Genomic DNA, 56140 nt, shown 5'->3' with positions numbered 1-56140 from the left:
GCCGCACCTGCACGGCCCCGCCGTCGCGCCGCGTCTCGGCCGCCCCCTGGACGTCCCGCAGCGGGTCGAGCACCCCGACCGAGGCCGCCGCGGTGCCCAGCGGGTACCAGCCGTCGACCCGTTCGGCCGTGACATTGGCGAGGAAGTAGTGCCATCCCCGGGAGTGCCGGCGCCGCAGCACCCGCAGCCCGGAGTCGGCGACGGGCTCCCGCACCGCGGAGGCGGCGGCCAGGGCGCGGTCCAGGTCCGCGTCGTGCGCGACCACCACCACCCGCCCCGCGCCCACCCGGTGGACGCCGTCCCGGCCGCCGACCGGGTGCGCCAGCAGGGCGTCCCGCAGCGCCCCGAGGCGGGCCCGGCGCCCGGCCAGGTCGGCGAGCCCCGGCACGTCGGAGGGCAGGTCGCCGACGAAGACGACGGTCGCGCCCGCCACGGCCAGGTCGTGCAGCTTCTCCAGGGTCGGCAGCGGCATGAGCTTCGCCCCGGGCACCACGACCACCGCATAGCGCGTGTGGTCGTTGGCCACCCCCGAGGGGCCGCCGTGGAACTGCGCGAGCTGCCGGTCCGACGCCCAGTCGAACTGCCAGCCCCGCGCCTCGAGGCCCGCCGCGACCGTGCCCGCACCGGTCGGGTGCCCGTACATCCACGGGTCGCCCTGCCACTTGTAGTCCGGCGTCAGCTCGATGTCCTCGGCGGCGTCCCCGAGACCGGCGTCGGGCAGCGCCCACAGGTCGTGCTGCGGCCAGAGGACGAGGACGTCGTTGCCGTGCGAGCCGCTCTGGAGCACGGACTGGCACCGGGTGATGTAGCCGGTCAGCTCGGGCAGGTCGTGCCAGAGGGTGTTGGCGGGTTTCAGCTCGGTCGACGCGTAGAACGAGAAGCCCGGCCAGGGCGCGTCCTCGGGCGAGTACGCCGTGCCGTGGAACACCACATGGTTGACGCCGGCCGAGAACAGCACGTCCACCAGCGGCTTCACCTGCGACAGCGACACGTGGTAGTGCTCGTCGCGCCAGGTGGACGTCTCGGCGCCGACGAGCCGCCCACCCTGGTGGTGCGCCGGCGACGAGGCGAACCGCCACACCAGCGACTTGGGCGGGGTGGCCGTGCCCGCGCCCTTCCGCAGCCCCGGGATGTCGAGGGCCTCGGCGCCGAGGTACTCGGTCTCGGGGATGTCGGCCGCCCCGTAGATGTCCAGGAGGTTGGCGGGCGACCCGTGCGCCTGGTTGCGCACCAGCCAGCCCCGCGCGGCGCTCCAGTCGGCCCACGGCTCTGCGAAACGTTTCAAAAACAGGTCGGAGAACGTCTCCCTGACGTCCGACAGGACCCGGGCCCGCACCTCGGCGTCCCCGGCCCCGTCGAAGACCTCGGGCAGGTGCGGCACGAGGTCGTAGCCGCGCAGCCGGGCGAACTCGGTGAGCGCGGCCGGCGTCCAGTCGGTGGCCTCCAGCTCGAACGAGTCGTGGAACAGCGCCCGCACGCCGCGCGGCCCGGCGCCGACCGCGGCGCCGAAGTGGTCGAGGTGGTGGCGGATGGAGTCCGCGGCGAAGTAGTCGGCCAGCAGCCCCTTGCCGCCCGGCCCGGCCCGCTCCACCCGCTTGAGCACCCGCCCCGTGAACACCCCGGTGAGCCGCCAGTGCCCGTCCGGCGCCGTCCAGTCGAGGGTGCGGTCGGCGGTGACGCGGGCGGTGAGGTCGACCGTCTCGCCCGTGGTGGTCTCCCGGGCCACCAGCGCCGCGAGCGGCGGCTCGGGCAGCGGCTGCATCGGCGGGCGCAGGTCGGGGCGGGAGAGCCGCTCCTCGTCGACGAGGCCGGGGTGCGGGGGCTGGACGGCCCGCACGGGCGCGGTGAGCCGCTCGCCGCCGGACAGCTCCCACCGCTCCGTCAGCGCACGGCCCGCGCTGATCTCCGGGGTGATCCACGGCCCGCCCATCGTCCATCCCGAGCCGGTGGTCAGGTCCACGCCGAGCCCCAGGGCCGCGGCGTGCCGGGTGGTGGCGTCCAGGGCGTCGAGCCAGCCGGCGCCCAGGTACGGCAGGATCCGGTCCTCGTAGCCCTGGGCCTCGTAGATCGGCTGGATCTCCACCCCGCCGAAGCCGACGTCGGCGAACTGTCCCAGGTGGGTGCGCAGCCCCTCCTCGGTCACGGCGCTGCCCAGCCACCACCACCGGGTCCATGGGCGCATCTCGTGGGTGAACGGGCCCCAGTCCAGGGCCGCCCCGGCGGGTCCCGTGCCGGCCGCGGCCGCCGCGGTGCCGAGGGCACCCGGCGCAAGCGCGGCGGCGGTCAGTACGGCGGATCCCCGAAGGACATCGCGGCGGCGGATCACGGTCCACTCCTCATCGACAGGGCGGTCCCGCCCGGCCGTCACCGGCCGTGCGCCGGCGCACGCGTCGCCGGCCCACCGGCACCGCGGCGGACCGGCCAGGACCGCGCTCCAGAAGATCGCCGCTCGACCGTCGCACAGCGCGCGGCCCGTCACAAGACCTGTGCAACGTTTCAATTCCTCCGGCTGCGCGACGAGGGCCGTGCCCCGACGGCCTCCGGCGGGCATCCCGGGCGCCGGTGACGTCTCGCTGAACGGAATACGTTGCTGCCGCCGTCGGCGGTCGAGCCGCCGACGATGGCGGTCGCGCGCGTGGTCGGCGACGACGCGGCCGTCACGTTCGCCCACCGAACGACCCCGTCGGGACGGAGAGCCTGGCCGAAGGCCAGGAGGTGGTGGCGGGAAGCCGAACGCCAGGAGGGGGTGGCCCGGAGCCGAAGGCCAGGACGTGGCGACCGAAGGCCGAAGGCCAGGGCAACCGCTCCCGGCGGGCGCGCGCCACCACCTGGGCCGGGCGTCAGCCCAGGAAGCCGGGCGCGCTCGCCCGGAGAGCCGAGGCGTGCGGCTACGCCTTGATCCCCACCCCGGCCCAGAGGCTGACCTCGGCGTCCGTGGGCTCCTTGCCGCTCTCGCGCGCGGCCGCGTCCCCGACCTCCCGGTGCCAGCGGTGCGCCACCTCTATGCCGGGCTCGATGAGGTTCAGGCCCTCGAAGAAGGCCGCGACCTCGTCCTTGGAACGGACCTGGAAGGGAGTTCCGTTCTCGACGTAGATGTTGGTGATCTTCTCCCAGCCCTCCGCGTCGAAGTCCGGGGTGCAGTGGGTGATGGCCAGCGCGCTGCCCGACGGGAGGGCGTCCAGCAGGTGGTTGACGATGTCGTACGGCTTCTGGGCGTCGGTGACGAAGTGCAGCAGGGCGTTGAGGGACAGCGCGACGGGCTTGGTCAGGTCCAGGACCTGCCCGAGCTGCGGGGCGTTCAGGATCGCGTCGGGGTCGTTGAAGTCCGCCTGGATGTAGGCGGTGCGGCCCTCCTTGGTGCTGCGCATCAGGGTCTCCGCGTACTTCAGCACCAGCGGGTCGTGGTCGGCGTAGACCACCCGGGCCTCCGGGGCCAGGCCCTGGGCCACCTGGTGGAGGTTGGGCTCGGTCGGGATCCCGGTGCCGATGTCCAGCCACTGCCGGATGCCGTGCTCCTGGACGAGGACGCGGGTGGCCCGGTGCATGAACGCCCGGTTCTCCCTCGCGCAGGTGATGATGGCGGGCCAGGTCTCCACGACCTTCTCGGCCGCTTCCTTGTCGGCGTCGAAGTTGTCCTTGCCGCCGAGGTAGTAGTCGTACATCCGGGCCGAGTGCGGCCTGCTGGTGTCGATGTCCCGCGTCGCGGGGGAGTTGGTCATCGTGGGGACCCCAATTCAGTGTGTGCGGTGGTGACACGCCGGGCAGGCCGGCCTGCCCGGACGTACTGCTGCGGGCAGCGTCTGGATCGGCCACCCGGGGCCCCGGCCGGTCTGCCCGGGGCCCCGGTGACACGTGTGCGTAACTCCCCCCTCGCCCCCCTCGGCCGCGGGCACGGCGGTGCACGCGCTGCCGAGGGCGGTCATGTGTACTCCTTGCGCATCTGGTTCAGGAGCGCGGCGCTCCCCTCGTGCGACGTCAGCAAGGACATACGGTTGTGGGCCTCGAGGTGGGTGATGACGTCGGAGCGCTGATCCAGGTACATCGAGCCCGAGAGGATCTCGCAGTAGACGACGTCCGGCAGCTCCGGCTCCTCGAAACGGAAGTACGTGAAGGGCGCGAACGCGCCCACGTGGGCACCGACGCTGAACGGCACCACGTCGAGATTCACATGGTCGAGGCGGGACGCCTCCAGCAGTCGGTCTATCTGCTCCCGCATCACCTTCGGCCCGCCGACGACGCGGTGCAGCACCGCCTCCTCCATCACCACCCACAGGGTGGGCGCGTCGGGCTTCGTCAGCAGGCTCTGGCGCCGCAGGCGCAGATCCACCCTGCGGTCGAGCTCGTCGTCGGAGTCGTTGGGGAAGCCCGCGCGGAGGGTCTCACGGGCGTACTCCGGCGTCTGCAGCAGGCCGGCCACGTAGTGCGGATCGTAGGTGCGCAGCACCTTCGCGCTGCTCTCCAGGCTGACGTAGGCGGTGAACCAGTCGGGCAGGACGTCGCGGTAGCTGTGCCACCAGCCGGGCTTGTTGGCCTGCTCGGCCATGTCGACGAACTCGTCTATCTCCTGCTGGTCAGCCCCGTACAGCGTCAGCAGGGTGCGCACGTAGATGAGCCTGAGGCCGACCTCCGCCTTCTCCATCCGGCGGATCGTCAACGAGGTGACGTCCAGGGCCTTGGCCGCGTCCTCCAGCGTGGCCCCCGCCCGCTGGCGCAGCTCCTGGAGGCGCTTGCCGAGGATCATGCGCAGCACGGTGGGCGCGCCGGCACCACTGCCCGAACGGCCTTCCTTCACGGCCCACCTCCTGAGTGCCCCGTCAACGGCACCTGAGTATCTGTCACCGGTACGAGTGTGTCATGTCAGCCACATGTTGCCGCCCACCAGTCCGATACCAACTCGCTGAAATTATCAGGGAGTAGCTTGCAGGACGGCAGGGTCGGTGATCATAGTGTCGGAGTGAGCAGTTTCACCAACGCCGGGGGCGGTCCCGGCCCGATACGGGAGTCCGGTGCCGTCGGACCGCGCGCCGAGGCGCTCGCCGACGACCACTCGTCCGGGAGCCCGTCCGGGTTCGCCGAATGTCCTGCGTGGCTGTCCGTCGGTGCCCGCGCTCTGGACATCGACACCGGCCGTACCGGTGTGGTCCAGTTCCTCCAGAGCGCGGACCGCGAGGTGTGTACCGAGTCCACGCTGCGGGCCAAGCGTGCGCGGCTGCGGCCGGTCGACTCCAGCCGGCCCGGCTGGTGGGCCGAGGTGGGCAGCCTGCGCTGGAACGTGCCCTGAGAGTGGGCGGCGCCCGTTCCGGGGCCGTCGGTGCCGGTCACCCCGGGTTCCCGGGGCGCCGGGCCGTGGCATCGTGCGGCCTCCATCGGGTCGGGGGTGCCGCCCACGCCGTCGAGGGGGTGGGGGAGCGACGGGCCACGGCGAGGGCGTCGGGGCCTCTTCGGGCCGAGCGCCGAGGGGGCTGCTGGGGTCGCTTCCGGGCCACCGGCCGGTGGCGGGTTCGCCGCGGGCTAGGAGGGTGTGCCCGCGCTCCTCGCCGCTCCGAGGAACCAGTCACGGGCCTCTTCGGCCACCTCGTCCAGCGCCCCGGGCTCCTCGAAGAGGTGGGTGGCGCCCGGCACGATGTGGATGCGGTGGGGTGCGGCGAGGAGGTCGGCTGCCTCCTGATTGAGCTGTAGCACCTCCGGGTCGTCCCCGCCCACGATCAGCAGGACCGGGGCCCGCACCAGGCGCAGGGCGTCGCCGGTCAGGTCGGGGCGCCCGCCCCGGGAGACGACGGCCGCCACCCGGCCCGGCCGCTCGGCGGCGGCGGTCAGGGCCGCTGCCGCCCCGGTGCTCGCGCCGAACAGGCCCACCGGCAGGCCCGCCGTCGCCTGGTGCGAGCCGAGCCAGTCGATCGCGGCCGTGACCCGTCCGCTGAGCAGCCCGATGTCGAACCGGTGCTCGCCGGTCATCACGTCCATGGCTTCCTCGCGCTCGGTGAGCAGGTCCATGAGCAGCGTGCCCAGGCCGGCGTCCTGCAGGGCCGAGGCCACGGCCCTGTTGCGCGGGCTCTGCCGTGAGCTGCCGCTGCCGTGCGCGAACAGCACGACTTCCTTCGTTCCCGGGGGGATCACCAGGTCGCCGGCGATCGCCGCGCCCTCGTCGGTGACCGACACCGCCTCGGACAGCACCGTTCATCGCCTCCCTCCGAACGTCCCGTTCCGTATGTCGCGGGTAGCCCCGCGGGGGCGGGCTATGCAGTCCCTGCCGGATGGCGGGCCGTGCGGTGCCCACCCTGCCGCGTGGCCCGGCAGTCCCAGTCCGGATGCGGGGCTCCGCCCCGCGCCCGTGCCGGGGCGCCGGGACAGCAGGCTGACCCACCCGGCGCAGTGCGCCGTGCGCGCCCGGAGTGGCGGACATACCGTGATCTTTCGTGCGGAGCGCGGGCGAGACCAAGGGATCGGTGTGATGGCGACCAGCAGTACCACTGACAGGACCACCGGGGAGGTGTGGGTCAACGGCCAGGCGCGGCATCTTGACCTGGACAGCCGCGTCACCCTGCTCGACATGCTGCGGGACCACCTCGGCCTGACCGGCACCAAGAAGGGCTGCGACCAGGGAGCCTGTGGCGCCTGCACGGTCCGGCTCGACGGCAGGCCGGTGGTGTCCTGCCTGGTCCTCGCCGCCCAGTGCGACGGCCGGGAGGTGAGCACCGTCGAGGGTCTGGCCCAAGGCGGCCGGCTGCACCCGCTGCAGGACGCGTTCGTCCGCCACGACGGCTTCCAGTGCGGGTTCTGCACCCCCGGCCAGCTGATGTCCGCGGCCGCGCTGCTGGACGAGCGGCCGGCCCCCTCCGCCGACGAGATCCGCGAGGCGATGAGCGGCAACCTGTGCCGCTGCGGCGCCTACCCCAACATCGTCGCCGCGATCCGTGACGTGGCCGAGCAGAACGGCACGGCACGGTGAGCGCCCTCGCCTATGTGCGCCCCGAGGGCGTGGACGACGCCGTCGCGCTGGTGAGCGGCGATCCGGGCGCCGCCTTCCTCGCCGGCGGCACCACCCACCTCGACCTGCTCCTGAAGGACCAGGTGATCGACAACACCACCCTGGTCGACATCGGCAGGCTCCCGCTCACCGGCACCACCCTGCTCGACGGCGGCACCCTGCGCATCGGCGCGCTGACCACCATGGCGGACCTGGCCGAGGACCCGGTGGTGACCGAGCGGCTGCCCTTCGTGCGGGAGGCGCTGCTGGCGGGTGCCTCCATCCAGCTGCGGAACATGGCGACCATCGGCGGCAACCTCCTCCAGCGCACCCGCTGCCGTTACTTCCGCGACCGCACCGTCCCCGCCTGCAACAAGCGCCGCCCCGGCTCCGGCTGCGCCGCGATCGCGGGCCCCGCGCGGATGCACGCCATCCTCGGCGCCGGCCAGCACTGCATCGCCGTGCACGCCTCCGACCTCTGCGTACCCCTGGTGGCCCTGGACGCCGAGGTCCGGATCCAGGGCCCGGACGGGCGGCGCACCGTCCCCCTCACCGAGTTCTACCTGCCGCCCGGCGAGCGGCCCGACATCGAGCACGTCCTCGGGCACGGTGAGATGATCACGCATGTGGACGTGCCGCTGCCGCCGCGCGTCGCCCGCTCCGGCTACCTCAAGGTCCGCGACCGGGCGTCGTACGAGTTCGCCCTCGTCTCCGCCGCGGCGGCCCTGGTGATCGAGGACGACACCGTCGTCGGGGCCCGGCTCGCCCTCGGCGGTGTGGGAACGGTGCCGTGGCGGGCGCGGGAGGCCGAGGAGATGCTCCGGGGCGTGCCGCCGACCAGGGAGATGTTCCGTGCCGCGGCCCGTGCCGCGCTGCGCGATCCGTACACGGTGCCCGGCACCGCGTTCAAGGTGGAGCTGGCCCAGCGCACCGTCGTGAGCGTCCTCATGGAGCTTGCGGAGGCCGCGTCATGACCGCCGTCTCCAGCGGGAAGCTGCTCGGCGAGCCCGTCGACCGCATCGACGGCCGCCTCAAGGTCACCGGCGGCGCCCCCTACCCGTCGGACTTCTCCTACCCGGACATGGCGCACGCCGCGCTGGTCCAGTCCACTGTCGCCGCCGGCACCATCCTGTCCATCGACACCTCCGAGGCCCTGGCCGCGCCCGGCGTGCTCACCGTGCTCACCCACGAGAACGTGCCGCCGCTCGCCGAGGGCCCCATGACGTCGATCGGCCCGGCACCGCGCTTCCCGCTCCAGGACAACCGCATCCTGCACCACGGCCAGCACGTGGCGGTGGTGGTGGCCGAGACCCCCGAGCAGGCCGGGGACGCCACCCGGCTGGTCCGGGTCGAGTACGACGAGAGGGCCCCCGTGCTGGGCGTCCGGAACCCCGACGCGCCGGTGCTCACCGACCCGTACGGTCTGGAGTCCGGCCGCGGTGACGCCGAGGCGGCGCTGGCCGACGCGGACATCCGGTACGACGAGACGTTCCACATGGCGCCCGAGACCAACAACCCGCTGGGTCTCTTCGCCACCGTGGCCCGCTGGGAGGACGGCCGGGTGACCGTCCACGACTCCACCCAGTGGCCGGTGATGGCCCGGCAGACCCTCGCCACCGTCTTCGGGGTGCCGGAGGGCGCCGTCCGCGTCCTCGTGCCCTACCTCGGCGGCGGCTTCGGCGCGGGCCTGCGGACCTGGCCCCATGCGGTCCTGGCGGTGCTCGCCGCCCGGATGCTGGAGCGGCCCGTCAAACTGGTCCTGACCCGGCCCCAGATGTTCACGTCCGTGGGGCACCGGCCCGAGTCCGTGCAGCGGGTGCGGATCGGCGCCACCGGGGACGGCCGGCTGGTCGCCATCGACCACGAGGGCACCGCCACCCGGGGCGCCGAGGAGATGAACCTCGAACCCATCACCTGGGGCACCCCCGACGCCTACGCCTGCCCCAACGTCTCCACCCACGACCGGCTGGTGGCGCTCAACATCCCCAACCCCGGGGCCATGCGCGCCCCCGGCCACGCGGAGGGCGGCTTCGGCCTCGAATCCGCCCTGGACGAGCTCTCCTACCGGGTCGGCATCGACCCCCTGGAACTGCGGCTGCGCAACTTCGCCGACGTCCACCCGGCCACCGGACTGCCCTGGTCGAGCAACGCCCTGCGGGACTGCTACCGGGTGGGTGCCGAGCGGTTCGGCTGGAGCGGCCGCCCCCGCGAGCCGCGCTCGCTGCGCGACGGCGACTGGCTGATCGGGCAGGGCATGGCCGGCGTCACCTTCAGCCGCTGGGCCGCGGTCTGCCGGGCCAGGATCTCCATCGGCCGGGACGGCACCGCCGTGGTGCGCAGCGCCACCACCGACATCGGCACCGGCACGTACACGATCACGGCCCAACTCGCGGCCGAACTGCTCGGGCTCGACGTGGAGCAGGTGCGGGTCGAGCTGGGCGACAGCGATCTGCCGCTCGCCCCGCAGTCCGGCGGTTCGGGCCTCGCGCTGGCGCTCAGCGGCGCCGTCGAGGACGCCGCTCGCAACCTGCTCCGCGCCGTCCTCGACACGGTGCGCGACGACGCCGGCTCACCGCTGCGCGGCCGGACCCTCGACGAGGTCGCCGTGACCGGCGGCCGGGTCCACCTGGCGAGCGACCCCTCCGAGGGCGAGACCTACACCGCCATCCTGGACCGGCACGGCCTAACCGAGCTGGTCGCGGACGGCGAGAGGGACCCGAGCCCGCCGGAGGGCCTGGACATGGCGCCCGCGGGGTCGTTCGCGGCGCTGTTCGCCGAGGTCCGCGTGCACGAGGAACTGGGGACCGTCCGGGTCGGCCGGCTGGTGGCCGCGGTCGACGCGGGCCGGGTGCTCAACGAGAAGACGGCGCGCAGCCAGATCGCCGGCGCCATGGTCATGGGCATCGGGATGGCCCTGCTGGAGGAGACCGCGTTCGACTCGGTCAGCGGCCGGATCACCAACGCCACGCTCGGCGACTACCTCATCCCCACGCACGCGGACGTCCCCGACCTCGACGTCACCTTCGTCGGCGGCCCCGACCGCTTCAACGCCGTCGGCGTCAAGGGCATCGGCGAGGTGGGCGTCGCCGGGACGCCCGCGGCCATCGCGAACGCGGTGTACCACGCGACCGGGCGGCGCATCCGGTCGCTGCCGATCACTCTGGACAAGCTGCTGTAGCGGGGCCGGGGCAGGGCCGCCTGCCGGGCCTCAGGGCTCCGGTCGGGTGCCGGTGCCGGTGCCGGTGCCGGTGCCGGTCCCGGTGCCGCCGGCCGGTGGTCGCACGAACGCTCCGGCGGACGCGGCGAGCGCGGCGGCGCCGGCCGCCTGGCCGGGCAGGCCGGGGTCCGGTGCCGCGCGCAGCAGCACGAGCTGGTGGTAGACCGGCCCGGTGGCGGCGACGAGCAGCCGGCGCGCGTCGGTGCCGGCGGGCAACTCCCCGCGCCGGACGGCGCGGACGACGATGGCCTCGCAGCGGGCGTACCGGTCAGCCCAGAACCGCCGCAGGGCGCGGGCCGCCTCCTGTGAGCGGAAGGAGGCGGCGATCAGGGCGGCGGTGACCGGCGGCCGCGCGGTGAGGCCCGTCTGGATCTCGTCGTTCAGCGCCGTCAGGTCGCCGGGCAGGGTGCCGGTGTCCGGGGGCCGCCAGTCGTCGTCGCCGGCGGCGTCGAGGACGTCGGCGAGCAGCCCGCCGACGTCCCGCCAGCGGCGGTACACCGTCGTGCGGTGCACGCCCGCGCGTGCCGCGACGGTGTCCACCGTGAGCGCGTCGAAGCCGTGCTCCACCAGCTCCGCGCGGACGGCGTCGAGCACCTGTGCACGGATCCGCGAGGTACGGCCACCCGGGCGACGGCGGGCCTGCGGCGCGGTGTGGCAGGGCGTGGTGCGGTCGGTTGTGGCGCGGTCCGGCGTGGTGCGGTCGGTTCCGGCCGGCGGGCCCGTGGGCGTCATGCCGGAAACCCGGTTGCCCGGCGGGAAGCTGACATGCCAGCATCTTAATGCGACAGACGTCGCAGTAGGCGGTGGCGCGGCAGGCGGCGACGGCCGGCGCGGCAGGTGATGCCGGCGCCGCGCACGCACCGCCCTCCGGCAGGCCGGAAGGAGCCCCGATGTCCCACCGCACCGTCCCGATCCAGCAGATCCAGGTCGGTGACACCGCCTCGGGGCCCTACGCCGTCGCCGCCGGCCCCGACGACGCGCTCTGGATCACCCTGGTGCACGCCGGCGGCATCGTGCGACTCGTGCCCGGCGGCCGGCCCGAGCTGCACCGTCTGGACTCGCCGGTCTGCGGGCCGTCCGTCATCACCCCAGGCCCGGACGGCGCGCTGTGGTTCACCCGCCACCGGGACAACCGCATCGGAAGGATCACGGTGGACGGAGAGGCCTCCTCGTTCCCCGTCCCCACCGCGGAGAGCGGGCCGTTCGGGATCGCCGCGGGATCCGACGGGGCGCTCTGGTTCACCCAGATGAACGCGGACCGGATCGGCCGCATCACCCCGGAGGGCCGGGTGACCGAGTTCCCGCTGCCCGTCGGCGGCGGCTTCCCGTCCACGATCACGGCCGGCCCCGATGAGGCCCTGTGGTTCACCCTGAACCAGGCGGACGCGGTCGGCCGCATCGGCGTCGACGGAGCCGTCACCCTCCACGCGCTCCCCACCGAGCACGCCGCGCCGGTCGGCATCACGCGCGGCGTGGACGGCGCGCTGTGGTTCGTGGAGATCGGCGCGGGGCAGATCGGCAGGATCGCCACGGACGGCCGGATCCGGGAGTTCCCGCTCCCGGACCGCGGCTGCCGCCCGCACGCGATCACGGCCGATCCGGCGGGCGGCGTCTGCTGGTTCACCGAGTGGGGCACGGGCCGGCTGGGGTCCATCACCCCCGACGGTCGCATAGCGGAACACCCGCTCCCCGACCCGGCTTCCGAGCCGCACGGCCTGACGGTCGGCCCCGACGGGGCCGTGTACGCCGCGCTGGAGACCGGACGGGTGGCACGCCTGGCGCCCTGACGTGCGCCTGCGGCGAGGGCGCGACCGGTGCGGTCGGATCCGGGCCCGCCGGCCGAGCCGACCCACCCCCCTCCGCCTGCGGCGGGCCACCGGGCCCAGCCCCTTGCGGTCTGTCGCCTGGTGACCGCCGCCCGTCATGGTGATCGCCGCGTGGAGCGGGGAGCGGGGAGATACGAGGAGGGCGCGCGAGTCGCGAGGGGTCCTGCGGCGTCCGGCGGTCGTACTGTCGAACCCGTCACCGAGGAGGACTTCCGATGCGCAGCGTGACCTACTCGATGGGCGTCTCACTTGACGGCTACATCGTCGGGCCGGACGGCGACTTCGACTGGACGGCGCCCGACGAGGAGCTCTTCCGCTTCGTCACCGACGAGCTGCGAGAGATCGGTGTCCACCTGTTGGGGCGACGGCTGTACGAGACGATGCTGTACTGGGAGACCGCCGACCAGGATCCATCGCTCGACGACTCGATGCTCGAGTGGGCCGCGATCTGGAAGCGGCTTCCGAAGGTGGTGTTCTCCACCACGCTGTCGGCCGTGCAGGGCAACGCCCGCCTGGTCTCCGGCGGCCTGGCGGAGGAGATCGAGCGGTTGCGAGCCGAGCCGGGGGAGGGCGACATCGCGATCGGCGGCGCGACTCTCGCCGCCGAGGCGGCCGCGTCAGGTCTGATCGACGAGTACCGGGCCAGGGTCCACCCGGTGCTGGTCGGCGGTGGCATCCCGTTCTTTCCCAGGCGTGAGCACCGGGTGGACCTCGAACTCGTCGCGACCCGCACTTTCAGCTCGGGAGTCGTCTACCTCCGCCACCGCGTGGCGCGCTAGTGCCGCGGCAGGCGACGTTTGCCCGTCAAGGAGCGGCGTCCGGTGCGTGCTCTCGGTGTGCCGGCCGGAAGTCCTCGTACTGGATGTACTTGGGCTTTCGGCCGGTGCGGCGAGAGGGCGTGCCGGGCGTCGCGACGGGGCGAACGTTGCCTGTTGCGGCACTAGCTGTTCTGTCCGCGGAGCTTGTGGACGGGTGAGCCAGGTCTCGGTTGTGGGATCTTGAACAGGTGAGGGCCTTCCGGTTCGCCGCCGCCTCAGCTTGTCGCCCTGGGGCGGCCCCGGGCCCTTGAGCCACGAGACGATCTCGTGTGCGATGCCGCTGACGTCGTCGCCCGTGGTGACACCGTGCTCGTGGCCACGGGTGCCACGGCGGACTGCTTCACAACCCTCGCCCGGCCACGAGACGGTGCGCACGTGCCGGCGGCTCCCACCGCCCGCCCCGCCCCGGCCCGTCCCCGTCCGCGCAGCCCCGGCGCACAACGGACCCCCGCCGAACGACCCCCCGTTTACCGGGTATTGACACGCTCTCGTCAAGAGCGGAACACTCCAGAGCTAGATGGGAGAGCGCTCTCCCGGCGGATCCGCCGGACACGTTCCCCCGCTCACACCCCCTACAGCAGCAGGAGGCTCTCCATGCCCTGGAGGACCGCAGCTCTCTCCGGACTGCTCCTGTCCACCGCGCTGGCCCTGACCGCGGCCGGCATCGGGCACGTGGCCGCGGCGGGGAGTGCCCCGGAGCGCCCCGCGGCCGCGCAGGCCGTCGCGGGTGCCGGACACGGCGCCCCGGCCGGGCACACCGCGGCCATGGCGCACACCATGTCCGCGTCCGTCACGGCGTCCGGCGACGACCCGGACGGGGACGGCTACATCATGGCGGACCCGCCGGTCACCGGTGTCGTGCCGTCCACCGCGAACCCGCCGCACCGGTACTTCCACGAGTTCCAGGCCAAGTGCGCGCCGAACCACACCGCCCCGGACGACCCGATCGTCTACCCCGGCCAGCCCGGCAAGTCCCACGACCACACCTTCATGGGCAACACCCTGACCAACGCGAACACCACCATGGGCTCGCTCGACCAGGGCGGCACCACCTGCAACGCCGTCGGCGACAAGTCCGCCTACTGGATGCCGACCCTCTACAACGGCGACCAGAAGATCATGCCGATCGGGCCGCAGACGATCTACTACAAGGCGGGCGTCACCGATTACACGAGCGTGCGGCCGTTCCCCAAGGGGCTGCGGTTCGTGGTCGGCAACCCCATGCAGAGCAAGGACGAGTTCCAGCATCTCAAGGGCACCGTCGAGGGCTATGAGTGCGGCGACAGCTACCACAACTGGGACTTCCCGGCGACCTGCCCGACCAGCCGGGACGTGCAGCTCAACCTCCGACTCCAGGCCCCGAGCTGCTGGGACGGCATCCACCTCGACACTCCCGACCACCAGAGCCATATGGCCTATCCGGTGGCCTCGGGCGCGAACTACAACGCCTGCCCGGCCGACCACCCGGTCGCGCTGCCCATGATCGAGTTCAAGATGGCCTGGCCCGTGAACGGTGATATGTCGAAGGTGCGGCTGGCCAGCGGTGCCGGGTACTCCTTCCACTACGACTTCATGAACGGCTGGGACAAGGCCACGCTCCAGGCCATGGTCACCCACTGCGTCAACGGCGGCCTGCAGTGCGACGACCGCGGCTACGACCAGAGCAACCCGCAGGAGGGGCCCGTCCTGAACGACGACTACGAACTCCCGTAAGCCCACCGGGCCGGGCCGGCCACCGTGCCCGGCCTTCTCCGGCCGGGCGCGGAGAGCGCTCTCCCTCTCACTTCTCCGCTCTGCTGTCCCTGTGCTGCGTTTCCCTGCGCACCCCCGCATCTCCCCGTGCTCCCTCCGCCTCGCCTCGTGTTCTTCCCGCACCCCTCCCCGCACCCCCTCCCCGTGCTCCGCCCCGCTCGGCCACCCGGCGCGCCGTGCACGGCCCCCTTCACCCCCGCACCCACCCGCACACGAAGGAGCGCACCATGCCCCATCCCGCCAGCCGGGCGCTGAGACGCGCCCTGGCGCCGCTCGCCGCGGCGGCGCTGCTCACCGGGACCCTGATGGGTCTTCAGGCACCGGCCGCGCAGGCCGCAGGAAGCGTCGTCAAGGTCACCGGGTCGCAGGGCGCCTGGCAGCTGACCGTGAACGGCGCGCCTTACCAGATCAAGGGCCTGACCTGGGGCCCCGCGGTCGCGGACGCGGCGAGGTACCTGCCCGACCTGGCCTCGATGGGCGTCAACACCATCCGCACCTGGGGCACGGACGCCACCAGCAAGCCGCTCTTCGACGCGGCGGCGGCGAGCGGCGTCAAGGTGATCGCCGGCTTCTGGCTCCAGCCGGGAGGTGGGCCGGGGTCCGGCGGCTGCGTCAACTATGTGACGGACACCACCTACAAGAACCAGATGCTCGCCGAGTTCCCGAAGTGGGTGGACACCTACAAGGACAACCCCGGCGTGCTGATGTGGAACGTGGGCAACGAGTCCACGCTCGGTCTTCAGAACTGCTTCAGCGGCGACGAGCTGGAGCGGCAGCGCAACGCCTACACCACCTTCGTGAACGACGTCGCCAAGAAGATCCACCAGGTGGACCCCAACCACCCGGTGACGTCCACCGACGCCTGGACCGGCGCCTGGCCGTACTACAAGAGGAACGCGCCCGACCTGGACCTCTACGCGGTCAACGCCTACAACGCGGTGTGCAACGTCAGGGCCGACTGGGAGCAGGGCGGCTACACCAAGCCGTACATCGTCACCGAGACGGGGCCCGCGGGGGAGTGGGAGGTGCCCGACGACGCCAACGGCGTGCCCGACGAGCCCACCGACGTCCAGAAGGCCGACGGCTACACCAAGGCGTGGAACTGCATCACCGGCCACAAGGGCGTGGCCCTGGGCGCCACCATGTTCCACTACGGCATCGAGGACGACTTCGGCGGCATCTGGTTCAACCTGCTGCCCGGCGGCCTGAAGCGGCTGTCGTACTACTCCGTCAAGAAGGCGTACGGCGGTGACACCTCGCGCGACAACACACCGCCGGTGATCTCGCAGATGACGGTCGACCACGCCACCGACGGGGTGCCCGCCGGCGGTCAGGTGCACATCACCGTGAGGGCCACCGACCCGAACGGCGACGCCGTCGGCTACCAGGTGCTGTTCAGCAGCAACTACATCGACCAGAACAAGGCGCTGGTGCCCGCCGGCACCACCGTGGGCGGCGACGGCACGCTGACCGCGACGGTGCCCGGCAAGGTGGGCGTCTACAAGGTGTACGTCCGGGCCACGGACGGCCACGGCAACGCGGGCATCGAGGCGCGCTCGCTGCGGGTGGTGCCGCCGCCGGTGAACGGCACCAACGTGGCACAGGGCAGGCCGGCCACCGCGTCGTCCGCACAGACCGACCCCACCGGGGGCTGCCCGTGCCCGGCGGGCAACGCCGTGGACGGCAGGCCCGACACCCGCTGGGCCAGCGACTGGAGCGACCCGCAGTGGCTCCAGGTGGACCTGGGCGGCGTGACGACGTTCAAGCACGTCCAGCTCTCCTGGGAGACCGCGTACGCCAGGGCGTACCGGATCGAGACCTCCCCGGACGGGCAGAACTGGACCACGGTGAAGTCCGTCGACAACGGCGACGGCAACATCGACGACTTCGACGTCGCGGGCACCGGCCGCTATGTGCGCGTCCAGGGCACCCAGCGCGGCACGGGCTACGGTTACTCGCTCTACGAGTTCGGCGTGTACCGCTGAGCGAGGGTTCTTCGAGCCCCGGCCCCCACCCGCCTGCGGCGGGCCACCGGGTCCAGCCCCCTGCGGTCTGTTCGCCTGGCCACCGGTCGGAGCACGCCGTCGGGCCCCGGCAGCGCGGCGCCTGCGGCGGGCTTGGTCGCGCAGTTCCCCGCGCCCCTGGGGAGACCGGGGCGCAGCCCCGCCTTGAAGGGGCGCGGGGAACTGCGCGACCGGCCACGACGTGTCCGCTGTGGGCCGCCGGTCCGAGCCCCTTGCGGTGTTCTGCCGGGCCGCCGGCCGGTGGGGACGAGGGGGCAGGCCCCCGTCAGGGGGTCAGCTCACCGTCGAGTGGGGAAGTACCGCCCGTGCCGTGGGGGTGCCGGGGGCGGCGCGCAGGGTGAGGACCATGGTGAGGCCGCCGCCGGGGGTGTCCTCGGCGGTGAGGGTGCCGCCGATGGCCTCCGTGAATCCGCGGGCCACCGCGAGGCCGAGGCCGACTCCGTCGCTGCCGGGTGCGTCGCCGTGCCGTTGGAAGGGGGCGAAGATCCGGTCCTTGGCGTCGTCGGGCACGCCGGGGCCGCGGTCGACGACCCGCAGCTCGACCCGCTCGCCCAGCGCGCTGGCGGAGATGTGCACCGGCTCGCCCGTGGGGCTGTATTTGACGGCGTTCTCGACGACGTTGGCGACCGCGCGTTCCAGCAGGCCCCGGTCCACGGCGACCATCGGCAGGATCTCGGGGATGTCGAGGCTGACGCTGTGCTCGGGGACGCCGCCGAGGGCCATGGGGACGACTTCGTCGAGGTCGGTGTCGCGGATGAGGGGGGTGATGGTGCGGGTCTGGAGGCGGGACATGTCGAGGAGGTTGCCGACGAGGTGGTCGAGTCGGTCGGCGCCGGCTTCGATGCCGGCGAGGAGTTCGGCCTGGTCTGCGGGTGACCAGTCGATGTCGTGGGAGCGCAGGGAGGTGACGGAGGCTTTGATGCCGGCGAGGGGGGTGCGCAGGTCGTGGCTGACGGCGGCGAGGAGGGCGGTGCGGATGCGGTTGCCCTCGGCGAGGGTGCGGGCCTGGGCGGCTTCGCCGGCCAGGCGCTGGCGGTCCAGGACCACGGCGGCCTGGGCGGCGAAGGCGGCGAGCACCCGGCGGTCCTCGGCGGGCAGCACCCGGCCGCAGAGCGCGAGCGCCATGTGGTCGCCGATGGGCAGGTCCACGTCCGCGTCCTCGGGGCGTGCCACGGGCCCGGTGCCGACCGCGGCCACCGCCGACCACGCCGTCGTCCCGCCGGCCCGCTCCAGCAGCGTCACACCGTCCATCGCGAAGGTCTCCCGGAGCCGTTCCATCAGCGCGTGGAGCGAGTCCTCGCCGCGCAGCACGCTGCCGGCCAGGAAGGAGAGCACCTCCGCCTCGGCGCGCAGTCTGGCCGCCTGCTGGGTGCGGCGGGCCGCCAGGTCCACCACGGAGGCCACGGACACCGCCACCCCGACGAAGATCGCGATGGCCACGATGTTCCTGGGGTCGGCCACCGTCAGCCTGTGCAGCGGGGGAGTGAACCAGTAGTTCAGCAGCAGGGAGCCGAAGGCCGCCGACGCCAGCGCCGGCAGCAGCCCGCCGAGCAGGGCGGCCGCCACCGTGCAGGTGAGGAAGAGCAGCATGTCGTTGGTGAGCCCGAGGCCGGGCGCACTGTCCCGCAGCAGGACCGTGAGCAGCACGGGCATCGCCACGCCGGTCAGCCATCCCCAGATGGTGCGGGAGCGCCCGAGCCGCGCGCCGTGCGGCACCGGCAGGCCCCGCCCCTTGGCCGCCTCGTCGTGGGTGACCATGTGGATGTCCAGGTCGGGCCCGCACTCCCGGGCCACCGTGGCGCTGACGCCCGGGCCCAGCAGGTGGTGCCAGGCCTTGCGCCTGCTGACGCCGAGGACGATCTGGGTGGCGTTGTGGCCGCGGGCGAAGGCGAGCAGGGCCTCGGGCACGTCATCGCCGACGACGTGGTGGAAGGTGCCGCCCAGGTCCTCCACCAGCGCCCGCTGCACCGCCAGCTCCTTCGGCGACGCGGCCGTCAACCCGTCACTGCGCGAGACGTAGACGGCCAGGACTTCGCCGCCGGCGCCCTTCTCGGCCAGGCGTACCGCACGGCGGATGAGGGTGCGCCCCTCCGGACCCCCGGTCAGGCCCACCACGATGCGTTCGCGGGCGCCCCACGTGGAGCGGATCCCGTGCTCACCGCGGTAACGCTGGAGGTAGGCGTCGACCCGGTCGGCCACCCACAGCAGCGCCAACTCCCGCAGCGCGGTCAGGTTGCCGGGCCGGAAGTAGTGCGAGAGCGCGGCGTCGATGCTCTCCGGCCGGTAGATGTTGCCGTGCGCCATACGGCGCCGCAACGCCTGCGGATCCATGTCGACCAACTCGATCTGGTCCGCACGGCGCACCACCTCGTCGGGCACCGTCTCCTGCTGCCGCACCCCCGTGATCGACTCCACCACGTCACCCAACGACTCCAGATGCTGGATGTTGACCGTCGAGACCACGTCGATCCCCGCCCGCAGCAACTCCTCCACGTCCTGCCACCGCTTCGCGTTCCGGCACCCCGGCACATTGCCATGCGCCAACTCGTCCACCAGCGCCACGGCCGGACGGCGGGCCAGCACCGCGTCCACGTCCAGTTCGGTGAAGGCGCAGTCGCGGTATACGAGGGTCCGGCGCGGCACGGTCTCCAGACCGTGCAGCATGACCTCGGTGCGGGGCCTGCCGTGGTGCTCCACCAGGCCCACGACGACATCGGTGCCGCGCTCCTGACGCCGGTGCGCCTCCGCGAGCATGGCATACGTCTTGCCCACACCCGGCGCAGCACCGAGGTAGATCCTGAGCCTGCCGCGTCCCATGGTGCCGCCTTTCCGTTCCCCCCTGTCGTGGTCCGTCTCCGCACGGTGCGTGGCCGGGCCGGTCGTCCGGCGCGGCCACGCACCGGTCAGGGCTCGAAGCGGTACCCCATGCCCGGCTCGGTGATCAGGTACCGCGGGTGTGCGGGGTCGCGCTCCAGCTTGCGCCGCAGCTGGGCCATGTAGACCCGCAGGTAGTTGCTGTGCGCGGCGTAGGTGGGTCCCCAGACCTCCTGGAGGAGCCGGCGCTGGGTGACCAGCCGGCCGGGGTTGTCGACCAGGATCTCCAGCAGGTGCCACTCGGTCGGGGTGAGCCGCACGGTGCGGTTCCCGCGGTGCACCTTCTTCGCGGCCAGGTCGATGGTGAACTCGTCGGTGGTCACCATCGCCGCCGCGTCGCTCTCGGCGGGGGGCCTGCGCCGCCGGGTGGCCGCCCGCAGCCGGGCCAGCAGTTCGTCCATGCTGAACGGCTTGGTGACGTAGTCGTCGGCGCCCGCGTCCAGCGCGCGCACCTTGTCCTCGGAGGTGTGCCGCGCGGAGAGCACCAGGATGGGCACCTGGCTCGGCGCGCGCCGCAGGCTCCTGATCACGTCGACGCCGTCCATGTCCGGCAGCCCCAGGTCGAGCACGACCACATCGGGCTCGTGGGCCGCGGCCAGCCGCAGCGCGGTGTGCCCGTCGCCGGCCTCCTCGACCTCGAACGCCCGCACCTGGAGGTTGATCCGCAGCGCGCGCACCAGCTGGGGATCGTCCTCGACCACCAGTACCCGGGGCATCGGCATGCCGCCTTTCCTGCCGTGGGGGAGTACGGGCGCGGGCGCCGCGGTGTGCCCGGGCGTGCGGCCCGCGGTGCGTGCGGGCACCGGGCCCGCGGGGCGGGGACCTGAGGTGCGCGGGGGAACCGGGGCCCCGGTCCGTGCGGGCGCCGGATCCGCGGTGTGTGCGGGCATCGGGTCAGCCCTCCGTCAGGTCGCGCAGTGCGACGTTGAGCTGGAGGACGTTGACGCGGGGCTCGCCCATGAAGCCGAGCTGGCGGCCGTCGGTGTGCGCCTTGACCAGCTTCTCGACCTGCGCGACGGGAAGGTGGTTGCGCTCGGCGACCCGGTGCACCTGGAGCTCGGCGTACTGCGGGGAGATGTCCGGGTCGAGTCCGGATCCCGAGGAGGTGACGGCGTCGGGCGGCACGTCCGAGGGCTTGACCGGGTAGGTGGCCGTGGAGTTGTCCTTGACCACGGCCTTCTTCGCCGCGGTCACCGAGGCGATGAGGTCCTTGTTGTCCCCGGAGAGGTTGGTGGCGCCGGACAGCAGCAGGTGGTACTGCGTGTTGACGGTGTTCTCGCCGAGGCCGCCCGAGGGCCGGGGCTGGAACCACTTCAGGTCGGGCTCCGGAGTCTGCTGCCCCTTCCGCAACGGCAGGTCGTACCGCTGCCCGATGAGGGAGGAGCCCACGACCTTGCCGCCGTCCCTGATCTCGGAGCCCTGGGACTGGTGCGGGAAGAGGCCCTGCGCGACCCCGGTGACGGCCAGCGGGTAGAGCACGCCGAGGACGACGGTGAGTACGAGCAGGGCACGCAGTGCGGCCCACAACAGGCGGGTGGCGCCGGAGGCTGAGGTGGCCATGGTGATCAACCGATTCCGGGGATGAGGGAGATGAGCAGGTCGATGATCTTGATGCCGATGAAGGGGGCGACCAGCCCGCCGAGGCCGTAGAGGCCCAGGTTGCGCCGGAGCATGGCGTCCGCGCTGGAGGGCCGGTAGCGCACGCCGCGCAGCGCCAGTGGCACCAGCGCGATGATGATCAGGGCGTTGAAGACGACCGCGGACAGGATCGCCGACTCGGGCGAGGCCAGGTGCATGATGTTCAGCTTGTCCAGGCCCGGGTAGGCCGCCGCGAACATCGCGGGGATGATCGCGAAGTACTTGGCGACGTCGTTGGCGATGGAGAACGTGGTCAGGGCGCCGCGGGTGATGAGCAGTTGTTTGCCGATCTCGACGATCTCGATCAGCTTGGTGGGGTTGGAGTCGAGGTCGACCATGTTGCCGGCCTCCTTGGCGGCCGACGTGCCGGTGTTCATCGCCACGCCGACGTCCGCCTGGGCCAGCGCGGGCGCGTCGTTGGTGCCGTCGCCGGTCATCGCGACCAGCTTCCCGCCCGCCTGCTCCCGCTTGATCAGGGCCATCTTGTCCTCGGGCGTGGCCTCGGCGAGGAAGTCGTCCACGCCGGCCTCGTCCGCGATGGCGCGGGCGGTGAGCGGGTTGTCACCGGTGATCATCACCGTGCGGATGCCCATCCGGCGCAGCTCGTCGAACCGCTCCCGCATGCCCTCCTTGACCACGTCCTTGAGGTGGATCACGCCCAGCACCCGGGCACCGCCGGTGTCCTCCACCGCCACGAGCAGCGGTGTGCCGCCCGACTGGGCGATGCCCTCGGTGAGGTCCCCGGCGTCCTCGGCGATCTCGCCGCCCCGCTCGCGCACCCACGCGGTGACCGCTCCCGCGGCGCCCTTGCGGATCCGCCGGCCGTCGACGTCGACACCGGACATCCGGCTCTGGGCGGTGAACGGGATCCACTCGGCGCCGGTCAGCTGACCCTGGTGCCGCTCCCGGAGGCCGTAGTCCTCCTTCGCCAGTACGACGATCGAGCGGCCCTCCGGGGTCTCGTCCGCCAGCGACGACAGCTGGGCCGCGTCGGCGACCTCGGCGGCGGTGGTGCCGCGCACCGGGAGGAACTCGGCGGCCTGGCGGTTGCCGAGGGTGATGGTGCCGGTCTTGTCCAGCAGCAGCGTGGAGACGTCTCCGGCCGCCTCCACGGCCCGCCCGGACATCGCGAGGACGTTCCGCTGCACCAGGCGGTCCATGCCCGCGATGCCGATCGCGGACAGCAGCGCGCCGATCGTCGTCGGGATCAGGCACACCAGCAGCGCGGTGAGCACGATCAGCGAGGTCTGCCGGTCGGCGCCCGCGTAGACCGCGAACGGCTTCAGGGTGACGACGGCCAGCAGGAAGACGACGGTGAGCGAGGCCAGGAGGATGTTGAGGGCGATCTCGTTGGGGGTCTTCTGGCGGGCGGCGCCCTCCACCAGACCGATCATCCGGTCGATGAAGGTCTCGCCGGGCCGAGTGGTGATCCTGACGACGATACGGTCGGAGAGGACCTTGGTGCCGCCGGTGACCGCGGAGCGGTCGCCGCCCGACTCGCGGATGACGGGCGCGGACTCACCGGTGATCGCGGACTCGTCTACGGAGGCGACGCCCTCGATGACGTCGCCGTCGCCGGGGATGACGTCACCGGCCTCGCAGACCACGAGGTCGCCCACGCGCAGCGCGGTGCCCGGCACCGGCTCCTCGGCGCCGTCGGCGAGCCGGCGGGCCACGGTGTCCGTCCTGGCCCGGCGCAGGGTGTCGGCCTGGGCCTTGCCGCGGCCCTCGGCCACGGCCTCCGCCAGGTTGGCGAAGACCACGGTCAGCCACAGCCAGCCGGTGATGGCCCACCCGAACCAGTCACCGGGGTGCACGATCGCCAGTGCGGTGGTGAGCACCGAGCCGACCAGCACGACGAACATCACGGGCGACTTGACCATCACCCGGGGGTCGAGCTTGCGCACGGCGTCCGGCAGCGACCGGACGAGCAGCCCGGGGTCGAAGAGACCGTCCCCGACGCGCCCGCCCGGGTGCTGCCCGCCGGGCGGTTCCTGGTGGGGGGTGCGGATCCTGGTGGCGGTGGACATGGCGTCCTCGTGTTCCTCTGCTCGGTGGTGCGGTTGCCTGAAGGTCCTGGCGGTCATCACGCGAGTCCTTCGGCGAGGGGGCCCAGGGCCAGGGCGGGGAAGTAGGTCAGGCCGGTCACGATCAGCAGGGTGCCGACCAGCAGCCCCGTGAACAGCGGCTTCTCGGTGCGCAGCGTGCCGGCGGTGACCGGTACCGGCCGCTGCTCGCCGAGCGAGCCCGCCAGCGCCAGGACGAACACCATCGGCAGGAACCGGCCCAGCAGCATGGCGAGGCCGATCGTGGTGTTGAACCACTGCGTGTCGGCGTTCAGGCCCGCGAACGCCGAGCCGTTGTTGTTCGCGGCGGAGGTGTAGGCGTACAGGATCTCGGAGAACCCGTGCGCGCCGGTGTTGAGCATCGAGTGCGGCGGGGTGGGCAGGGCCATCGCGGCGGCGGTGAAGCACAGCACCAGCGCGGGCGTGATCAGGATGTAGCAGGCCGCGAGCTTGATCTCGCGGGTGCCGATCTTCTTGCCGAGGTACTCCGGCGTGCGGCCCACCATCAGTCCGGCGATGAACACCGCGATCACCGCCATGATCAGCATGCCGTAGAGGCCCGAGCCCACGCCGCCGGGAGCGATCTCGCCGAGTTGCATGCCCAGCAGGGTGATGCCGCCGCCGAGACCGGTGAACGAGGAGTGGAACGAGTCCACGGCGCCCGTGGACGTCAGCGTCGTCGACACCGCGAAGATCGACGAGGCGCCCACTCCGAAGCGGGTCTCCTTGCCCTCCATCGCGCCCCCGGCGATCTGGAAGGCGGGGCCGTGGTGCGCGAACTCGGTCCACCACATCAGCGCGACGAATCCCAGCCAGATGGCGGCCATCGTGCCGAGGATCGCGTAGCCCTGCCGCAGCGAGCCCACCATCCGCCCGAACGTCCGGGTCAGGGCGAACGGGATCACCAGGATCAGGAAGATCTCGAAGAGGTTCGTGAACGGCGTGGGGTTCTCGAAGGGGTGCGCGGAGTTGGCGTTGAAGTAGCCGCCGCCGTTGGTGCCCAGCTCCTTGATGGCCTCCTGCGAGGCGACCGCGCCGCCGTTCCACTGCTGGGCGCCGCCGGAGAACTGGCCCACCTCGTGGATGCCGGCGAAGTTCTGGATCGCCCCGCAGGCCACCAGTACCAGAGCGGCCACCACCGAGATCGGCAGCAGAATCCGGACGCAGCCGCGCACCAGGTCGGCCCAGAAGTTGCCCAGCTCGCCGGAGCGGGACCGGGCGAACCCGCGCACCAGCGCGATCGCCACCGCCATGCCCACCGCGGCCGAGACGAAGTTCTGCACCGCGAGCCCGCCGGTCTGCACCACATGGCCCATGGCCTGCTCGCCGTAGTACGACTGCCAGTTCGTGTTCGCCACGAACGACGCCGCCGTGTTGAACGCCTGGTCGGGGTCGATCGAGGCGAACCCCAGCGAGCCCGGCAGCACTCCCTGCAGCCGTTGCAGCAGATAGAGGACGACCACGCCGACCAGCGAGAACGCCAGCACTCCACGGAGATAGGCGGGCCAGCGCAGCTGCGTGTCCGCGTTCACCCCGATCGCCTTGTAGATCCACCGCTCCACCCGCAGGTGCCGCGGTGAGGAGTAGACGCGGGCCATGTAGTCGCCCAGCGGCCGGTAGGCCAGACCCAGCGCGACCACCAGCGCGAGAAGCTGGAGGACCCCGGCAAGCACAGGACCCATGGCCGGCCTCAGAACCTCTCCGGGCGCACCAGCGCCACGACGAGGTAGCCGACCAGCGCGACGGCGACGACCAGGCCGACGATGTTCTCGGCGGTCACAGCTTTGTCACCGCCTTGGCGACGAGGGCCACCACGGCGAAGACCGCGATCGTGGTGACCACGAAGGCCACATCGGCCATCGGGAGCTCCTGGGAGAGGTGAGAGGGTAGGCGGATGAACGGACGAGTTGGGTGGAAAATCGGCCGTCTGGCCGAGAAGAGCAAACCTCTTCGCCTCTCGGGAGTTAAGAGCCCTTGATGCGTCCTATACGGGCGCGCTCCGACTCTTGACGTCTGCCTGACGCCGGTGTGTCCCAGGTCACGGGGCAGGCCTCGCAGGGGCGCGCGGACGGCGCGACGGCTGCCGCTAGGGTCGTACCGCACCGCAATCGCCGGAGGGATCCAGTGGCGCCGCACACCGTCATCGATGTCATGATCATTCTGGAGCGCAGCGACGGCAGCATCCTGCTCGCCGAACGCTCGGGCACCGGGTTCGGGGACGGGATGCTCAACCTCCCCAGCGGCAAGGTCGAGCCGGGGGAGAGCGTCATCGAGGCCGCGGTCCGCGAGGCCCGCGAGGAGATCGGCGTCCGCATCGACGAGCCGGCACTCCGCCTCGTCCATGTGATGCAGCACCGCAACGCCCCCGACGACGTCCGCGTCGGCTGGTTCTTCGCGACGTCCCAGTGGAACGGCGAGCCCGTCAACGCCGAGCCCCACAAGTGCGCCGGCCTCTCCTGGCACCGCGCGGACCAGCTGCCCGCCCACACGATGCCGTACAACGCCCACGGCATCGCCCACTACCTCAAGGGCGAGCCGTTCTCCGTGCACGGCTGGTAGCCCGGGGCAGGACCGGCCGGGGCCGGGGCGTTCGGCCCCGGCACGGGCCCCGGGCCGTGGCCCGTGCCGGGACCCGCGTCAGGACGCGGGGAGGGGGCGGCGGCCGTCACCTGCACCCGGCCGGGGCACGGCGGGAGGGTGACAGGGGCCGCGATGAGCGCCGGACGTCAGGCCCTGCTGCGGGCGGCGAGGATCTGGTCGCGCAGGGACGTGCGAAGGTCGCGCAGCAGGCCGATGGTGACCTCGTCGGAGACGTCGCCGGCCGCGTCGCAGCGCTGGTGGGCGGCGAAGACAAGGGTCTCCGGGCGGCCCACGACGTGGCTGCGGGTCGCCAGCAGGATCTGCCGCAGGACCATCTGCGCCCGGGCGGTGCCGAAGTTTCCCGGCGAGGCGCCGGTGATCGCGATGTGCTTGTCCACCAGGCAGGAGCCCGGGTTGGGGCGCGAGGCCCAGTCGATGGCGTTCTTCGGCACTCCGGAGGGCGCGTAGTTGTACTCGGGCGTGGCCAGCAGCAGACCGTCGGCCGCGGTGACGGCGGTGCGCAGGCGGGCCACCGGCTCGGGCAGCAGGGACGCCTCGTCCCGGTCGCCGTTGTAGGGCGGTATCTCCTCCAGGCCCTCGAAGAGTTCGCCCCGCACGCCGGCGGGCGCGTGCCTCGCGGCGGCGCGCAGCAGCGCGGTGTTGAGGGATCCGGCTCGCAGGCTGCCGGATATCGCGAGCACGGTGAGTTCGCCGGTGGTGGTCATGGCTGCCTTTCGGGGCGTCAATGGTTCAGCGGGGCTGGTGGGCGCCGGTCATCAGGGCCCCGAGGTCCTCGGGTTCGATGAACGACGGGGGCAGCGGCGGGCCCCAGTTGAAGACGCCGCGCGCGCCCTCGTGGACCTCCGGGTTCCACACCTCGTCCTCCGGGATCTCATCGAGGTCGGAGTAGTACTCGGAGAAGTTGCCGGCCGGGTCCTTGAGGTACCAGAAGACGTTGGAACCGACGTGGTGGCGGCCGAGTCCCCGCACGTGCCGTTCCGGGTGGTCTTCGAGCATCGCGCAGGCCCCGCGGCCGACGTCGTCGACGTCGTCGACCTGCCAGGAGGTGTGGTGCAGGTAGGAGACGGGTGCGCCTACGATGCCCTCGACGTACGACTCCAACGTGTCGCCGCTGCGCAGGTAGCGCTGCGGGGTGCGCCCGAGACCGACACCGGCGGGGGTGCCGGTGAAGACCAGGTCGCCGGGCAGCAGGGTGACGACGGAGGACAGCTTGGCGATCAGCTCGGAGGGGGCCGAAGCCGGGGTGGGACTTGGCCAGGCCGAACTGGGGCGCCGGTCCCACCTGTTGGAGGACCCGCTCGGAGATGTCCTGACCGCCGGTCAGGCCGGCCACGTGATCCCAGGCCCGTTCGGCGGGCACGTGGCGGTGTCCTCGTCGCCCTCGACGCGTCCGAGCTCGGCCTCGGCGGAGGCGGGATGGTCGGCATGGTCATGATCGGGCTCCCGGGTGGTCGGTGAGGTAGGCGCGCACGACGTCGTCGAAGGACTCCTCGGCCGCGAGGCCGAGACGGTGTGCGCGGGGGGTGCGGAACTCGGCGGGCCAGCTGCGCACGATGGCGCCGACGGCGGGATCGTCCCTGAAGTCGATCAGCGCGCTGGTGCCGGCGCCCGCGACCCGGTCGAGGGCCGCCGCCATCTCGCGGGGCGTGGTGGTCAGGGCGGGCAGGTTCATCGCGGTGCGGCTGCCCCAGGACGCGTCGTCGGCCTCCGCGGCCCGCACCAGGCCGTCCAGGGTCCGGCGGGGCGAGGAGAGCGCGACGGGCGTGTCCGGCGGTACGGGGCAGGCCGCGCGCTCGCCCGCGAGCGGCTCGCGGACGATACCGGACAGGAAGCTCGACGCCGCGGCGTTGGGCCGGCCCGGGCGCACCGACACCGTCATCAGCCGCACGGACCGGCCGCGGACGAAGCCCTTGCGGGTGTAGTCGGCGACCAACTGCTCGCCGATGAACTTCTGGACGCCGTAACTGGACTGCGGCCGCGGCAGGGTGTCGTCGTCCACGACGCCGACCGGGCCGATCGCCGGGTCGCTGCCGAACACGGCGAGCGAGCTGGAGAAGACCAGCACCGGCGGCACCCGGTGGCGCCGCGCCCATTCCAGGAGGGTCCGCGTGCCGTCCAGGTTGGTGCGCATGCCGAGGTCGAAGTCCGCCTCGGCGGCGCCGCTGACCACGCCGGCGAGGTGGAACACCGCGTCGGCCTCGCCCAGTTCGCGGGCCGCGGTCTCCAGGCCGCCGACGACGGCCCTGACCCGGTGGTGCGCGGCGAGGTCGGGCGGCGGCGCGGCGAGGTCGACAAGGACCAGCTCGCCGACCCGTGCCCGTGCCCCGCCGCCGAGGGCGACCGGGGACGCCAGCAGCCGGCGGGCCAGCAGGGCGCCGAGGAAGCCCGCGCCTCCGGTGATGACGATGCGTGTGCTCATGCCGCCTCCAGTCGTGCCACCACGTCCGCCAGCGCGTTCTCGTCGCCGACGTTTCCTGCGAAGACCACGTATGGCAGTCCTGCCGCGGGTCCGGACACCGGCTCCCACAGCGACACGATCCCAGGCAGCAGCGACCCCCGGACCCAGGCCCTGTCGATGCCCAGGGCCCCGGTGGCCACGTCGGACGAGGTGATGCCGCCCTTCGCCAGTACGAACGCGGGCTGGTGCGCGGCGACGATCCGTCCGGCCGCCCGGGTCAGCGCGGCGCTCACCCGGCGTGCGATGCCGAGGCTAGTGCCGCGGCAGGCGACGTTTGCCCGTCAAGGAGCGGCGTCCGGTGCGGCGAGAGGGCGTGCCGGGCGTCGCGACGGGGCGAACGTTGCCTGCCGCGGCAGTAGCGGCCTCGTCCGCGCCCCTGACCCAAGTCCGGGACGTGCTCAGTACAACCAGGTCGTCGTCGAGCGCCGCGGCCGCTCTCGCCATGCCGTCCGCCGACGTGTTCGCCGGGGCGTTCACTCGACGCCTGCCGTGGCCAGCAGCGCCCGCATGCGGTGTGCGGCGGGCGCGGGGTCCGGGAAGAGGCCGAGGTCGTCGGTGAGCACGAACAGGTCGGTCAGGTGCTGGATCGACAGCGAACTGCGGGCCCGGAACGGGTTCGAGACGGCAGGCTCGTCGGCGTGACGCGCCGCCCGTGGCCCGGGCGGCGCTCTTCTCCGGGCGCCTGCCCTGCCGCCAACCCCGCCGAGAACGGCTCCTGACGCCACTTTAGGATCGTCGCATCGGATCGGCGGAGGGCGGCGGCGATGCAGGTGATCGAGGGTCTCGGCGTACGGTTGCGGCCGGCCGGGGCGGGGGACCGGGAACGCTTCCTGGAGATCCTGGGCTGCCCGGAGGTGGCCCGGTGGTGGGGCGATCCCGAGGAGGAGGCCGACGAGGCGTGTGCGCCGCCCGGTGACGTCCGCAGCTACGCCATCGAGCGGCAGCCCGAGGGCGGCGCGGACGGCGCGGACGGCCTGGATCCGCTGGTCGTGGGGATCGTCCAGGCCTGGGAGGAGCCCACCCGGGACTTCCGGCACGCGGGCATGGACATCGCCGTCCACCCCGACTGGCACCGCAAGGGCATCGGCGGCGCCGCGATCTACGTCCTCGCGCACTACCTCTTCGAGGTGGACGGCCACCACCGGCTGACGATCGACCCCGCCGTCGACAACGAGCCCGCCATCAACCTCTACCGCAAGCTGGGATTCCGCCCTGTGGGCGTGATGCGGGAGTACGAGCGCAGGGAGGACGGGCTCGTGCGGGACGGCTTGCTCATGGACATGCTCGCCGGGGAGTTGGTCGAGCCGGGGCGGCTCTGACTTCCCGCCCTTGCCGGGGCGTGCCCCGGCTTCCCCAGGGGCGCGGGGCTGTGACATTGTGCGGCTCCGCCGCGTGGGCGCGACAGGCCACGACGATGCAGCGAGGTCGTCACCGTCCCGAGGGCGCGGTTACCGTCGTGTCCGGACCACCGACGGTGGGCGGTCGCTCGCGCAGCCCCCGCGCCCCTTCCGGGCTCGGTTGGCCGCCGGGGACCCGCCGGGGCTCGGTCGGCTATGGCGTGTCCGTGTCGCCTTCGGCTTCCTCCGCCTTCGCGGCCGACAAGCGGCGCTGACGGGCGCCGACCACCACCGCCGCCGCGGCGGAGGCGACACCCAGGGCGGCCGGGACCATCCAGTCGCGGTTGAGGGTGTGGCCGATGACGTGGTCCAGCGAGAGCCGCCCCGGCCCCATCACGGCCAGGCTGGTGGCGACCAGCCCCACCAGAGCGGGGTGCTCGAGACCGCCGGACTGGGCGAAGAAGCCGTTGGGCGCGTGCACCGCCGCGGCACCCGCCATGCCGCCCGCCGCCGCCGCGCCCGCCGCCGGCGTGGCGAGCCCCATCGCCAGCAGCGCACCGCCACCGGCCTCCGCGACCCCCGACATCAGCGCGCTCAGTTTGCCCGGCTTGTACTGGACCGATTCCATGAACGCCGCCGTGTCCGCGACGCCCCCGCCTCCGAACCAGCCGAAGAGCTTCTGCGCGCCGTGGGCCATGAGCGTACCGCCGGTCCCGAGCCGCAGCATCAGCAGTCCCACGTCCCGTCGGTCGACACACATCGCTGGTGACCTCCTCCTGGCGGTACGGCCGCACCGCCATGCGCCGGATGCATCTGGGGCATGCCCCTCCACCGTCGCACGCGCCCGGCACGGGCACCGTGCCCGGGCCGCCGTACGGGTGGCGGGAGATTCCCGTGCGGCCCTGGTACCCGGAAGGCCGTGCCTCAGCCCCGGCCCACGAACGGCATCGCCGTGGCCAGCAGGGTCGCGAACTGCACATTGGCCTCCAGCGGCAGCTCCGCCATGTGCCGGACGGTGCGGGCGACCTCGCGCACGTCCATCACCGGCTCCGCGGCCACCTCCCCGTTCGCCTGGAGCACCCCCTGCCGCATCCGCTCGGTCATCTCGGTGGCGGCGTTGCCGACGTCGATCTGGCCGCAGGCGATCCGGTACGGGCGGCCGTCGAGCGAGAGCGACTTCGTCAGGCCGGTCAGCGCGTGCTTGGTGGCCGTGTAGGCGAGCGACCGCGGGCGGGGCACGTGCGCCGAGACGGAGCCGTTGTTGATGATCCGGCCGCCCTGCGGGCGCTGCTCCTTCATCTGCCGGAACGCCTCCCGGGCGCACAGGAACGCGCCGTTCAGGTTGGTGTCGACGACCTGCCGCCAGGCGTCGTACGACAGCTCCTCCGTGGGGACACCGCCGGGGCCGAAGGTGCCCGCGTTGTTGAAGAGCAGGTCCAGCCGGCCGAACCGGTCGCGCACCGCGGCGAACAGCGCCGCCACCTCGTCGGGCCGGGTCACGTCCGTGCGGACGCACAGCACCTCCGGCGCACCGGCCGTGCCCGCCCCCGCCAATGACGCCGTCTTCGCCAGGGCCTCCCGGCGGCGCCCGGCCAGCGCCACCGACCAGCCGGCGGCCAGCAGTTCCAGGGCGGCCGCACGGCCGATGCCGGAGCCGGCGCCGGTGATCACGGCGGTCCTCGTTCGCCTCTCGTCCATGGCGGGGAGCGTACGTGACGGCCCGGTACGGGCCGCGGGGCCGGGCCGTCGGGCCGGCCCACCGGTGCCGCCCGACCGGTGCCGCCCGGCCGTCGGGGTCCGTCAGGCAGCCTCGCCCGGGTAGCGGACGCCGGTGCGCTGCCGTATCGCGTCGAGCGTGCGCATCACCGCGAGGGTGCCGTCCAGCGGGACGAGCGGGGACTCGGTCTCCCCGGCGCGCAGGCAGCGCATCACCTCGGCCGCCTCGTGCCGGTAGGTGGAGCGGTGGCCGTCCTCCGGGGCGAGGGTGTGCTCCACGGGCTCGTGGCCGTCGCGGTAGACCACGAAGCGGTCGGGGTGGAAGAAGCCGTGCGGGATCTCTATCCGCCCCCGGGTGCCGGCCACCATGGCGTGCACCGGAGTGCTCGCGTCCAGCGCGCAGTGCAGCACGGCCTGAGCACCGCTCTCCCACGAGAGCACCGCGCCGGTTTGGAGGTCGACGCCCTCCTGGGAGAGCACCGCACTCGCCACCAGCTCCGCCGGCTCACCCAGCAGCAGCTGCGCGAACGACACCGGGTAGACCCCCAGGTCGAGCAGCGCCCCGCCGCCCAGCTCCGGATTGCGCATCCGGTGCTCCGGCGGGAAGTCGCCGGTGATGCCGAAGTCGGCGTGCACCGCACGGACCTCGCCGATCGCGCCGTCGTCGACGAGCGCCTTGACCCGGCGCACCAGCGGGTTGACGTACGTCCACATCGCCTCCATCAGGAACGTGCCCCGCTCGCGGGCCAGCGCCACCAGCTCGGCCGCCTCGCGCACGTTCAGCGTGAACGGCTTCTCGCACAGCACCGCGCGCCCCGCCTCCAGGCAGAGCCCCGCCGCCGCCCGGTGCGCCGAGTGCGGCGTGGCGACGTACACCACGTCCACCTCGGCGTCCTTGGCGAGCGAGGCCCAGTCGCCGTACGCCCGCGGTATCCCGAACCGTTCGGCGAAGGCGCGGGCCGCCGGCTCGCTGCGCGAACCCACCGCCACCAGCTCGGCGTCCGGCATCTCCACCAGATCCCGCGCGAACGACGCCGCGATGCCGCCGGTCGCCAGCACACCCCACCGCACCTGATCCACGACAGTGCCCCTCCCTCTCGCAGTCACCGGAACCGTCCGGTCCGGCCGCCCTGGAGCCTACGTCGCCCCCGCCCACCCGGGTGGCCCCGCCCCTCGCCGGGACCACGGACGACGGCCGCCACCGCGAAGAACGCGCGCCACGCCCGCATGCTCGAACTGAGACCATGGGGTCCTATTCGACCGAAGGGGAGGACACATGTCCGAGCGTGGCCGCACCACGCGGGACGAGCAGGGGCCGGAAGGCCACATACCCACCGCGCCGGACGCGCCCCCGCGCCCGGCGCCCGCACTCCGACCGGGCGCCCCGGGCGCCCCCGCGCCGGCGGCGCTGCGCCGCGCCGGCCTGCTGGTCACCCTGATCCTCGGCGGCCTGACCGCCGTGCCGGCGCTGTCCATGGACATGTACCTCCCGTCGCTGCCGGAGGTCACCGACTCGCTGCACGCGCCCGCCGCCACCGTGCAGCTCACGCTCACCACCTGCCTCGCCGGAATGGCCCTGGGCCAGCTCGTGGTGGGGCCGATGAGCGACAAGTGGGGCCGCAGGCGCCCGCTCCTGGCGGGCCTGCTCGTCTACGTGGTCGCCACCGTCGCCTGCGCGCTGGCGCCCGACGTCGAGCTGCTCGTCGCGTTCCGGCTCGCCCAGGGCCTGGCGGGCGCCGCCGGCATCGTCATCGCGCGTGCCGTCGTCCGCGACCTCTACGACGGGGTGGCCATGGCGCGGTTCTTCTCCACCCTGATGCTGATCTCCGGGGTCGCGCCCATCGTCGCCCCCATCATCGGCGGCCAGGTGCTGCGGCTCACCGACTGGCGGGGCGTCTTCTACATCCTCACCGTGGTCGGCATCCTGCTCACCGCCGTCGTGTGGATCAAGCTCCCGGACACCCTGGACCCGGCCAGGCGCCAGGGCGGCGGCGTCGGCGGCGCGCTCACCACCATGCGCGGGCTCCTCGCCGACCGGATCTTCAGCGGCTACATGATCGCCGGCGGGTTCGCCTTCGCCGCGCTGTTCGCCTACATCAGCGCCTCGCCCTATGTGATCCAGGAGATCTACGGGGCCTCACCCCAGACGTACTCGCTGGTCTTCTGCCTCAACTCCATCGGCCTCGTCGCCGTGGGCCAGCTCAACGGCAAGGTGCTCGTCGGCCGGGTCAGCCTGGACAAGGCGCTGGCCGTGGGGCTCGCCCTGATCACCCTCGCCGCGGCCGCGCTGCTGCTGATGACGACGGGCGTCTTCGGGCCCGTCGGCCTCGTACCGGTCGCGGCCGCGCTCTTCGTGCTGATGTCCGCGATGGGCCTGGCCATGCCGAACACCAACGCCCTCGCGCTGATGCGCACCCCGCACGCCGCGGGCTCCGCGTCCGCGCTGCTGGGCACCTCGCAGTTCCTCATCGGCGCGGTGGCCTCGCCGCTGGTCGGGGTCGCCGGCGAGCGAACCGCCGTGCCGATGGCCGTCGTCCAGGTGGCCGCCGCGCTGGTGGCCGTGGGCTGCTTCCTCGGCCTGTGCCGGCCCTGGCGGCAGCGCACGTCCGCGGCCGCCGAACCGGTGCGCCGGGCCGCGCGGCCGGTGCGGCGCTCCCTGTCGTCTCGGCTGCCGGGCGCGCCGGCCGGGCCCGAGCGGATCGCACGGGAGACCCCGCGGGCGGTCACCGGCGAGGTCCCGTCGGCCGCCGCGCCGGGGGAGGTGGAGCACTGAGCACGCCCCGGCTGCGCCCCGGCTCGCCCGAGCGTGCGGGGCTCGACCCCGGTGCGCTGCGCCGCATGGTGCACGAGGTGCGGCGCCTGCACACCTCACAACGGCACTGGTGTGCGGGCGCGGTGCTGCTGGCGGGGCGCGGGCCGGTGATCGCGGTGCAGGACGCGTCGGGCTGGGCGGTGCGCCACCGGGCGTACGACCCGGTTGCCGACGCGGGCGTCGAGCTGCCCCCGGAACAGTGGCGGCCGATGCGCACCGACACGCCGTTCGACCTGGCGTCGCTCACCAAGCTGTTCACCACGGTCGCCGCCGTGCAGCAGCTGGAGCGCGGCACGCTCGGCCTCGACGCCCGCGTCGGGGACCTGCTGCCGGAGTTCCGGGGCGCCGCCGAGCACGGCATCACCGTGCGGCACCTGCTGCGGCACACCTCGGGGCTGCCGCCCGAGCTGCCGCTGTACGACCTGCCGGACGACACGGCCCGGCTCGCGGCGCTGCGGGCCCAGGGCCCGGTGGCCGAGCCCGGCAGGTACCTCTACTCCGACCTCAACATGCTGCTGGTGCAGCACCTGCTGGAGCGGATCACCCGGCGCCCGCTGGACGTGCTGATCCGGGAGGGCATCACCCGCCCGCTCGGCATGACGGCCACCGGCTTCGGGCCCTGCCCCGGCGCGGCGGCCACCGAGGACCAGCGGCGGCCGTGGGCCAAGGCGGACCGGGGCATGCTGCGGGGCGAGGTGCACGACGAGAACGCGTGGGCGCTGGGCGGGGTGGCCGGGCACGCCGGGCTGTTCTCGACGGCGGGCGACCTCGCGGTGTTCTGCCGTGCGCTGCTGGGCGGGGGCGCCTATGGGACGGCGCGGATCCTCGGGCCCGACTTCGTCGAGCTGATGCTGACGCCGCCCGGGCTCGGCTTCGCCGTCGACCAGCCCTCGTTCATGGGGGAGCTGGCGGGACGGGGCGCCGCGGGGCACACCGGGTTCACCGGTACGTCGCTGGTCCTCGACCGGGCCACCGACACGTTCGTCGTCCTGCTCGCCAACACCGTCCATCCGTGCCGCCGGCCGCCCGACAGCAGCCCGCGGGCAGCGGCCGCGAGCTGGCTCGCACGGGCGGTCACTCCGGAGTGACGGCGGCGGACCCCCTGCGGGTCCGCGCCCCTTTTCGGGGCGGGGACTCACGAACGGCGTGCCAGGACCCTGAACGGGGGCGCGGGGAACGGTGCGACCGACCACCCGCCGGCCGGTGGCCCGGATGCGACGGAGACTGCCCCCTTGGTCCGTCCTCCTCGGGCCGTCCTCCTCGGGCCGTCCCCACTGCCCGAAGGGCGCGGGAGGCACCCCCGTATCTGACGGCTTCGTCGTGGCCGGCCGCGCGGTTCCCCGCGCCCCTGCGCGGCTGCCCTTGGCCGTGGGTGGCCCGGGTGGCCGTAGAATTCCGCGGATGAACGCGAATCCGGTGGCCGAGGGGCTGCGGGCCGCGCTGGACGGTGCGCTCGACGGCCTTGCGCCACGTACCGCCGCGGGGGCCGTGGGACGGCTGATCGCCCAGTACCGCGGGGACACCCCGACGGGCGCCCCGGTGCTCAGGGACCGCGCGGACGTCGTCGCCTACGCCGCCTACCGGATGCCCGCCACCTTCGCGGCGGCCCGCGCCGCGCTCGGCGCGCTCGCCGCCGCCCTGCCCGCCGACTGGGCCCCGGACAGCCACCTGGACCTGGGCGGCGGCACCGGTGCCGCCGTCTGGGCGGCCGGCGACACCTGGCGCGGCGCCCGGCCCGTGACCGTCCTCGACTGGGCCGAGCCCGCCCTCGCCCTGGGCCGTGAGCTGGCCACGGGGCACCCGGACCTCGCCTCCGCCGAGTGGCACCGGGCCCGCATCGGCGCCACGGCACCGCTGCCCGCCGCGGGCCTGGTCACCCTCTCCTACGTACTGGGCGAGCTGACCGAACAGGACCGCACCGCGGCCGTGGCCGCCGCGGCGGCCACCGGGCAGGCCGTGGTGGTCGTGGAGCCCGGTACCCCGGACGGCTACGCACGGGTGCTGGCCGCACGGGAGCAGCTGGTCCGCGCCGGGCTGCGGGTCGCCGCGCCCTGCCCGCACGGCGCGGCCTGCCCCATCGCGCCGGGCGACGACTGGTGCCACTTCTCGGTGCGGGTCAGCAGGTCCGCCCTGCACCGGCAGGTCAAGGGCGGCTCGCTGCCGTACGAGGACGAGAAGTTCAGCTTCGTCGCCGCGGTGCGGTCGCCGCTCGCGCCGGCGACCGCGGCGGCCCGGGTGCTGCGCAGGCCGCAGCTCCGCAAGGGGCATGTGCTGCTGGATCTGTGCACCGCGGAGGGCACGCTCACCAGGGCAACGGTCACCAAGCGCCACGGCACCGCGTACCGCGCCGCCCGCGACACGGCCTGGGGCGACCCCTGGCCCTCGCAGGACACACCGGCTTCCTAGGGGCCGAAGCGCCCGCTCATTCGGCGGAGCCGCAGGCGATCCGGTGACCGCCCACAGGATGGGTGTGCGGGGGTGGTGGGTTCGTCTACGCTGTCGGTCGCTCGAACGGCGAGAGGCCTGGACGGGGTGGCCCGGGGCGGGGATAGGGTCCTGACGGCGGACCACCGGTGTGCCAGGCACCGGGTCAGGCGACGTGGTCGGCAGACCAGCGAGGGGTGACGGGGAGCATGTCCCGACCGGACCACGGTGGACCAGCGGGTCCGCCCGCTGCCGCGGGGCGACCGCCCGGGTGGCCGACAACTCCGCCGCCGCATCGCCCCCTCGGGCCTGGCGATCCCGCCGAGGCCGGTCCGTACCGGCTGGAGGCGGTCCTGGGCGAGGGCGGGATGGGCCGCGTCTACCTGGGGCGCACACCGGCCGGCAGCGCGGTGGCGGTCAAGGTCGTCCACCGCGCGTACGCGGGCGACGCGTCGTTCCGTCAGCGCTTCGCACAGGAGGTGGCCGCGGCCCGGCGGGTCCAGGGGCTCTACACCGTGCCGGTGGTCGACGCGGATCTGGGGGCCGATGAGCCCTGGCTGGTCACGGCTTACGTTCCCGGGCCGTCCCTGCAGCACGCGGTCGCGGAAAGCGGGCCGCTGCCGGCCGAGGCTGCCCTGGGGTTCGTCGCCAGGGTGGCCGAAGCCCTGGGATCCATCCATGCCGCGGGTGTGATCCACCGCGACCTGAAGCCCTCCAACATCATCCTCACCGCCGACGGGCCCAAGGTCATCGATTTCGGTATCGCCCGGGCCGCGGACGTCACCGCGGTGACCGCCACCGGGATGCGCACCGGAACGCCCGCCTACATGGCGCCCGAATACATCAGGGGGCAGGAGGTCACCGAAGCCGGTGACGTGTTCGCCCTCGGAGTCGTCGCCCACTTCGCCGCCACCGGGCGGCTCGCCTTCGGCGGCGGCAGCGACCACAGCGTGACCTACCGCATCCTGGAGCAGGCTCCCGACCTCGACGGCTGCCCCGAGTCCGTCCGGGCCGTCGCCGCCCGCTGCCTGGAGAAGGACCCGGAGCGGCGACCGACCGCCGCCGACGTCATCGAGCAGTGCCGGCGGGTCCACGGGACGGGAACCGCCGACGCCGACACGGTCACGGTCACCGCTGCGTCCCCGCCAGGGGCCGAGCGTGTCACACCGGGCTCGCCCGGTGCCCCGGTCCCACCCGCGGCACCCCGCACACCGCCGGCGCCGGCTCCGGACACGCACCCGCACGCCCCCACACAGGTCGTCGCCCCCGGCGCTCCTGTGGTGATGTCACCAGGCTCGGACACGGTGCCGTACCCCGCGAGCCAGGACCCCCGTACCGTGCCCACCCCGGGACTACCCGTCCTGGTCGGCGGAGTCGGGATGGGGGTCGTCGTGCTCGCCATCGTCCTGATCGCCGTGTTCCTTCCGCCGTCCAGCCCCGTCCACGACGACCTCCCCTATCCCTCGTTCCAGCCCGCGGCGTCTCTCACCCCGGCCGGCCGGCAGCCGGGGGCCGAAGCCCTGGCGTTCAGCCCGGACGGCAGGACGCTCGCCACCGGCGGTCCCGACGGCAAGGTGCGGCTGTGGGACGTCGCCGCCCGGAAGCCACGCGCCACCCTCATCCAACGCAACAGGGTCGGCGATGTCTTCGGGGTCCGCAGCGTGGCCTTCAGCCCGGACGGCAAGCTCCTCGCCACCGGCCTCGATACCGGCGAGGTGGGGCTGTGGGACGTGGCCCGGCGCCGGCAGATGCGCTTCCTCTACAACGGCGGGGAGAGCGTGGCGTTCAGCCCGGACGGCAAACTGCTCGCCATCGGCAGCGAGACCGGCTCGGTGTACCTGCGGGATGTCGACAGCCGTACGGACGAGCCACTCGCCTACTACGACCACAGGATGAAAGTCACGAAGGTGGCCTTCAGCCCGGACGGCCGGACGCTGGCCTCCGCGGGCGACGACTCCCGCAGCACCTCCGGCAGAAGTGACTCGGCGCTGCTGTGGGACGTGGCACACCGTGATCCGGAGCCCTACGGCCAAGACGGTCCGCGCGCCACCCTCCACCACCCCCAAGCTGTCACGAGTGTGGCGTTCAGTCCCGATGGCAGGACATTCGCCACCGTCGGCTCCGACGACAAGGTACGGCTGTGGGACGTGAGCAGCGGCCGCCAGAAGGCCTCCCTCAGCGACAGGTACATCTCCTTCGAGGACCTGGCGTTCAGCCCGGACGGCAGGACGCTCGCCACCACTGCCGGCCGTGGCGTGTTGCTGTGGGACGTGGCCACCCGCGAACCACGCGCCATGCTGGCGAACCGCGGACACGGGGCGGATGACGTGATCGAGGACGTGGCCTTCAGCCCGGACGGCCGGCTCGTCGCGGGCAGCGACCGCGAGGACGGCACGGTACGCCTGTGGAACCTGGGCCGGGGCTGAGCCCCGGCCTGCCCCAGGGGCGCGGGGAAGTGCGCGACCTCTCCTGACGACGCGTCAGATCTCGGTACCTTCCATGCCCTTGAGGCAGTGGGGGACGGCCCGAGGGGGCCGTCTCCGTCGCGACCGGACCACCGGCGGGCGGGTGGCTGCTCGCGCGGTCCCCCGCGCCCCTGCGGGCGGGCCGCGGTGCCGCTCACAGGAAGGGGGCCGAGCGCAGTTCGAGTGTGCAGCACTTCACGCTGCCGCCGCCCTTCAGCAACTCGCTCAGGTCCACGCCGACAGGCCGGTACCCCCGTTCCCGGAGCGCGTCCGCGAGCCCCACCGCCGCGGCCGGGAGCAGGACGTGCAGGCCGTCCGAGACGGCGTTGAGGCCGAGCGCCGCCGCGTCCGCCTCCGTCGCGATGAGCGCGTCGGGGAACAGCCGGCGCAGCACCTCCCGGCTGCCCGGCGAGAAGGCCCCGGGGTAGTACATGATCTCGTCGGTCGTGTCGTCGAGCACGGCGAGCGCCGTGTCCAGGTGGTAGTAGCGGGGATCGACGAGGTCGAGCCCGATCACGGGGCGTCCGAAGAACTCCTGGGCCTCGCCGTGCGACAGCGGGCTGGCCCGGAAGCCGCGCCCCGCGAGGAGGTAGGAGGCGGTCACGGCGAAGTCCCCCTCGCCCTCGTTGACGTGCTCCGGCTCCCGGATCTCCGCGTACCCCCGCGCCCTGAACCACGCCAGGTGCGCCGCCGCCTCCGGGCCGCGCTGCGGGAAGGCGAACCGGGCCCCGAGCACCCGGCCGTCGACGACCATCGCGCCGTTCGCCGCGAAGACCATGTCGGGCAGGCCCGGCACGGGGTCGATGACCTCCACGGTGTGGCCGAGCGCGAGATAGCGGTCGCGCAGGTCCCCCCACTGGGCGAGCGCCAGCGGGGCGTCGACCGGCTTCGTGGGGTCCATCCACGGGTTGATCGAGTACGTGACCCTGAAGTGCGCCGGTGGGCACATCAGATAGCGCCGGGGTCTGGCGTGTCGGGGCGGTCGGCTCAACGAGAGCTCCTCACGTACCGCAGGGGCAGGTGAGGACCATGGTGGGGCGCGCCGGCCCGGTGCGCAGGGGAGAGAACCGAACGAGTGACGGAGATATCCGCGATCGCCGCTCTGTCCCTGATCAGAGGGTCTGGGAGGGGGAGGGAGGGATGGGGGGAGGGGGAAAGGCTCCTTTCATGGCGGTGCCCGCCGGCCCGGAACGGAGACGGACCGTCTCGGCTCGCCCGCTGTTAGATTCGCCGTATGGCCCCCGCCCGCAAACAGCCCGCCACCCGCGGCTCCGCCCCCGCCCAGGACCCCGCCCCCGCCCAGGACCCCGCCCCCCACGCCGGCACCACGCGCCTCCGCAAGCCGGACGCCACGGGCCGCGTCGTGCCGGACGCCACGCGCCGCGTCGCGCCGGACACCACCCGTCCTCGCGAGCCGGACAGCACCCGCCGCGGCGGGCCCGACGCCACCCGCCGCAGTGAGCGCTCCCGGCGTGCCATCCACGCCGCCGCGCTCTCGCTCGTCGCCGAGCTCGGTTACACCAGGACGACGATCGAGGGCATCGCCGCCCGCGCCGGGGTGGGCAAGCAGACCATCTACCGGTGGTGGTCGTCCAAGGCCGAGGTGCTGTTCGAGGCGTTCCTGGAGCTCGGCACCCCGGAGGCGGGAGCCACCGAGGGGACGGGGGAGCGGCCCGACGCGCTGCCGGACACCGGCGACCTCGCGGCCGACCTCAAGACCGTGCTGCGTGCCACGATCGACGAGCTGCTCGACCCCCGGTTCGAGCAGCCGGCCCGCGCCCTCGCCGCGGAGGGCGTCGTCAACGAGCAACTCGGCCGGACCTTCGTCGCCCACCTGCTCGAACCCCAGCTACAGCGCTATGTGCGGCGGCTGCGGGCCGCGCAGGAGGCCGGCGAGGTGCGCCCCGGCCTGGACCCGCGGATCGCCCTGGAGCTGTTCGTCGCCCCGCTCGCCCAGCGCTGGCTGCAGCGCACCGGGCCGCTCACCCACGACTACGCGGACACCCTGGTCGACTACGCACTGTACGGCCTGGCCCCACGCTGAGTCCGCACGTCCGGGGCGGTGCGCACCCCGGATGCGGGCTTGGTCCCCGCGGGGCGCAGGATGATGGGACGATGAAGCGGAACCTGCCGGCATTCACGTGCACACCCGGGCAGCGGGCGACGGCCGGCACGAGGGTGAGCGAGGGGATAGATGGGCGCTGAGTTCGGCCGGGGGCCCGGTGGGCGGGGCAGGATCTCCCAGTGGCTGCGGCGCCGTCCCAAGGAGACCGAGGACGACGGTGGACGCGCGGCTCTGCTGCTCGCCGCCGCCGGGGCGGGCCTGCCGCTCGCGCCCGCCGCCCATCCTTGCGGCTACCGGTGTTCCTGCGACCGCGTCGGCTGTCCCACGCCCGCCCGGCACCCCGTCTCGTTCGCCTGGCAGACCCAGTCCACGACGGACCGGGCCCAGGTCGAGCGGTGGATCCAGAGCCAGCCCGAGGCCAACTTCATCACCGCCACGGGCATGGTGCACGACGTGCTGGACGTCCCGGTGGAGGCCGGCCGGGAGGCGCTGGGCCGGCTGCTCGCCTCCGGCGTCGAGGTCGGCCCGGTCGCCGAGTCCGGTGACGGGCGGATGCTGTTCTTCACCCTGACCCGCGGCACGCCCGAGGACGAGGACGAGTGGTGGCCCTGCGAGCTGGACTGCCACCCCGAGACCATGGACGAGCACCCGGGCCTGCGCTGGCACTGCCGTGGCTCGTACGTCCTGGTGCCCCCGGCCCGGCTGCCCGACGGGTACTCCGTCGTGTGGGTGCGCGGCCCGGAGCATCCGCTGCCCGACCCGCTGTCGCTGCTGGAGGTGCTCACCGACGCGGCGGGGCGCTTCTCGGGCGACCCGATGTCCGTGGGCTGGCCGCTGCGGGGCTGAGCACGAACGGGCCGCCGAGCGTGACGGGCTGCCGAGCGGAACGGGCCGCCGGACGAGACGCGCCGGCCGCGGGGCCGCCCGGAACGGCCCGGCGGGGCGGCGCGGAACGGCCCGGCGGGGCGGCGCGGAACGGCCCGGCGGGGCGGCGCCCCGGAGGGCGCCCGAGCCGTCACTCGCCCTTCGCGCCGGTCAGCCCCTGAATCCGGCTGAGGAACCGCACCTGCGCGGTCCCCGCGCCCTTCTCCGGGTCCAGCACCGCCTGGTTGGAGATCCGCTCCAGTGTGATGGACTGCTTGACGTCACCGGTGGTGAGGGCCTTCACATCGGGGCTGACGTTCAGGTTGACGCCCTTGGCCGCCGTCTCCTTCTGGTAGTGGCGGCTGGTGAAGAAGACCAGCGCGCCGCCGTCCTTGGTGCGCAGGCCCACCGGGGCGTAGTCGCCGTCCGTCACCGGCTGGTCGATGTACTGGGTGGACAGACCGGGGCGGGTGGCGGTCTTGTCACGCTCGGTACGCCACCCGGAGGTCTGCGCGCCGGGCGCGAAGCCGTCGCCGCCCTGCTGGAGGTAGCTCGTGTAGGCCTTGCTGAGCCGTGCGGGTGCGATCGCGAGGTCCGGGTCGTCGTCCGGCACGGCCTCGGCAAGGCCGTCCTCGCCGAGGGCGAACTCCGGGATGTCGCGAGGCGGCAGCAGCGCCAGGTACGACGCCTGCCACACCTCGTGCGGGCCGCCCCGGGTGAAGACCAGCAGCATGCTGGTGTCCAGCTTGGGATCGCCGTCCCGGTCGTCGTTGGTGTCCGCGGCCACCAGGAAGAACTTCGGCCAGCCCGCCATCTTGGGGATGGTGTAGTGGGCGTCCGTCAGCTCCAGGGGGGTGTACTCGGGGTTCCCCTGGGGGTTGTTGACGTGCTTGGCCTTCAGGCCCGACTGGTTGATGGCGCTCAGCGGACCGGTGACGCGGCCGGCGTCCAGGGCCGGGTCGTAGGCCTTGTTGGCCTTGTTGTAGGCGGTGACGAACGCCCGCACGGCGCCGCCCGCGTCAGCCCTGGTCGCGGACGGGATGACCGCCCGTTCGCCGTGCACCGTCACGCACCCGGCCGTCGTCCACAGCGCCGTCACCAGCGCCGCCGCCACCACCGGCCGCCTCACCAGAGCGATCCCGCGCCTGCCCGGCGCCCGCAGAGTGTGCATCGGAACCCTTCACCTTGCCCTTCCCGGGCCCGAACCCTACCGGGCTGAGGAACAGTGCGAGTGTGGGGATGAGATACACCAGCCACACGCAGGCCTGAAGCACCGTCGGGTCCGGCTGGAAGTTGAACACGCCCTTCAGCAGCGTGCCGTACCAGCTGTCCGGCGGTATGGTTCCGCTGATGTCGAAGGCCAGGCTGTTCAGGCCGCCGAGGAGGTCGGCCTCCTGCAGGTCGTGGAAGCCGTAGGCGAGCACACCGGCCGCCACGATCACCAGCATGCCGCCGGTCCAGGTGAAGAACCTGGCCAGGTTGATGCGGATCGCGCCCCGGTAGAAGAGCCAGCCGAGCAGCACCGCGGTCAGCAGGCCCAGCACCACCCCGATCAGCGGGCCGTGCGTGCCGTCGCTGGAGGCGCGCACCGACGCCCAGACGAACAGGGCGGTCTCCAGGCCCTCCCGGCCCACCGCGAGGAAGGCGGTGACGACGAGCGCGCCGGTGCCCATCCGCAGCGCGGTGTCCAGCTTGCCGTGCAGCTCGGCACGGAGGTGCCGGGCCGTGCGGCGCATCCAGAAGACCATCCACGTCACCAGGCCGACCGCGACGATCGACAGCGAGCCGCCCAGTCCCTCCTGCGCCTCGAACGTCAGCTCCTGGGAGCCGAACGTCAGCGCGCAGCCGAAGCCCAGCGCCAGCACGACCGCCACCGCGATGCCCGTCCACACCGGCCGCAGGGCGTCCCGCCGGCCGGTCTTCACCAGGTACGCGATGAGGATGCAGACGACGAGACTGGCCTCCAGGCCCTCCCGCAGGCCGATCAGATAGTTGCCGAACATGGCACGTCCCCTCAGTCGCTCAGTTGCCCGCTTCGCCGAACAGCGTGCTGCCCCACCAGTCCCCGGCGTCCCGCACGCCCGGCGGGATCGCGAAGACGGCGGAGCCGACATGCTGGATGTACTCGTTCAGCGCGTCCTGCCGCGCCAGGTGCCGCTGCACCGGGATGAAGCCCTTGCGCATGTCCCGCTGGTAGGCGAGGAAGAACAGGCCCGCTTCCAGGCGGCCCAGGCCGTCCGTGCCGTCGGTGAAGGAGTAGCCGCGGCGCAGGATCGTCGCCCCCTGGTTGGAGTCCGGGTGGGCGAGCCGGACGTGCGCGGTGGGCTTCATCGCCCTCAGGAACGGCTCGTCGTGCTCCTTGGCCTTGCCGACCGGGGCGCCCTCGCGCTTGTCCCGGCCGAAGACGTCCTCCTGCTCCTGAAGGGAGGTGCGGTCCCAGGTCTCGATGTTCATCCGGATCCGGCGCGCCACCAGGTACGAGCCGCCGGTCATCCAGTCGGGGCCGTCCTTCGCGCCCACCCAGACGTGCTCGTCGAGCCGCTTGGTGTCGTCGCCCGCGATGTTGCGGGTGCCGTCCTTGAAGCCCATCAGGTTGCGCGGCGTCTGCGCGCCGGGCGTCGTCGACGACGTCTTGCCGAAGCCGAGCTGGGACCAGCGGATCGCCACCGTGCCGAAGCCGATCCTGGCGAGGTTGCGGATCGCGTGCACCGCCACCTGGGGGTCGTCCGCGCAGGCCTGGATGCACAGGTCGCCGCCGCTGCGCGCCGGATCCAGGTTGTCGCCGGGGAACTTCGGCAGGTCGACCAGCGCCTCGGGACGCCGGTCCGCGAGGCCGAACCGGTCGAACAGGGAGGGTCCGAAGCCCACCGTCAGGGTGAGCCGGGACGGATTGAGGCCGAGCGCCTCGCCGGTGTCGTCCGGTGGTGCCTGAGGCAGCCCGGTGGCGCCGTGGCCCACCGTGTGCCCGGCCGTCATCCGGGCCGCCGCGGCCGTCCAGTCCTTCAGGAGCCGGACGAACTCGGCGCGGTCGGTGGTCTTCACGTCGAACGCCGCGAAGTGCAGCCGGTCCTGCACGGCGGTGGCTATGCCGGCCTGGTGCGCGCCGTGGAACGGGACGGCGGCGGCGTCCGCCGCGCCGGCGGAGTCCGGGTCGCCGGAGGTCACGGCCGCCGCCGCGCCGCCCGCCGCCGCGGCCCCCAGCGCCAGACCCGCGCCGCCCCAGCCGAGCAGGGCGCGCCGCGAGGGGGTGCGCGAGCCGGGCCCCGGCGGCGGCGTGCCCTGAGCGGTCTCCTCCTGCCCGGGGTGTGCCGCCCCGGCGCCCTGCTCCCCGTCGCGTCCCGCGACCTCTTCCGTCATGGACGGCTCCTGCCTGGTGTACGTGATCTGCCTGCTCGGTGTGCGGACGGCCGGCCGGCGCCGGTGCGGGTGCCGTCCGCCGCGAGGGTCCGGGGAACTAGCCGGCGACGACCGTGGCGGCGAGTCTGGACAGCGGCTCCGCCAGGGCGTTCACCGCGTCGGACAGCTCCTTGCGGTGCGACTCGTCCACCGTGTCGTAGGACTTGTACGCGTAGGATCCCGGGGCGCCCGTGCGATAGCCGTCGAGCAGCTTGTTCAGCGCGGCGAACTGCTTGTCCAGCTTCTCGGTGAGCGCCTTGTCGTGCTTGGCGGCCACCGGCTTCAGCAGCTCGTACGCCTTCTGCGCGCCCTCCACGTTGGCCTTGAAGTCGACCAGGTCCGTGTGCGAGTAGCGGTCCTCCTCGCCGGTGACCTTGCCGGTGGCGACCTCGTCGAGGAGTTCCTTGGCGCCGTTGGCCATGGAGGTCGGGGTGATCACGGCCTTGCCGACCCGCTGCTGCCAGTCGGTCAGGTCCGTCACCAGCCGGCCGGCGAGCGTCTTCTCGGCGGGGCCGATCTTCTTGTCCTGCCAGAGGGCCTTCTCCAGGCGGTGCCAGCCGGTCCACTTCTGGCCGGACTCCAGGCCGTCCGCGCGGGTGTCCACCTTCGGGTCGATGTCGCCGAACGACTCGGCGACCGGCTCGGTGCGCTCCCATCCGATGCGCGAGGGCGCGTAGGCCTGCTTCGCCGCCGCCAGGTCGCCCCGCTTGACGGCGTCCGCGAAGACCTTCACCTTCGGCAGCGTCTGGTCCGCCTGGTCCTGGACGTAGGTGCGGTACGCGGCCACCGCCCGGTCCGCCTGCGGGTCGCGCTTGGCGCTGCCGCTGCCGCCGGTGACGGTGAACTTCTGGCGCACACCGTGGCCCTTCATCCCCGGCCGGCAGGCGATCTCGTACGAGCCCGGCTTGATCTCCGCGGTCAGCGTGTAGTGGGTGCCGGGGCCTATGTTCTCCTTCTCGGAGACGATCCGGTCGTCCGGGAAGAGGATCTCGACCTCGGTGGCCTTGGAGCCCTTGTTGTCGATCGAGAGCGTGACCTGCCCGGCGGGTGCCTGCTTGGCGGAGGTGTCGCAGCGGTCGTCCGCTGCGGTGACCTTGATGGCGTTGCCGCTGTCGGCATCGCTCTTCGCCGTGCACCCCGTGACGGAGGCCAGCGCCGCGGCGGCGGTGGCGGCGGTGACGACGGAGAGTCTGACGGCTCGCATACGGGCTCCCGGGTCGGGTCGGTGACCGTCCAACGGCGGACCGCTCGCCGATGGACAGAATCCGGACGGATGGTGAGGCACACCTAAGTTATCTGAGCCTTACCTCAGTAACACCCGTGTGTGCAGTGATTCACCTCTCATGCGGGCGGAGCGGACCCTTCGGGGGCAATCAAGGTCAAGTTCACCCCAAATAGTGGTTATGGAAAGGTCAAGCGGCTGTGATCCGGCCAGAGTTGCCGGCGCCCGGCGCGCCCCGCTCCGCGCGGGCCCGGACGGGCCGCACCGGGCGCTCGGGCGCGCCGAGCAGGTGCTTCAATGCACCGGTGAGCGAACACGACGTGCTGGACGCCGTCCGCGGCACCGGCGTCCTCGACGTGCTGCGGGTCTTCTGCGGCCCCGACGGCCGCTTCGGCAACCGCCTGGGCGTGGTCCGGGACGGCTCGGCCGTGCCCGACGTGCGCGACCGCCAGGCGATGGCGGCCCGTCTCGGCTTCAGCGAGACGGTCTTCGTGGACGACCCCGAGCGGGGTGCGATCGACATCTACACCCCCACGCTCCGGCTGCCGTTCGCCGGGCACCCCTGCGTCGGCGCCGCCTGGCTGCTCGACGTGCCCGAACTCATCACCCCCGCGGGCGTGGTGGGTGCGCGGCCCGACGGCGAGTTCAGCTGGATCGAGGCCCGGCCCGAGTGGGCCCCGCCCCGCACCCTGCGGCGCTGCCCGTCGCCCGCCGACGTGGACGCGCTGCCCGCGCCGCTGCCCCCCGCGGCGCCCTCCGCCACCCCCGCCGAGCGCTGGGTGTACGCCTGGGCCTGGGAGGACGAGCCCGCCGGACGCGTCCGGGCCCGGGCCTTCCCGGGCCGCGACGACGGCATCGACGAGGACGAGGCGACCGGCGCCGCGGCCCTGCTGCTCACCGCGGAACTGGGCCGCGCCCTCAACATCCGGCAGGGCCGCGGCTCCCAGATCCTGACGGCGCCGGGGCCCGGCGGATGGATCGAGACAGGCGGACGGGTGGTCCTCGAGCGCCCCTCCCGCGCGCCGGCTCACACCCTCTGACCTGGCGCGGTGAGGTTTCGGCGCCGGACGTGGCGCGTTTGCGATGGCGCCTCTGGTTGTGATGGCTTGACGTCATGCAAGGTGTGCGGAGCGGCAGCGGCCGGGTGACCGGCGGGCACCCGCGGACGCGGAGCCATGCCGCCACCGGACATCGTCGGGCTCGTGCATCGGGGGGATGACGGCATGGCCAGGACCGTGGCTGCGCGCGTCCTCGTGGCGGTGGCGAGCGTGCTGCTGCTCCTGGTCGCCGGCTGCGCCACCTGCGCGGCCACGGCGGAGACCGCCACGACGGCCAGCACGCAGGGCCCGGCGAGCGGCGGCGAGGGCGGCGCGAGCCGCTCCGGCGGCGAGGGCGAGCTGGTCGAGGACGAAGCCGTCCGCACCGGCGGCCCGGCGCGCCGCCGTGACGGCTCGGGACTCCTCCACATCCCGGGCCGCGGCTACCAGGCGCGCGGCGCCGACGAGCACGGGGGCGCCGAGGAGCGCCCCCGGCCGGAGCACAGCACCGCTCCGTCCCGGGCCGCACCCGGGGCCGGGCGCGTCACCCTCCTGAAGGTCCTCCGCCGCTGACGGCCCCGGCGGCCCGGCGTCCTCGGTGACGCCCGCGGCCGCCCCGGGCCGGCGTGTCCGCCCGCCCCGGACCGGTCCTGCGACGCGCCGGCCCGTCGTGCGCGCGTGCCCGTCCGCCCTCCGGCGACCCCTTCCGTAACGAGGCGCCCGCCGCGCGGCGGTGCGCGCTGGAGGCACCCCATGCAGCAACTCATCCCTCACGCACGCCCACAGAGGCCCCCCTGCCCCTTCCGTCCCGGAGCCGCCGTCCGTCCCGGAGCCGCCGTCCGCTTCGGGAGCACTCCCCGCTCCGGGAGCGCCGTCCGCCCCGGCACCGAAGGCCGTCCCGTGTGTGCCGTCCGCTCCGGGACCAGCGAGGGTTCCGGGAGCGTCGTCCGCTCCGGCACCGAAGGCCGTCCCGTGTGTGCCGTCCGCTCCGGAGCCGCGGCCCGGTCCTGGGCACCTGACGATTCCGGGGGCCGCCGCTCCCGCGCCCGCGCGGTGCTCACGGCCCGCGCGGTGTGCGCCGCGGCCCTTCCGCCCGGTACCGAGTCCGCCTCCCGGTCGGGCGCCGACGCGGGGTGGGCGCCGTGACGGGCAGGGTGAACGCCACGTTCTGGCGGCAGGACTTCGCCGCGTCGTGGGTGGTCTTCCTGGTGGCGCTGCCGCTCTGCGTGGGCATCGCGGTCGCCTCCGGGGTGCCGGCCGAGCTCGGGCTGCTCACCGGGATCGTGGGCGGCATCGTCACCGGTCTGCTGCCGGGCAGCAGCCTCCAGGTGTCCGGGCCCGCCGCCGGGCTGACCGTCCTCGTCTTCGAGGCCGTCCACGACCACGGCCTGTCGGTGCTGGGCGCGGTGGTCCTCGCCACCGGTCTGCTCCAGATGCTGCTGGGGGCCCTGGGCTTGGGCCGCTGGTTCCGGGCCATCTCGGTGTCGGTGGTCGAGGGCATGCTCACCGGCATCGGGCTCGTCCTGATCGCCGGACAGCTCTACTCGATGGCGGGCGCAAAGGCGCCGGACTCCGGGCCCGGCAAGATCCTCGGACTGCCCGGGATGTTCGCCGACGCGGTGGGCTCCGGGCCCGCCCGGGCCTCCCTGCTGCTCGGCGCGGCCACCATCGCGGTGCTGGTGCTCTGGGACCGGCTGCCCGCACGGGTGCGCGCGGTGCCGGGACCGCTGGCGGCCGTGGCGCTGGCCACGGTCGCCTCGCTGGCGCTCGCGCTGCCGGTGGCCGAGGTACGGGTGAGCGGACTGCTGGACGCGGTGCAGCCACCCGGCCTCGCCGACCTGGGCTGGCTCGTGGACCCGGGCGTGCTCGGCACCGTCCTGGCCTTCACGCTGATCGCCTCGGCGGAGAGCCTGTTCAGCGCCGCCGCCGTGGACCGGATGCACCACGGGCCGCGTACCCACTACAACCGCGAGCTGATGGCCCAGGGTGCCGGCAACACGGTCTGCGGCCTGCTCGGCGCGCTGCCGATGACCGCGGTGATCGTCCGCAGCTCCGCCAACGTACGGGCCGGTGCGCGCACCAAGCTGTCCCGGGTGCTGCACGGCGTCTGGCTGCTGCTGTTCGCGGTGCTGCTGCCGGCGGCGCTCACCCTCATCCCGCTGCCGGCGCTCGCCGCGGTGCTGGTGCACGCCGGGTTCAAGCTGATTCCGGTCCGGCAGGTGGGGCGACTGTGGCGGGAGCGTCGGGGTGAGGCGCTGGTCCTCGCCGTCACCGCGGTGTCCATCGTGATGGTGAGCATGTTCGAGGGCGTGCTCATCGGCCTCGGCCTGGCCATCGTCAAGGGGGCGTGGGAGGCGTCGCACGTCCGCCTGGAGGTCACCGACAAGGGGGCGGGGCCCGTCCAGGTGCGCCTGGTGGGCAACGCGACGTTCCTGCGGCTGCCGAAGCTCCTCGACAGCCTGGAGGCGCTGCCGCGAGACCGGCAGGTCGTGCTCGACCTGTCGGGCCTGCACCACCTGGACCACGCGTGCAGGACGGCGCTGGAGGCATGGTCCTCGCGGCAGACCGAGCCGCCCCTTTCGGCGCGAAGCGCCGATTAAGGGGCGCGAAGCGCCCCCAAAGGGGCGCGGGGCTGTGTCGATTTGCGGCTCCGCCGCGCGGGCGCGCCCAGGCCCCACCGGCCGGTGGCCGGGCGAACCACGGCAAGGGGCTGGGCCCGGTGGCCCGCCGCGGGCGCGTCGTGGTTGCTCGCGCAGTTCCCCGCGCCCCCATCGGGGCGCGAAGCGTCCGATGCCCGCCGCGCACGCGCCTGCCCGGTGTCAGGGCAACGTCAGAATCTCCGCGCCGCCGGCCGTGACGACGAGCGTGTGCTCGAACTGAGCCGTGCGCTCGCGGTCCTTCGTGACGACGGTCCAGCCGTCGTCCCACGTCTCGTACTCGTAGGTGCCCAGCGTGAGCATGGGCTCGATGGTGAAGGTCATGCCCGGGCGCAGCACCGTGGTCGCCCCCTGGTGGTCGTAGTGCGGGATGATCAGCCCGGAGTGGAACGAGGTGTTGATGCCGTGCCCGGTGAAGTCCCGCACCACCCCGTACCCGAAGCGCTTCGCGTACGACTCGATGACGCGGCCGATCACATTGATCTGCCGGCCGGGCTTGACCGCCTTGATCGCGCGGTTCAGCGCCTCCCGGGTCCGCTCCACCAGCAGCCGGGAGCGCTCGTCGACGTCGCCGACGAGGTACGTGGCGTTGGTGTCGCCGTGCACCCCGCCGATGTACGCCGTGACGTCCAGGTTGACGATGTCGCCGTCGTGCAGCACCGTCGAGTCGGGGATGCCGTGGCAGATGACCTCGTTGACCGAGGTGCACAGGGACTTGGGGAAGCCGCGGTAGCCGAGCGTGGACGGGTAGGCGCCGTGGTCGCACATGTACTCGTGCGCGATGCGGTCCAGCTCGTCGGTGGTCACTCCGGGGGCGATGGCCCTGGCGGCCTCGGCCATGGCCCGTGCGGCGATCCGGCCCGCGGTCCGCATGCGCTCGATCGTCTCGCCGTCCTGGACCTCGGGACCGGTGTACGGCGTGGGGGCGGGCTTGCCCACGTACTCGGGGCGCCGGATGTTTCCCGGGACGGAACGGGTGGGAGAGAGCTCCCCTGGTACGAGCAGTGACTGGCCAGACATGTCAGCGAGTGTATCCAGCGGTTCCGGGCACCATGGCGGCTGGATGTGACCCCGCGCCGACGACGGCGCGGACGGCGAGGAGGAACCGGGGATGGCCCTGTTCAGGAAGCAACCGACCGGGAAACCGGGCGAGTGGTACTACTGCATCAAGCACCACAAGGTGGAGGAGGGGCCGGAGTGCCCGGCCAGGAACCGGCTCGGCCCGTATGCGACCCGGGAGGAGGCCGCGCGGGCGCTGGACACGGTGTCGGAACGGAACCGCGAATGGGACACGGACCCCCGCTGGGGCGACGAAACCTGACCCCGTCCCTCCCCGGCCCCCCTCGCTCCGGGGCCACCCGGGCCCCTCGGCCGGACCGGCGCCCCCGCCCCTCGGCCGGACCGGCGCCCCCGCTCGTCGGCCGGACCGGCAGCGCAGGTCACGTCCGTGGGGCCTCTTCCGCCGCGGTGGAAGAGGCGGGCGGGGCCGCACGGGTGCCGGGACGAGCACCGGGGCGCGCTGAGGGCCCCGGTGCCGCGCGGACACGCAGCGCATAGGCTCGGCCCATGACTACTCCCGACACCACGCCCGCTGCCGACGCCCCCGCGCCCAAGCCCCCCGCCAAGGACCCCTGGGACCTTCCCGACGTGTCGGGCCTGGTGGTCGGGGTGCTGGGCGGCACGGGGGACCAGGGGCGCGGGCTCGCCTACCGGCTGGCACATGCCGGACAGCAGGTGATCATCGGGTCCCGGTCCGCGGACCGGGCCAGGACCGCGGCCGAGGAACTGGGCTCCGGGGTGCAGGGCGCGGAGAACGCCGAGTGCGCACGGCGCAGCGACGTCGTCATCGTCGCCGTGCCGTGGGACGGGCACGCGAAGCTCCTCGAATCGCTCCGCGAGGAACTCGCCGGCAAGCTGGTCGTGGACTGCGTCAATCCGCTCGGGTTCGACAAGAAGGGCGCCTACGCCATCGTCCCCGAGGAGGGCAGCGCCGCCGAGCAGGCCGCCGCCCTGCTGCCCGACTCCCGCGTCACGGCCGCCTTCCACCACCTCTCCGCGGTGCTGCTCCAGGACCCGGCGGTGGAGAGCATCGACACGGACGTGATGGTGCTGGGCGAGTCCCGCGCCGACACCGACCTCGTCCAGGCGCTGGCCGCCCGGATCCCCGGCATGCGCGGGATCTTCGCCGGGCGGCTGCGCAACGCCCACCAGGTGGAGTCCCTGGTAGCCAACCTGATCTCCGTCAACCGCCGTTACAAGGCCCACGCGGGCCTGCGCCTGACGGACGTCTAGGCCACCGCCCGCCGGCCGCGGCCATGGGGGACACTGGTGCGGACGGTCCGGGCCGGCTGCGCGGACGGTCCGGTCCGGGCCGGCTGCGCCACGGCCGGCACCCGTGCCCGGCCTCGTACCGGGCACCCGTACCGACGCCCGTATCTGACCTCGTACCCGACCCCCGTACCGGACAGGAGCCGACCCCCATGCCCCGCCTCGCCCGCTACGCCCTCGCCGTCTGTGCCCTCGCCGTCGCCGCGGCCGTGGTCTCCTTCGCGCGGGGGAGCTGGCTCGGCGTGGTCTGGGTGCTGCTGGCCGGCGTCTGCTCCAACATGGCCTGGTACTACATGCGCCGGGCGAAGGCCGCCCGCGGGGGCGGCCGGGCGGCCTGAGCCCGGGGCTCAGGGGCTCGGGGCCTCGCGGGCCTCTTGCGGACGGTGCCCAAAGGGCGGCGCTCCCTGCTGGCCGTTCAGCGGCGGAACGAACCCGTCGGCGTCCCAGAACCGTAGAGCTGCTGGCCCCAGCACAATGGGTTTTCCCACTCCTGCGGCAACAAAAAGTGCCCCGCTCACCAGCCGTACCTGGTGAGCGGGGGCAGTTCGGCCGTTCAGGCGCCGCCAGGGGATCGCCAGACCTCTTGCGTCGCCTGTACCCAGTCGGACGCAGACGACGTCACAGCCTCGCCGCCGCGTCCATGACTACGGTCAGCAGACGGTCCGCGACGTCCCGGATCTCCTCGCGCGTGGCGGTCGGTCGCGCCAGCACTTCGCCAATCGGGGAAGGAAGGGGCGGGTGAAACCTCTTTGAACCGCAAGGACTTACACCCGGACGCCAGCCCGCAAGCGGCCTTCGGGGCGCGTCTCCGCAGCGCACGGGAGGCGCGTGGTTGGACGCAGGAAGACTTGGCAGACCGAATGGAATATTCCAGCGTGCATATTTCAGCCGTCGAAACTGGTCGCAAGCCTCCGACTCTTCGTTTCTCGCGCAGTGCCGATAGGGCGTTCGGTACCGAGGGCGCACCGGACTCGTTTGAGGCTCAGTGGAGAGAGATCCGGCACGGCAGCCTGCTGGAAGGCTTCCCGGAGTACGTAGGACACAAGGGCCGGGCGGCGGAAATCCGGCTATACGAAGTGGGGGTTGTTCCTGGTCTTCTCCAGACCCCCGACTACGCCGCCGTACTCGCTGAGAGCGCCGTCAAGCGGGGTGCGATCACACCTGAACAAGCCCGCGAGCGGGTTTCACTTGTCGCCGACCGGCAAGCGGCACTCGTCCGCACGCCTCCGCCGCTGATCCTGGTGGTGCTAGACGAGAGCTGCATGCGTCGACCGATCGGCGAGCCTGCCGTGCCGAGCGTTTTGAGTGGGCCGTTGTTGAGTTCGGCGGCAGCAGCGTCCAGCTCCTGGCGGCTGCACCCGGCCGACGAGTCTCCAGTTCCTCAACCACGAGCTCACGTTGAAAACAGGTCAACCTCATACAGGGCGCTTGACGGGGTGCGGAGCTCGGGCGCTACTTGTCGGTGCTCACTGCATAAATGCCGATCAAAGGGGGCTCAATGGGAAAGATCATGCGATCGAGGCTGACTGTCACGCTGGCGGTTGCCGCCGTCGTCGGCCTTGCCCTTCCGGGAGTTGCCGGTGCGGCGGATGGCTCGACCCAGCTCAGGTCCAACACGGCCTGTAACGACGGCAAGGCGACAGCATTGGAAAACGTGGCCATCCGCACCAGTACCAGTACCAGTGCCGCTCTGGTGACCACTGCCCTGAAGGGGCAGACGTGGGCCTGTGGCGCAAATAGCGTCATCCTGGGCGGCCGGTATACCGCTTGCGGGACATCGAACGGCAACGGTTGGTTCTACGTCTACAACGACAACTACGCGGGCTATACCGCGTCAGGTTGTTGGGGGTGACGCTACCCGCGTGACACCTCCCACCGCCGAGAGGCGCATTCCGGCGGTCGTCGCGTCCAGTGATCAACTGGCTGTCTCCAGGAGCTTTGCGAGGCGCTCGGCTGGGGTGTCCCAGCCGAGCGTTTTGCGTGGTCGGCTGTTGAGTTCGGCGGCGACGGCGTCCAAGTGCGCACGGGTGTGGATGGCCAGATTGGTGCCCTTGGGGAAGTACTGCCGTAGCAGGCCGTTCGTGTTCTCGTTCGAGCCGCGCTGCCAGGGGCTGGCTGGGTCGCAGAAGTAGACCGGCATGTCGGCTGCGGCCGTGAACTCGTGGTGGCGGCCCATCTCGCTGCCTTGATCCCAGGTCAGGGACCGTTTGAGGTGACGGGGCAGGCGGCTGACGGTCTCGGCCAGGGCGTCGCGGACACGGTCGGTGGCACGGCCGCCCGGCAGGTGGACCAGCATGAGGTAGCGGGTGCTCCGCTCGACGAGGGTGCCTATGGCGGAGGCGTTGTCCTTGCCGATGATCAGGTCGCCTTCCCAGTGGCCCGGGACGGCCCGGTCGGCGGCTTCGGCCGGACGTTCGCTGATCATGACCATGGGGTGTGCGTAGCGCGGCTGGCGTTGCTGTGCCTGGCGTCTGGGCTTGCGCGGGGCGCGCCCGGTCCGCAGGGCCTTGGTGAGCTCGCGCCGTAGTTCTCCGCGGCCCTGGACGTATAGGGCCTGGTAGATCGTCTCGTGGACCACGTGCATCTCCGGCCGGTCGGGGAAAGCGGTCCGCAGAGCCTGGCAGATCTGTTCCGGGCTCCAGCGCATGGCCAGGTGATGCTGGACGAAGTCTCGCAGCTCAGGGTTCTGGCCGATCTTGCCGGATTTCGGGCGGGGCCGGCGGAGGTCTGCCCGGCGCCGGGCCGCGTAGGGACGGTAGGTCCAGTCGGTCCCGCGCCAGAGGGCGCCGTTGCGGCGTATCTCACGGCTGACCGTGGAGGGGCTGCGCCCGAGTTCCGCGGCGATCTGGCGGATGGACGCGTTCTCGCGCAACCGGTCGGCGATGTGGATGCGGTCCGATTCTCGCAGGTAGCGCGAGGGACCGGACGAGGGCACCGCAGGCTGTGCGGCCGGCGGTGCCCCCTTCTTCTTGCCGGCCGGGTTCGTTCCGTGACGCCAACGCTTGCCGGTTCGACGGTTGACGCCAAGGACTCGGCATGCCTCGGTGTTGCTCACGCCCTGACGCATGAGCAGGAAGTATGCCTCCCGCTCACGCGTCAGCTTCTTCGAGCCCTGTGGCTTCCGACTCTCCCGGATCTTGAAGTCCATCGCATCCCCTGGGCTGGGGTGTTGCGACGACCACTAGAACGCAAGATGGGTGTGGGGCTCTGCTGTGTGTGGGGGGAGAGACGGCCACGGCCACGCCGGTCTAGTAGCTGCGGCAAGAGGTCCTGTCCGGGCGGGGCGCGCCCGAGGAGGGGCGACCGGCCCGCTAGCCGTTCAGCGGCGGGACGAGCGCGTTGCCGTCCCAGAACCGGTAGAGCTGCTGGCCCCAGTAGGTGTCCCACTCGTGCACGCCGAGCGCCCCGAGCACCGCGTCGATGGCGTCGAAGAAGACGGTGTTCACCGACGGGATCCACAGCACGGCGAAGACGGCGAGCATGCCGAACGGCGCGAACGGCTCCACCTGGCGGCGCACCCCGTGCGACAGCCAGGGCTCCAGCACTCCGTAGCCGTCCAGGCCGGGCACCGGGAGG

The 56140-nt window shown here is 73.1% G+C and carries 49 protein-coding genes and 3 pseudogenes (2 of these 52 running past the window's edge); 24 read left to right on the top strand and 28 right to left on the bottom strand.

The annotated features are described in order from the left end of the window. From ACSMXW_RS07450 to ACSMXW_RS07440, 3 genes are all read right to left on the bottom strand, one after another. Positions 1-2326, bottom strand: the 5' portion of a protein-coding gene (locus tag ACSMXW_RS07450; RefSeq protein ID WP_485804681.1) for a glycosyl hydrolase. 581 nt of this gene lie to the left of the window's left edge; 2326 of the gene's 2907 nt are visible here — the first part of the coding sequence; its start codon is at positions 2324-2326; its stop codon lies beyond the left edge, outside the window. 562 nt (positions 2327-2888) lie between these two features. Beyond that, positions 2889-3719: an SAM-dependent methyltransferase gene (locus tag ACSMXW_RS07445; RefSeq protein ID WP_485804680.1), complete on the bottom strand. Its 831-nt coding sequence runs from the start codon at positions 3717-3719 to the stop codon at positions 2889-2891. Positions 3720-3919: 200 nt separating this feature from the next. After that, the gene (locus ACSMXW_RS07440; RefSeq protein WP_485804679.1) at positions 3920-4792 is read right to left on the bottom strand and encodes a helix-turn-helix domain-containing protein; all 873 of its coding nucleotides are present in this window, start codon (positions 4790-4792) and stop codon (positions 3920-3922) included. A 162-nt stretch (positions 4793-4954) separates the two neighbouring features. Here ACSMXW_RS07440 and ACSMXW_RS07435 point away from each other — a divergent pair, with 162 nt between their 5' ends. Then, a complete protein-coding gene (locus ACSMXW_RS07435) occupies positions 4955-5281 on the top strand; it encodes a hypothetical protein (protein WP_485804678.1) in 327 nt (108 codons plus the stop codon). Between the two features lie 230 nt (positions 5282-5511). Here ACSMXW_RS07435 and ACSMXW_RS07430 read toward each other — a convergent pair whose 3' ends face one another. Continuing rightward, positions 5512-6174, bottom strand: a complete 663-nt coding sequence (locus ACSMXW_RS07430; RefSeq protein ID WP_485804677.1) for a dienelactone hydrolase family protein — start codon at positions 6172-6174, stop codon at positions 5512-5514. Between the two features lie 277 nt (positions 6175-6451). Here ACSMXW_RS07430 and ACSMXW_RS07425 point away from each other — a divergent pair, with 277 nt between their 5' ends. The 3 genes from ACSMXW_RS07425 to ACSMXW_RS07415 are packed head-to-tail and all read left to right on the top strand — an operon-like array spanning position 6452 to position 10145. Then, complete coding sequence (locus ACSMXW_RS07425; protein ID WP_485804676.1) at positions 6452-6949, top strand: (2Fe-2S)-binding protein; 498 nt, start codon at positions 6452-6454, stop codon at positions 6947-6949. Continuing rightward, positions 6946-7941, top strand: a complete 996-nt coding sequence (locus tag ACSMXW_RS07420) for an FAD binding domain-containing protein (protein ID WP_485804675.1) — start codon at positions 6946-6948, stop codon at positions 7939-7941. Before ACSMXW_RS07425 ends, ACSMXW_RS07420 begins: the two co-directional genes overlap by 4 nt. Next, positions 7938-10145 carry a xanthine dehydrogenase family protein molybdopterin-binding subunit gene (locus tag ACSMXW_RS07415; protein ID WP_485804674.1) on the top strand — a complete coding sequence of 736 codons (2208 nt, stop codon included), beginning with the start codon at positions 7938-7940 and terminating at the stop codon, positions 10143-10145. Before ACSMXW_RS07420 ends, ACSMXW_RS07415 begins: the two co-directional genes overlap by 4 nt. Before the next feature lie 30 nt (positions 10146-10175). On the opposite strand, the gene ACSMXW_RS07410 is transcribed toward ACSMXW_RS07415, so the two are convergent. Next, positions 10176-10916 (bottom strand): TetR/AcrR family transcriptional regulator, encoded by a 741-nt coding sequence (locus ACSMXW_RS07410; protein WP_485804673.1) that lies wholly within the window; start codon positions 10914-10916, stop codon positions 10176-10178. Between the two features lie 158 nt (positions 10917-11074). Between ACSMXW_RS07410 and ACSMXW_RS07405 the strand changes: the two genes are divergently transcribed. The 4 genes from ACSMXW_RS07405 (at position 11075) to ACSMXW_RS07390 (ending at position 16565) form a co-directional block, all read left to right on the top strand. After that, positions 11075-11971: a Vgb family protein gene (locus ACSMXW_RS07405; protein ID WP_485804672.1), complete on the top strand. Its 897-nt coding sequence runs from the start codon at positions 11075-11077 to the stop codon at positions 11969-11971. A 254-nt stretch (positions 11972-12225) separates the two neighbouring features. Continuing rightward, positions 12226-12789: a dihydrofolate reductase family protein gene (locus ACSMXW_RS07400; protein WP_485804671.1), complete on the top strand. Its 564-nt coding sequence runs from the start codon at positions 12226-12228 to the stop codon at positions 12787-12789. Positions 12790-13422: 633 nt separating this feature from the next. Next, entirely contained in the window at positions 13423-14541 is a 1119-nt protein-coding gene (locus tag ACSMXW_RS07395; protein ID WP_485804670.1) for a DUF1996 domain-containing protein, read from the top strand. Between the two features lie 266 nt (positions 14542-14807). After that, positions 14808-16565, top strand: a complete 1758-nt coding sequence (locus ACSMXW_RS07390) for a discoidin domain-containing protein (RefSeq protein WP_485804669.1) — start codon at positions 14808-14810, stop codon at positions 16563-16565. A 312-nt stretch (positions 16566-16877) separates the two neighbouring features. On the opposite strand, the gene ACSMXW_RS07385 is transcribed toward ACSMXW_RS07390, so the two are convergent. The 6 genes from ACSMXW_RS07385 to kdpF all read right to left on the bottom strand — a co-directional run bounded on the left by ACSMXW_RS07385 (position 16878) and on the right by kdpF (position 24962). Further along, the gene (locus tag ACSMXW_RS07385) at positions 16878-19421 is read right to left on the bottom strand and encodes a DUF4118 domain-containing protein (protein WP_485804668.1); all 2544 of its coding nucleotides are present in this window, start codon (positions 19419-19421) and stop codon (positions 16878-16880) included. An 86-nt stretch (positions 19422-19507) separates the two neighbouring features. Then, entirely contained in the window at positions 19508-20194 is a 687-nt protein-coding gene (locus ACSMXW_RS07380; RefSeq protein WP_485807874.1) for a response regulator, read from the bottom strand. A gap of 178 nt (positions 20195-20372) precedes the next feature. Beyond that, positions 20373-21038, bottom strand: coding sequence for a potassium-transporting ATPase subunit C (locus ACSMXW_RS07375; RefSeq protein WP_485804667.1), 666 nt, complete (start codon positions 21036-21038; stop codon positions 20373-20375). Positions 21039-21043: 5 nt separating this feature from the next. Further along, the gene (gene kdpB / locus ACSMXW_RS07370) at positions 21044-23146 is read right to left on the bottom strand and encodes a potassium-transporting ATPase subunit KdpB (protein ID WP_485807872.1); all 2103 of its coding nucleotides are present in this window, start codon (positions 23144-23146) and stop codon (positions 21044-21046) included. A 56-nt stretch (positions 23147-23202) separates the two neighbouring features. After that, positions 23203-24864 (bottom strand): potassium-transporting ATPase subunit KdpA, encoded by a 1662-nt coding sequence (gene kdpA / locus ACSMXW_RS07365; protein WP_485804666.1) that lies wholly within the window; start codon positions 24862-24864, stop codon positions 23203-23205. Between the two features lie 8 nt (positions 24865-24872). After that, positions 24873-24962 (bottom strand): K(+)-transporting ATPase subunit F, encoded by a 90-nt coding sequence (kdpF, locus tag ACSMXW_RS07360; protein ID WP_485804665.1) that lies wholly within the window; start codon positions 24960-24962, stop codon positions 24873-24875. Positions 24963-25333: 371 nt separating this feature from the next. Here kdpF and ACSMXW_RS07355 point away from each other — a divergent pair, with 371 nt between their 5' ends. Next, positions 25334-25741 carry an NUDIX hydrolase gene (locus ACSMXW_RS07355; protein ID WP_485804664.1) on the top strand — a complete coding sequence of 136 codons (408 nt, stop codon included), beginning with the start codon at positions 25334-25336 and terminating at the stop codon, positions 25739-25741. Between the two features lie 167 nt (positions 25742-25908). On the opposite strand, the gene ACSMXW_RS07350 is transcribed toward ACSMXW_RS07355, so the two are convergent. The 6 genes and pseudogenes from ACSMXW_RS07350 to ACSMXW_RS07325 form a co-directional block, all read right to left on the bottom strand. Then, on the bottom strand, positions 25909-26487 hold the full coding sequence (locus ACSMXW_RS07350) for an NADPH-dependent FMN reductase (protein WP_485804663.1): 579 nt from the start codon (positions 26485-26487) through the stop codon (positions 25909-25911). A gap of 25 nt (positions 26488-26512) precedes the next feature. Continuing rightward, positions 26513-26860: pseudogene (locus tag ACSMXW_RS07345) on the bottom strand (VOC family protein); the annotation flags it as partial. Further along, positions 26861-27164 (bottom strand): annotated as a pseudogene (locus tag ACSMXW_RS07340) (fumarylacetoacetate hydrolase family protein); the annotation flags it as partial. 48 nt (positions 27165-27212) lie between these two features. Continuing rightward, positions 27213-28202 carry a D-erythronate dehydrogenase gene (denD, locus tag ACSMXW_RS07335; protein ID WP_485804662.1) on the bottom strand — a complete coding sequence of 330 codons (990 nt, stop codon included), beginning with the start codon at positions 28200-28202 and terminating at the stop codon, positions 27213-27215. Further along, on the bottom strand, positions 28199-28474 hold the full coding sequence (locus ACSMXW_RS07330; protein ID WP_485804661.1) for a nucleotide-binding domain containing protein: 276 nt from the start codon (positions 28472-28474) through the stop codon (positions 28199-28201). The genes denD and ACSMXW_RS07330 overlap by 4 nt, the downstream gene beginning before the upstream one ends. A gap of 240 nt (positions 28475-28714) precedes the next feature. Then, positions 28715-28966 carry a DUF993 family protein gene (locus tag ACSMXW_RS07325; protein ID WP_485804660.1) on the bottom strand — a complete coding sequence of 84 codons (252 nt, stop codon included), beginning with the start codon at positions 28964-28966 and terminating at the stop codon, positions 28715-28717. 39 nt (positions 28967-29005) lie between these two features. Between ACSMXW_RS07325 and ACSMXW_RS07320 the strand changes: the two genes are divergently transcribed. Beyond that, on the top strand, positions 29006-29560 hold the full coding sequence (locus ACSMXW_RS07320; protein WP_485804659.1) for a GNAT family N-acetyltransferase: 555 nt from the start codon (positions 29006-29008) through the stop codon (positions 29558-29560). A gap of 232 nt (positions 29561-29792) precedes the next feature. On the opposite strand, the gene ACSMXW_RS07315 is transcribed toward ACSMXW_RS07320, so the two are convergent. From ACSMXW_RS07315 to ACSMXW_RS07305, 3 genes are all read right to left on the bottom strand, one after another. Beyond that, a complete protein-coding gene (locus ACSMXW_RS07315; RefSeq protein WP_485804658.1) occupies positions 29793-30338 on the bottom strand; it encodes a DoxX family protein in 546 nt (181 codons plus the stop codon). Positions 30339-30502: 164 nt separating this feature from the next. Then, positions 30503-31276 carry an SDR family oxidoreductase gene (locus ACSMXW_RS07310; protein ID WP_485804657.1) on the bottom strand — a complete coding sequence of 258 codons (774 nt, stop codon included), beginning with the start codon at positions 31274-31276 and terminating at the stop codon, positions 30503-30505. A 102-nt stretch (positions 31277-31378) separates the two neighbouring features. Further along, positions 31379-32374: a Gfo/Idh/MocA family protein gene (locus tag ACSMXW_RS07305; protein WP_485804656.1), complete on the bottom strand. Its 996-nt coding sequence runs from the start codon at positions 32372-32374 to the stop codon at positions 31379-31381. Between the two features lie 196 nt (positions 32375-32570). Here ACSMXW_RS07305 and ACSMXW_RS07300 point away from each other — a divergent pair, with 196 nt between their 5' ends. The 4 genes from ACSMXW_RS07300 (at position 32571) to ACSMXW_RS07285 (ending at position 38956) form a co-directional block, all read left to right on the top strand. Beyond that, positions 32571-34067, top strand: coding sequence for a multidrug effflux MFS transporter (locus ACSMXW_RS07300; RefSeq protein WP_485804655.1), 1497 nt, complete (start codon positions 32571-32573; stop codon positions 34065-34067). 65 nt (positions 34068-34132) lie between these two features. After that, positions 34133-35194 (top strand): serine hydrolase domain-containing protein, encoded by a 1062-nt coding sequence (locus tag ACSMXW_RS07295; protein ID WP_485804654.1) that lies wholly within the window; start codon positions 34133-34135, stop codon positions 35192-35194. 313 nt (positions 35195-35507) lie between these two features. Beyond that, positions 35508-36512 (top strand): small ribosomal subunit Rsm22 family protein, encoded by a 1005-nt coding sequence (locus ACSMXW_RS07290; protein WP_485804653.1) that lies wholly within the window; start codon positions 35508-35510, stop codon positions 36510-36512. A 227-nt stretch (positions 36513-36739) separates the two neighbouring features. After that, positions 36740-38956, top strand: coding sequence for a WD40 repeat domain-containing serine/threonine protein kinase (locus ACSMXW_RS07285; RefSeq protein WP_485804652.1), 2217 nt, complete (start codon positions 36740-36742; stop codon positions 38954-38956). A gap of 193 nt (positions 38957-39149) precedes the next feature. On the opposite strand, the gene ddaH is transcribed toward ACSMXW_RS07285, so the two are convergent. Beyond that, entirely contained in the window at positions 39150-39986 is an 837-nt protein-coding gene (ddaH, locus tag ACSMXW_RS07280; protein WP_485804651.1) for a dimethylargininase, read from the bottom strand. 486 nt (positions 39987-40472) lie between these two features. Here ddaH and ACSMXW_RS07275 point away from each other — a divergent pair, with 486 nt between their 5' ends. Together ACSMXW_RS07275 and ACSMXW_RS07270 are read left to right on the top strand one after the other, a co-directional pair. Next, positions 40473-41039 (top strand): TetR/AcrR family transcriptional regulator, encoded by a 567-nt coding sequence (locus ACSMXW_RS07275; protein ID WP_485807870.1) that lies wholly within the window; start codon positions 40473-40475, stop codon positions 41037-41039. A gap of 150 nt (positions 41040-41189) precedes the next feature. Further along, positions 41190-41906, top strand: coding sequence for a bifunctional DNA primase/polymerase (locus ACSMXW_RS07270; protein WP_485804650.1), 717 nt, complete (start codon positions 41190-41192; stop codon positions 41904-41906). Positions 41907-42075: 169 nt separating this feature from the next. Here ACSMXW_RS07270 and ACSMXW_RS07265 read toward each other — a convergent pair whose 3' ends face one another. The 4 genes from ACSMXW_RS07265 to efeO all read right to left on the bottom strand — a co-directional run bounded on the left by ACSMXW_RS07265 (position 42076) and on the right by efeO (position 46524). Then, positions 42076-43062: an SCO2278 family lipoprotein gene (locus ACSMXW_RS07265; RefSeq protein WP_485807869.1), complete on the bottom strand. Its 987-nt coding sequence runs from the start codon at positions 43060-43062 to the stop codon at positions 42076-42078. Further along, a complete protein-coding gene (gene efeU / locus ACSMXW_RS07260) occupies positions 42944-43927 on the bottom strand; it encodes an iron uptake transporter permease EfeU (protein WP_485804649.1) in 984 nt (327 codons plus the stop codon). Before efeU ends, ACSMXW_RS07265 begins: the two co-directional genes overlap by 119 nt. Positions 43928-43946: 19 nt before the next feature. After that, positions 43947-45281 carry an iron uptake transporter deferrochelatase/peroxidase subunit gene (gene efeB, locus ACSMXW_RS07255; protein ID WP_485804648.1) on the bottom strand — a complete coding sequence of 445 codons (1335 nt, stop codon included), beginning with the start codon at positions 45279-45281 and terminating at the stop codon, positions 43947-43949. A 97-nt stretch (positions 45282-45378) separates the two neighbouring features. Continuing rightward, positions 45379-46524, bottom strand: coding sequence for an iron uptake system protein EfeO (gene efeO, locus ACSMXW_RS07250; RefSeq protein WP_485804647.1), 1146 nt, complete (start codon positions 46522-46524; stop codon positions 45379-45381). 323 nt (positions 46525-46847) lie between these two features. Here efeO and ACSMXW_RS07245 point away from each other — a divergent pair, with 323 nt between their 5' ends. From ACSMXW_RS07245 to ACSMXW_RS07235, 3 genes are all read left to right on the top strand, one after another. Beyond that, a complete protein-coding gene (locus ACSMXW_RS07245) occupies positions 46848-47582 on the top strand; it encodes a PhzF family phenazine biosynthesis protein (protein ID WP_485804646.1) in 735 nt (244 codons plus the stop codon). Positions 47583-47765: 183 nt separating this feature from the next. Next, complete coding sequence (locus ACSMXW_RS07240) at positions 47766-48152, top strand: hypothetical protein (RefSeq protein WP_485804645.1); 387 nt, start codon at positions 47766-47768, stop codon at positions 48150-48152. Between the two features lie 569 nt (positions 48153-48721). Then, complete coding sequence (locus ACSMXW_RS07235; RefSeq protein ID WP_485804644.1) at positions 48722-50179, top strand: SulP family inorganic anion transporter; 1458 nt, start codon at positions 48722-48724, stop codon at positions 50177-50179. A 219-nt stretch (positions 50180-50398) separates the two neighbouring features. On the opposite strand, the gene map is transcribed toward ACSMXW_RS07235, so the two are convergent. After that, positions 50399-51256 (bottom strand): type I methionyl aminopeptidase, encoded by an 858-nt coding sequence (map, locus tag ACSMXW_RS07230; protein ID WP_485804643.1) that lies wholly within the window; start codon positions 51254-51256, stop codon positions 50399-50401. 91 nt (positions 51257-51347) lie between these two features. On the opposite strand from map, the gene ACSMXW_RS07225 reads away from it, so the two are divergent. From ACSMXW_RS07225 to ACSMXW_RS07205, 5 genes and pseudogenes are all read left to right on the top strand, one after another. Further along, the gene (locus ACSMXW_RS07225; RefSeq protein WP_485804642.1) at positions 51348-51557 is read left to right on the top strand and encodes a hypothetical protein; all 210 of its coding nucleotides are present in this window, start codon (positions 51348-51350) and stop codon (positions 51555-51557) included. Between the two features lie 245 nt (positions 51558-51802). Continuing rightward, entirely contained in the window at positions 51803-52528 is a 726-nt protein-coding gene (gene npdG, locus ACSMXW_RS07220) for an NADPH-dependent F420 reductase (protein ID WP_485804641.1), read from the top strand. Positions 52529-52716: 188 nt separating this feature from the next. Then, positions 52717-52902, top strand: a complete 186-nt coding sequence (locus tag ACSMXW_RS07215) for a hypothetical protein (RefSeq protein WP_485804640.1) — start codon at positions 52717-52719, stop codon at positions 52900-52902. 411 nt (positions 52903-53313) lie between these two features. Then, a pseudogene (locus ACSMXW_RS07210) lies at positions 53314-53925 on the top strand (helix-turn-helix domain-containing protein); the annotation flags it as partial. A 137-nt stretch (positions 53926-54062) separates the two neighbouring features. Continuing rightward, positions 54063-54416, top strand: coding sequence for a hypothetical protein (locus tag ACSMXW_RS07205; RefSeq protein WP_329595771.1), 354 nt, complete (start codon positions 54063-54065; stop codon positions 54414-54416). 63 nt (positions 54417-54479) lie between these two features. Here ACSMXW_RS07205 and ACSMXW_RS07200 read toward each other — a convergent pair whose 3' ends face one another. After that, complete coding sequence (locus ACSMXW_RS07200; protein ID WP_485804639.1) at positions 54480-55712, bottom strand: IS30 family transposase; 1233 nt, start codon at positions 55710-55712, stop codon at positions 54480-54482. 163 nt (positions 55713-55875) lie between these two features. Further along, positions 55876-56140, bottom strand: the 3' portion of a protein-coding gene (locus tag ACSMXW_RS07195) for a site-2 protease family protein (protein WP_485804638.1). The gene runs 545 nt beyond the window's last position; 265 of the gene's 810 nt are visible here — the last part of the coding sequence; its start codon lies beyond the right edge, outside the window; its stop codon occupies positions 55876-55878.

The sequence above is a fragment of the Streptomyces sp. DSM 116793 genome, assembly GCF_057320905.1.
This window is presented reverse-complemented; position numbering and strand designations above follow the sequence as displayed.

Excerpts from the sequence above, each read along its gene's own strand:
- ACSMXW_RS07290 (WP_485804653.1), top strand. The coding sequence starts at position 35,508 with ATGAACGCGAATCCGGTGGCCGAGGGGCTGCGGGCCGCGCTGGACGGT.
- ACSMXW_RS07240 (WP_485804645.1), top strand. The coding sequence starts at position 47,766 with ATGGCCAGGACCGTGGCTGCGCGCGTCCTCGTGGCGGTGGCGAGCGTG.
- ACSMXW_RS07310 (WP_485804657.1), bottom strand. The coding sequence starts at position 31,276 with ATGGACGAGAGGCGAACGAGGACCGCCGTGATCACCGGCGCCGGCTCC.
- ACSMXW_RS07390 (WP_485804669.1), top strand. The coding sequence starts at position 14,808 with ATGCCCCATCCCGCCAGCCGGGCGCTGAGACGCGCCCTGGCGCCGCTC.
- ACSMXW_RS07350 (WP_485804663.1), bottom strand. The coding sequence starts at position 26,487 with ATGACCACCACCGGCGAACTCACCGTGCTCGCGATATCCGGCAGCCTG.
- ACSMXW_RS07355 (WP_485804664.1), top strand. The coding sequence starts at position 25,334 with ATGATCATTCTGGAGCGCAGCGACGGCAGCATCCTGCTCGCCGAACGC.
- efeB (WP_485804648.1), bottom strand. The coding sequence starts at position 45,281 with ATGACGGAAGAGGTCGCGGGACGCGACGGGGAGCAGGGCGCCGGGGCG.
- ACSMXW_RS07205 (WP_329595771.1), top strand. The coding sequence starts at position 54,063 with ATGGGAAAGATCATGCGATCGAGGCTGACTGTCACGCTGGCGGTTGCC.
- ACSMXW_RS07425 (WP_485804676.1), top strand. The coding sequence starts at position 6,452 with ATGGCGACCAGCAGTACCACTGACAGGACCACCGGGGAGGTGTGGGTC.
- ACSMXW_RS07295 (WP_485804654.1), top strand. The coding sequence starts at position 34,133 with ATGGTGCACGAGGTGCGGCGCCTGCACACCTCACAACGGCACTGGTGT.
- ACSMXW_RS07375 (WP_485804667.1), bottom strand. The coding sequence starts at position 21,038 with ATGGCCACCTCAGCCTCCGGCGCCACCCGCCTGTTGTGGGCCGCACTG.
- map (WP_485804643.1), bottom strand. The coding sequence starts at position 51,256 with ATGTCTGGCCAGTCACTGCTCGTACCAGGGGAGCTCTCTCCCACCCGT.
- kdpA (WP_485804666.1), bottom strand. The coding sequence starts at position 24,864 with ATGGGTCCTGTGCTTGCCGGGGTCCTCCAGCTTCTCGCGCTGGTGGTC.
- ACSMXW_RS07445 (WP_485804680.1), bottom strand. The coding sequence starts at position 3,719 with ATGACCAACTCCCCCGCGACGCGGGACATCGACACCAGCAGGCCGCAC.
- ACSMXW_RS07410 (WP_485804673.1), bottom strand. The coding sequence starts at position 10,916 with ATGACGCCCACGGGCCCGCCGGCCGGAACCGACCGCACCACGCCGGAC.
- ACSMXW_RS07215 (WP_485804640.1), top strand. The coding sequence starts at position 52,717 with ATGCCCCGCCTCGCCCGCTACGCCCTCGCCGTCTGTGCCCTCGCCGTC.
- ACSMXW_RS07395 (WP_485804670.1), top strand. The coding sequence starts at position 13,423 with ATGCCCTGGAGGACCGCAGCTCTCTCCGGACTGCTCCTGTCCACCGCG.
- ACSMXW_RS07300 (WP_485804655.1), top strand. The coding sequence starts at position 32,571 with ATGTCCGAGCGTGGCCGCACCACGCGGGACGAGCAGGGGCCGGAAGGC.
- ACSMXW_RS07405 (WP_485804672.1), top strand. The coding sequence starts at position 11,075 with ATGTCCCACCGCACCGTCCCGATCCAGCAGATCCAGGTCGGTGACACC.
- ACSMXW_RS07380 (WP_485807874.1), bottom strand. The coding sequence starts at position 20,194 with ATGCCCCGGGTACTGGTGGTCGAGGACGATCCCCAGCTGGTGCGCGCG.
- ACSMXW_RS07320 (WP_485804659.1), top strand. The coding sequence starts at position 29,006 with ATGCAGGTGATCGAGGGTCTCGGCGTACGGTTGCGGCCGGCCGGGGCG.
- ACSMXW_RS07400 (WP_485804671.1), top strand. The coding sequence starts at position 12,226 with ATGCGCAGCGTGACCTACTCGATGGGCGTCTCACTTGACGGCTACATC.
- ACSMXW_RS07270 (WP_485804650.1), top strand. The coding sequence starts at position 41,190 with ATGGGCGCTGAGTTCGGCCGGGGGCCCGGTGGGCGGGGCAGGATCTCC.
- denD (WP_485804662.1), bottom strand. The coding sequence starts at position 28,202 with ATGAGCACACGCATCGTCATCACCGGAGGCGCGGGCTTCCTCGGCGCC.
- efeU (WP_485804649.1), bottom strand. The coding sequence starts at position 43,927 with ATGTTCGGCAACTATCTGATCGGCCTGCGGGAGGGCCTGGAGGCCAGT.
- ACSMXW_RS07285 (WP_485804652.1), top strand. The coding sequence starts at position 36,740 with ATGTCCCGACCGGACCACGGTGGACCAGCGGGTCCGCCCGCTGCCGCG.
- kdpB (WP_485807872.1), bottom strand. The coding sequence starts at position 23,146 with ATGTCCACCGCCACCAGGATCCGCACCCCCCACCAGGAACCGCCCGGC.
- npdG (WP_485804641.1), top strand. The coding sequence starts at position 51,803 with ATGACTACTCCCGACACCACGCCCGCTGCCGACGCCCCCGCGCCCAAG.
- ACSMXW_RS07225 (WP_485804642.1), top strand. The coding sequence starts at position 51,348 with ATGGCCCTGTTCAGGAAGCAACCGACCGGGAAACCGGGCGAGTGGTAC.
- efeO (WP_485804647.1), bottom strand. The coding sequence starts at position 46,524 with ATGCGAGCCGTCAGACTCTCCGTCGTCACCGCCGCCACCGCCGCCGCG.
- ACSMXW_RS07315 (WP_485804658.1), bottom strand. The coding sequence starts at position 30,338 with ATGTGTGTCGACCGACGGGACGTGGGACTGCTGATGCTGCGGCTCGGG.
- ACSMXW_RS07200 (WP_485804639.1), bottom strand. The coding sequence starts at position 55,712 with ATGGACTTCAAGATCCGGGAGAGTCGGAAGCCACAGGGCTCGAAGAAG.
- ACSMXW_RS07415 (WP_485804674.1), top strand. The coding sequence starts at position 7,938 with ATGACCGCCGTCTCCAGCGGGAAGCTGCTCGGCGAGCCCGTCGACCGC.
- ACSMXW_RS07385 (WP_485804668.1), bottom strand. The coding sequence starts at position 19,421 with ATGGGACGCGGCAGGCTCAGGATCTACCTCGGTGCTGCGCCGGGTGTG.